This window comes from Paenibacillus sp. P4_A9 (assembly GCF_056402415.1).
In genome coordinates, this window is sequence record NZ_JBFUHL010000002.1 from 115343 (window position 1) to 173013 (window position 57671).

Genomic DNA, 57671 nt, shown 5'->3' on the forward strand with positions numbered 1-57671 from the left:
TGCCGATGCTGCTGCCGGCGCTTCTAGCTATGCCAGAAGTTTTGCGGGCGAAACGCGGTGTAGCGGTGCGCAAGGTGTCGACGGAAAGTCGTACGGCGTAACCGCAATCCAGACATGAATGTTTAAAAGAAGTGCCTTCCACTAATGTGGGGGCACTTTTTGCGTATGGCGCGCTTTCAGAGCCTCCTCACCTCCAAAAACCTAAAAAAAACACAAGTCAGTGAAAAGGCATTCCATAGCTGTATGCGCTGTATCAGGGTACGATAGACCTATAACATCGACGAAGATGAGTGAGGGGGGCCACAGGATGGCGGTCAACGCACAAGCGGTAAAGCAAATGAGTGAGCGTAAGCAGATAAGCAAAGGAAAGACCTTGCTGCGAACGTTTTGGAAGTATAGGGCACTATATCTGATATCACTGCCAGGCATTGTTTATTTTATTATTTTCAAGTATGTACCGTTGTTAGGCTCCGTTATTGCGTTTCAGGACTACAACATATTCGACGGCTTTACAGGCAGCGAGTGGGTAGGCCTTGAACATTTTACCCGGATGTTTGCACACTATGACTTTCTCAATATTTTGAAAAACACTGTGCTCATCGGTGTCTATGATTTGCTGCTTGGTTTTCCAGCGCCAATCATTCTCGCCTTACTATTGAACGAACTCCGCCTTGTGGTGTACAAACGTGTTCTTCAAACTGTCGTGTACATGCCTCACTTCCTTTCGTGGGTTATCGTGAGCGGGATCGCGATTGGCATTCTGTCCCCGTCTACAGGGGCTGTCAACCACTTCATTACCTGGTTAGGCTTTGAGCCTATTTATTTCTTAGGTGAAGAATCGTGGATTCGTACTGTATTAATTTCTTCAGGTATTTGGCGGGATTCCGGGTATGGAACCATCATTTATTTAGCGGCGTTAGCTGGGATTAATCCGGATTTATATGAAGCGTCTGAGGTGGATGGCGCGAATCGTTGGAGACAAACCATCTCCATTACACTTCCGTCGCTCTTACCGACAATTATGATTTTGTTCCTTTTACACATTGGTAAATTCCTAGACTTTGGCTTCGAGCGTGTTTATGTCTTCTTGAATCCGCTCAACAAAGAAAATGGTGAAATTCTCGATACGTATATTTATTCGCAAGGTTTACTAGCTCAGCAGTTTAGTTATACAACGGCTATCGGACTTTTCAAAGCCGTAGTAGGTGTAATCTTTATCGTAACGGGTAATGTGTTAAGCAAAAAAACAACGGGTGAAAGCTTGTACTAAGACGGAGGTGAACGCTATATGAATCGCAAGCCGACAGCCGGCTGGCAAGTTTTTAACGGCTTTAATATATTATTTCTTTCTATCTTATCGCTAGCGATGCTCCTGCCGTTCTTAAATGTGCTGGCTCAATCGTTTAGTTCTTCGGAAGCTATCGTAAATGGGAAGGTATTGTTCTGGCCCGTTCAGTTTACATCGATCAATTATCAGTATGTGTTTAGTGATGCAGCAATCTGGCGTTCTTTTGGCGTAACTGTGTATATTACAGTAGTGGGTACATTGATCAATCTGATTGCTACCGCCTCACTGGCTTATCCGGTTTCGCGTCCTGAGTATGCCGGTCGTAACGCTGTTGTTATTATGGTATTGATTACAATGGTCTTCACAGCGCCGCTCATTCCCAACTTTATTTTGATGAAAAATTTACATTTAACGAATTCGCTCTGGGCGTTGATGATTCCAGGTGCGATCAGTGCCTTTAACTTCTTCATTATGCGGTCGTTTTTCATGCAAATTCCGAGCGAGTTGATTGATTCTGGACGAATCGATGGCTGCTCCGAGCTCCGAATGATTTGGAACATTGTATTGCCGCTATCCAAACCGGTTATGGCTTCCTTGGGGATTTTCTATGCGGTAAGTCACTGGAACACATATCAAAGCGCATTATACTACGTAAATAAGCCTGCCCTATGGCCGCTTCAGGTTAAGCTTCGCCAATTGATCGTATCCGAGGATATTAGTATCGATCCGAATGCCGCTCAATTCAGCGGGCTTGCTCATATGGACCCTGAGGGTATCAAAATGGCGACGATTATCATTGCAACACTGCCAATTATTATCATTTACCCGTTCTTACAGCGTCACTTCGTTAAAGGGATGATGGTCGGATCGGTTAAATCCTAGACATAATATGCTTGAAATGATCAATATTTACAAAATTCTAAAAAAAAGACAATTCAAACTAAAGACACTCCATATCAGCGGATTGTAAACGCTTTTACAATGGGAATAAGAAAGTGTTCATATTCTTAGCGAGATGAAAAGAGGGGTAGAAATGAAAAAATGGATTCCCGTCACAATGGCTACCGTTTTAATGGCTTCCATGCTAGCTGCTTGCGGCACGAAAACGGATGATCAACCAACATCAAGCGCAGCTGGCGCAGCAAGTGCTAAACCTGCAGAAAAAACGAAGTTCTCCATCTCTATGCGAACACTCGCATTCGGACACGTTGAGAAATCGCCTGATATTAATCAAGACAAATGGGTGAAAAAGCTTGAAGAGCTAACGAACTCAGATATGAATATCGTGCTTGTTCCACACAAAGAATATGAACAGAAAATGATCCAAATGTTTGCAACGAACGACATTCCTGATGTTGTTCAGGCCAATGGCGGTGTAAACGGCAAAGAAATGGCAGGTTCCGTGAAAGCTGGCGTATTCATGCCTCTTGATGATTTGCTTAAGAAACACGGTCAGAATTTGCTGAAAAAAGTACCGAAAGAAGCTTGGGACAAAGTAACGTATCAAGGTAAAATTTTCGCTATCCCTGAATACTTGTCCAACCCTTCTCGCCGTGCCATCTTCGTTCGTAAGGACTTGCTGGATAAGGCAGGCCTAGGCGTTCCGAAAACGGTTGATGAGTACATGGCTGTTCTTCGTAAGTTCAAAGAAATGGGCGTTGAGAACCCGTATATGGGTCGTGAGAACTTCAAGTACGCCGATTCCTTCTTCGGTGCTTATGACGTCTACCCTTACTTGTCCCAGTTCGAGAAGTCAGGCGATCAAGTATTGCCGAAGTTCTATGATACAGAAAATATGATAAAAGCTCTTCAAACATACAAAAACATGTTTGACGAAGGCTTGATCAATAAAGAATTCGCAACGATCAATGCAACGGTATTCAAGAACACGATTCTTGCTGGTAAAGCTGGTATGTGGTCCATGAACGCAAATGAAATGCTGCAATGGGAAACACAGCTGAAAGCAAACGTTCCAGCAGGTGACATCGAAATCATTCCAGCACCAACAGGACCAGATGGCAAAGGTGGTCACTACCTGTATGGAGCAGCTCCACGTGCTTATTTCATTAACAAAAACGTGAAAAATGCCGAGCAAATCATCAAATTCTTTGACTGGATGATGTCCCCTGAAGCAGAGAAATTCTTCACATTCGGAATTGCAGGCGACACGTACACAGAAACGAATGGCAAAATCGAATATAAAGCGCCAACGGATACGGCGGCTGTAGATGAAGAACGCTATCGTCAATCCTTCTTGTGGATGGTTCAAGATACAACTTATAATAAAGGGACACTTGGCCTAACTGAAGAAGGTAAGAAGTTGATGAATATCTTCGATACAACTTTGAAAAATGAAGGCCGCGACGGCATTGAATTCGAGCCTCGTCTAGACTCATTAGCAAAAAATCCTGACATTTCACCGGCATCCGACCAAGCACCTCCAGTTCTTCTTTCCCACATGGTGAAAATGGTTTACGGAAAAGAGCCGATTACTGATTGGCCGAAAGTGTTGGAAGAGTGGAAATCCAAAGGCGGTAACGAAGTAATCAAGGAAGCAAATGAGAAATTCAATAGTAAAGACTCCGGTACGACAGTGATCATGCCGCGTAAATAAGCTCAGTTTCTGAGCATGCCGACTCCTCACGTACCTAACGGTACGTGGGGAGCGTGCATTTCAACAGGTTTTGAAAGGAGAGCTCCTCATGTACCGCATACTCATTGTCGATGACGAACCGATGATACGCAGAGGATTACAGAAGCTTGTGGAACAATCGGAGCTGCCCATTGAAAGCTTGCGAACGGCTGAGAATGGTGTTGTCGCAATGCAGCGGATTCAAGAGGAACGACCTGATTTTCTGTTTACAGATATACGCATGCCGAAGATGGATGGTCTGGAGCTATGTGCGCAAATTGCGGAGATGGATGTCGATATTCAAGTGGTTGTGATTTCCGGTTATGGAGATTTCGAGTACGCGCAGAAGTGCGTATCTTACGGGGTCAAAGAATATTTACTGAAGCCGGTCAATATTAAGGGATTTCAGCAGGTGTTAGAGAAGCTCATTTTGAACAAAAGCAAGGTAAGTTCAGAGTCATTTGTCGCCGTCACAAAGCTAGAGAACTGGGCTACCCGCATGGAACAAGCGGTTTGGATGCTGCAGCAAGAGGAGCTTGAGCGTATTCTCGAGGAGATCCAATCCGAGCTAAGTACCTATAAAATAAAGCTCAACCGCATCAGTGATATTGTGCAGGAGATCTATACGCTTGTGCATGGGCGGCTCACCGTTCGCGATGTGTATGTGATTCAAGAGGAATTGAAGATTTCTGCTTCGCTAAGCGAGGAGGACGTGTGGCTGTGGTTCACGACATCTGTGAAAGGACTGCTGCAAGAGCTTAAGGGCAAGCGCAAAGGCAAGCAAAAGGATCCTGTTGAAGAAGCGAAGCAGTACATGGAGAAGCATCTCGCTGAGGAGGTTTCCTTAGAAGAGGTAGCTGAATTCATTGGGTTGAATCCCTCTTACTTTAGCCAATTGTTTAAGCAAAATACACAAGAAACCTTCGTTCAGTATCGGACACGTCGACGTATGGAGAAGGCGAAGAAGCTGCTACAGCAACCGCATTGGCGTATTACGGATATCTCCGGCGAGGTTGGGTATGCGGATCATCCGCATTTTACGAAAACATTCAAAAAGTATGAAGGCTGTCTACCCTCGGAATACCGTCAGCGAATGGGGATTCGCTAATGAAGAGAAAGTCGCTTTCGCGTCAAATTTACTCGTACTTTCTAATCGTTATCGTGTTATCTCTTGTATCTGTCGGAGCGGTATCTTATTGGCAATCTTCTCGGGCGCTTGATGATCAAGTCAAGCAATATATGGAACAAATGGTCGAGAGTGCGAACTATCAGACGGATAGCTATTTACAGGCGTATGAGCTGCTCAGTAATGCCTTTTCGTCAAATTCCGACGTGCGGGCGTTCATGGAAATTAAGCCAGACGATTCTTATGAGTATTATGTGTATTCGGACAAGATCAAGAAATTTGCACTCGCCTCAGTCGAGTCGATTGTTACGTTATATAAGCAGCTTAACATGATATATGTGACGGGTCAGCACGGTCGTTCAGTCATCTATGAGAATCAGAATTTATTTAATTTTGACCCGGTTCTGGTACAAGAAAAGTATACGAATTTGATGAAGTTGACGCCCGTTAATGGCAAAATCGCGCTGCTCAACATGAGTATCCGCTCGGTGGATCAGGGATCTGTTGTCACGATGGCTCGCAAGGTAAGGGGCCCTTCGTATGGAGATGAGAATCGCGGCATTGTTGCAATTGAAATCAAGTTAGATGAGCTTGCGAAAACCTGGGATCGCGTGAGCTTGGGAAAAGAAGGGTTCTTCTTCATTGTGGACGATGCAGGTAATTACATTTATCCGCGGGCGATGAGTCAACGAAATCCGCAAGATGAGCTGGCTTCTCATGTGCTTGCAAGCGGCAATCAAACCTTCTTGTACAAATATAACGGAGAGGAACGTATGTTTGTATCTCGTAAATCGGCCTATTCCGATTGGAACCTAGTCGCCTCCATGCCTGTAAAGGAGCTTCGTCGTCCCGTAAATACCATTCGGACAACGACGATCATCGTAGGTATGGTTACATTAGCTGCTGCGCTTTGGCTTGCTTTTCGCTTCGGTCGCTCCATTATCATGCCGATCCGGGATCTCAAAGACAGCATGCGCGAGACTGAGAAAGGGAACTGGCAGTATATCGAAGATACTGGCCGTACGGACGAGATTGGTGGACTCATACACAGCTACAACCTCATGGTGACGCGCCTGTCAGATATGATCGAGCGCGTGTATGAGGCGGAATTGGATCAGCAGAAGAACGCGCTGGAGCTTGGCGAAACCAAGCTAGAACGTCAGCGGGCTGAATTCCAGGCCTTGCAGCTGCAAATTAACCCGCATTTCTTATATAACACGTTAGAAACGATCAACTGTTACGCGATTGTTCAAGATTCCAGTGAAATTACGGATATGGTTGAAGCGATGGCGTTCATGCTTCGCTACTCCGTTCAGACCAATCTGGAAGAAATCACGGTAGCTAACGAGTTGAATCACGTTCGTAACTATATGATTATTTTGCAGCATCGCACAGAGCGGGAATTCGAGATTGAGGTAGCGATCCCGCCGAGCTTGCTGTTGGAGAAAATGGTTCGCTTGACGTTGCAGCCTTTAATTGAAAATATTTTTCAGCACGCTTTTCCAGAAGGTGTGGAGGATCGGCATACCATTCGGATTGATGCCCGCAAAGAGGCTGGTTTGTTCCAGGTCTTCATTGAGGACAACGGCGTGGGCATGTTGCCGGAACGACTTGCTGAGCTGCGCAGGAAGCTGAAGCAGAATCGCTTGGCGGAGCCGGAAGAAGCAAGCACCGGAGCTAAGCGGGGGGGGGGCATCGGTTTGATGAACGTCCACCGACGGATTCAAATGGTGTTCGGCGAAGCCTACGGGCTGTCCGTCGACAGCGAGTGGGGAAGCGGCACCAGCGTCACGATGACGATGCCGGAGACGGTGCGGCCTCGGCTGCGCGGGTGAGGGTAATGCGGCGTTGATCGATGTTACCAGCGAACCCAGCAAGCTCAGCAAAACCAGCACTGCCTCACGATAACCACCGCTAATCCAATCCCCATCCACCGCCTAACGGACACAGGAGACGTTATTCGGCGGAAAAGGAAGGATTTCGAATTCTAACGGACATCACGGTCGTTATTTTGCGCCACTGAGGCGCATATTTGCTTACAAGACGGTAAATAGCGGCACTGGAGTCCGTTAGCACAGGAATCAAGCTGATTTTCTCAAAATAAGGGCTTTCATGTCCGTTAGAGATTCAGCAGGTAGAACAAGTAGAGCAGATAGTCGCGTTGCTAGCAACGCATTTTAATATAAAATAAGCTTACATCCATGGGAGGATAACACAATGAACATCAACTTAACGGGAAAAATTGCACTTGTAACAGGATCTAATGCAGGGATTGGACGCGCGATTGCGCTGGCGTTGGCTAGTAATGGCGCTAAAGTTGGCGTTAACTGTTTGAACAATGTGACACAAGGACAGGAAGTTGTTGCCGAAATTCAAGCATTGGGTGGGGAAGCGGTTCTGGTACAAGCGGATGTAACGAATGTAGAGCAAATCGACAGACTTGTGAGTGAAGTTGAGCAAGCTCTAGGCGGAACAATCGATATTCTTGTTAACAATGCAGGTCACCTCGTACAGCGCGTACCGAATGCTGACATGTTTGAAGAGATGTACGATCGCATCATGGATGTGAACTTGAAGAGCACCGTATTCATGTCCAAACGAGTGCTTGCTGGCATGAAAGAGAAAGGCTACGGCCGTATTATTAACATGACATCCGTTGCAGCTCATAACGGCGGCGGTCCGGGATCCAGCATTTATGCAGCAAGTAAAGCAGCTGTGCTAACTTTCTCTAAAGGTCTAGCGAAGGAAGTGGCTGCTAGCGGCATCACAGTGAACAACGTGTCCCCTGGTTTTATCGGCAATACCATGTTCCACGCGACATTCACGACGGACACAGCTCGCCAAGCTACGATCAATGGCATTCCGTTGCAGCGTGAAGGAACACCAGATGATGTGGCAGGTGCAGTTCTTTACCTAGCATCCAATTTAGCTGCTTACGTAACGGGTGAAACGATCGAAATCAATGGCGGGATGATGATGCGATGAGTACCGCGATTCCATTAGGCGCGAAAGTAGAGACCACGACATGGGCGGGTCAAACCGCGCAAAGGCTGAAAGAAGAAATCGACAGGCTGCAGCAAGCAGGCAGCCTGATCGTTCCTAAAGAACCTGGGGGTTGGTGGCACCAGTATGTTTGTCCACACCATCATACCGAACTGGCGTTCGATGAAAGCGTTGTAGATGCTTCAGAATTTCTGTGTCCGCATGGTTGTGTCATCACAGGCGAAGCCTATCGCGGTGCGTGGCTCGTGTTCAAGCATCAGTCTCTAGCGCGAGTTGCTTTGCAATCCGCGGCAGTTTATGCGGCATTGGGCAACGTATCCTATGCGCAGATCAGCAAGAGACTGCTTGTAGAGTATGCTCAGCAGTTCCCGCTTTATCCCGTGCATCCGGAGGCTCAAAACTGGATGCTGAAGGGACGCGCCTTCCACCAAGCGCTGACTGAGGCGATTTGGTCTACCACGCTGATACGCGCTTATCTGCTTCTTCGCGATGAGGGCATTACCTTCGATGCGAAGGAACAGTTGGCGATCGACGTGTTCTTAGATTTGTTGGCGGGGAGTATGGAAGAGTACCGCCATATTTTGATTCATGAGCGGAATAATGCGGAGAACAACTATACCGCTTGGCTGAACGCGTCTTTATCTTGTGTGTATGCGGCTCGAGGCGAGCAAACTGCACTAGAAGCGCTGATTGAAGGCCAAGGCGGCTTCATTCATCATCTTTCCATCGGCGTCAAAGCCGATCAATTCGAATTCGAAGGAAGCACGTATTACCACGTATTCGTGCTTCGTGCCTATCTTATCGCTGCCGAAATGGCACAGCGCTTTGGCATTGATCTCTACGCCACGACTGGCGCAGAGGGACAATCCATGCGCGGCATGCTGGAAGCATTGGCCGATTTGGCCGACGACCAGGGCGCGCTGCCGGCCCTGCATGACGGGCCGCTTGCGCGGGGCCCTTACGCCCGCGAAATCGCCGAGATCGCTGAGCAGGGGCTCACGATCTACGGCATCGCCGGGCTCGCGCCAGTGCTGCGCGAAGCGTATCGGCAGCTAGGCGCTGCAGGGAACGAGCAGCTCGAGGCGCTGCTCTACGGCGGTGGCGCTGACCGCGCCGCAACACCAGAGCCGCGCAGCTCGCGGCTCTGGCTAGAAGCGGGCTTCGTCATCGGCCGCATGCCGGGGAACCCGTTGTCGTTTCTCGCCGATTTCGGTGAGCACGGCGGTTCCCACGGCCACTACGACAAGCTGCATCTCACGTTGATGCACCAAGATCAAACCTTGACGCCTGATCTCGGGATGGTGCCTTACGGCTCGTCCATGCGCAGATCATGGTTCGCAGAAACAGCCAGCCATAATACGGTGTCGCTGGCAGGGCAATCCCAAGCGCCGCATGAAGGGTGCCTCAAGCACTACGAAGCAACGGAAACATCGGTCTACGCTTGGATACAATCGACCGAAGGTTACGAAGGCTGTACGATGAATCGTCATCTAATGCTCACGGGTGAGTGGATGTTGGACTGGTTCCAGGTAGAACTCGCGTCCGAAGAACCGCAAGCGATTGAATGGTGGATGCATCCAGTTGTGTCGATAGTAGCATCACAACAACCGCTTAACCAAGAGGCTGCCTATAAGCTGCTTATCGCTGACAAAGCGGGAGAAACAACGACGCTCAAGGAGCAACAGCTGCCCATCGTTAGCCAATATGTACCGAACGAAGGTCTTGACGCTAATGGAGCGGGGCAACTTCAGGTTTCCTATGAGCTAACAGGCACCCCTACAACGTCAACAGACGCGGTGATCTTCCATTCCGCACTCGTTCAGCCAGGCGATGAGGTTGTCGCCGTGCAGACACCAGGAGATGCCGTAGATCCTAGTCGTCCACTTACAGCGATGCTTCATCGCCGAAATGACCGTAAGGCGGATTTCATCCACGTGTATCGTGCGGGAAGCTCAGTTCAGCTTTCACAGATTACCGGTAACGAAATCAGCATTACGATTCCTGACGATCCGAGTAGTTCTATCCGCATTCAATTACTGACAGATAAGGGATTACAAATTTTGTGATTTGTCATTCGAGCTTTTGCTCGAAGAACATACTTAACGCGCTGAAATCGGGGGAATCATCCATGACATTATCTCCACTTTACGAACCGCAGAGCGGTGTGTTAACCGTACAATACGAGCCGAATGAGAAGACGGTGTTGCTGGAAAACCCGCCACGTTTCACGTGGATTCCGGCACAGCTGGAGCAGGATCGATATGTGCTCCAGATTGCACAATCGGAGGCCTTCTCGCCAACAGAAACGCAAACAGTTCAACCAATTTCATATAACTTATATACACCTGATGCGGCGCTTGAAGCAGGCACGTACTACTGGCGTTATGCGTTGCTCCAAGAAAATGGCGAGCAAACAGCATGGAGTTGTGTTCGACGCTTCGATGTACCGGCAGATTTGCCGGAAACGCCACTGCCAAGCAGAGCCAAGCGCTATGCAGAGGTTTCAGCTCAGCATCCAAGATTATGGCTCCAAGCATCCGAGGTAGATGCCTTCCGCAGTAAATTAGCAACAGATCGAACCTATTGCGCATGGAATGATTTCTACGAGAAGTCCGTCAAACCATGGATCGAACGAGATCTGATTGCGGAGCCTCTTCATTACCCAGGAAATAAGCGGGTAGCTAAACTGTGGCGTCAGATGTATATGGATACGCAAGAAGCACTCTATGCTGTGCGTCATCTTGCCGTAGCTGGTCAGCTTTTAAACGATACGTCCTTATTAAATCGTGCAAAAGTTTGGTTGCTCCACATCTGCACATGGGACATTAGAGGGACAACAAGTCGCGACTATAATGATGAAGCTTCCTTCCGAGTGGCAGGGGCCATCGCCTGGGGCTATGACTGGCTTTATGATCAACTTTCCGAAGCTGAAAGAAAGCAAATTCGCCACGTTCTTCTCGAACGTACACGCCAAATCGCGCAACATGTCATTGAGCATTCCAAGATCCATCATGTTCCCTTCGACAGTCACGCCGTGCGCTCCTTATCCAGCGTGCTTGTGCCTTGCTGCATCGTGCTTTTGCAGGAAGAACCGGAGGTTCAAGAGTGGTTAGACTATACGCTCGAATACTACGCGTGTCTCTACTCGCCATGGGGCGGGCCGGACGGAGGCTGGGCCGAAGGTCCGATGTATTGGACGACGGGGATGGCTTTTGTCACGGAAGCGATGAATTTACTGAAGAAATATACGGGGATTAACTTCTATAAACGACCATTTTTCGCTAAAACGGGCGATTTTCCGCTGTATGCGTTCAGTCCAGACACCTTGCGGGCAAGCTTTGGCGATCAATCGACATTGGGTGATCCGGTCAGCCTGAAAACCGGCTTCAACATCCGCCAATTTGCAGGCGTGACAGGAAACGGCTTGTATCAGTGGTATTTCGAACGCGTCAAAGAGACAGATACGGATTCGGAAATGAAATTTTACAATTACGGCTGGTGGGATTTCCGGTTTGATGAGATGGTGTACCGTCACGACTATCCGCAAGTTGAAGCTATCGCGCCAACAGACGCGAATATTCAGTCCGTCAAATGGTTCCGTGACATCGACTGGGTCGCTTTCCACTCGAATATGGCTGATCCAGAACGTCACATTATGCTGCTTACGAAGAGCAGTAAATATGGCTCTGTCAGCCATAGTCATGGCGACCAGAACGGCTTCTTGCTGCATGCCTACGGCGAGCCGCTGGCTATCGAGAGCGGTTACTACGTGGCGTTCAGCTCCACCATGCATATGGATTGGCGCAGACAGACACGCTCGACGAACAACATCCTGATTGATGGCCTGGGCCAATATGCGGAGAAGAATAAAGTGTTGAACATGGCGGCCAATGGTTTTGTTGAAATTGCCGAACAGCGCAAGGGCTACGGATATTCCCGCAGCAACGCAACCGCGGCATACCAAGAATACGTGCCATACCTGGAACGGTACGTACGTGAGTTGTATTTCTTCGGCACCTACGTTGTGGTCGTCGATCATATCGATCTGGCGCAGGCTGGGACTGTTGATTGGCTTTTCCAGACATTGTATGAAATGAAGCTGCAAGGTCAGATGTTTAAAGTTCAAGGCCGTAAGGCCGATATGGACGGCCGATTTGTTTACTGTTCCTCAGGTGAGCTAGAGCTTTCACAGCATCAAAGCTTCACAGATATCGATCAATCTGAGATCGAGGGATTACCGCCGCACTATCATTTGAAGGCAACAACGAAGCCTGCTCGCAGCCACCGCATCGCGACACTTCTTGTCCCGATTAAGCACGGCGAACCGAAATACGTGTCGTATTTCATGGACGATCAAGGCTTTGACGTTCACATCTACTTCACCCAAGACGGTATCACGAACCGCGTAGAAGTGCCAAAGGCCTACTAAAAAATCCTGTTTAACCAAGCGATTCCGAGTCAGCGTGAGCTGCCAAGGGGTCGCTTTTTCTTTTCTGTTTTCCCTTTTCATTCTCCCTGTAATTCGCATCGAACTTCGTTTAGTTCATAAATAAACCGCCTTGCGGGAAAGTTATCTGGGGAGATAAACCTATAAAAATCAAACATGATACCTAAAGTTCACGCATTGTAAGGGGTACTATTTTCACGTCATAATAAGGACATAAAGACAATCACTCAAAACGAGGGGGATTTACATTGGTGAAAAAGTACAAATCACTACAAGTCATTGCGGCGAGCTTGCTTGCAATTAGTTTAACAGCGTGCGGTTCAAGCGGAAGCAGTTCAAGCACGACTTCACCGGCTGCAGGGGCAACAACAGCACCAGCTGCTGAGAAAAAAGAAAACATCACAATTACATTCCAAAACATATATCCGGATCCAACAGATCCGAAAAACGGTATGTTGAAGAAAATCGTAAACGACTACCAAACGAAAAACCCGAACATCAAAATCGAGCTTGATTCCTTGAACACGGATCAACAAAAATTGAAATTGAAAACGCAAGCGGCTTCCAAAGAAGTTCCAGACATCACTGTCGTGAACCCAGCTGCGCAAATGCAACCATTCGTTGATGCAGGCCTATTCGCTCCTTTGAATGACATGGTTGAGCAAAACGGACTTAAAGGTACATTCCAAGAAGGAATCCTTAACTGGTATACGTTCAAAAATAACCTGTACGCTTTGCCAGATGGTAACAACATCGCAGTTGTTTACTACAACAAAGACTTGTTCAAACAAGCTGGCGTTGAAGTACCGAAAACATTCGAAGACATGGTTGCAGCTGTAAAAACACTAAAAGGCAAAGGCATTCAGCCAATGGCGATCGGTGAAAAAGATTCCTGGACTGGTTCCTTCTTGTTCATGAACGTATTGCTTCGCACTAACGGCGGTCCTGGATTCTTGCAAGCCGTTGTTGATGGTAAGAAAACATTCTCTGATCCAGCATTCACAGATGCAGTTAGCTCTTTCGAAGACTTGATCCAAGCTGGCGCATTCCAAGAAGGCGCAACATCGTTTGATTACAACGCAGGTGAAAACTTGTTCAAAACAGGTAAAGCAGCTATGTACTTCATGGGTAGCTGGGCAACTGGCGGTATCGAAACATCTTCCGTTAACGGTAAAGTTGGCGTATTCCAATTCCCAACAGTTAAAGGTAAAGGTAACCCAGATGAGTTCATGTTAGCGCCAGGTTCCGCATTCGCAGTATCTGCTAACAGCAAGCACTTGAAAGAAACGAAAGATTTCTTGAACTACTTCATGTTGAACTTCCCTAAAGAAGCTTTCGCAGTTAAAGGCGCTGTAGGTATCGCACAAAAAGTTGACGGCGACTTCAAAGCTGCTGGATACTCCGATATGGCAATGGACGTTCTTGCATTGTTCAAGAAAGTTAAAGGCGGCGACCTTGCGTTCGATAACACGATGAACCCAGGCACTGCACAAGGTCACTTAACAAGCATTCAAAACCTTTTCGTACAAAAAGTAGATCCTGCTACTGTAGCGAAAGAGCACCAAACTGCTTACGATACAAACAAAAAATAACATGTAGTCACAATCTAGTAGCCCAATAGGGATTTGCCTTGAGTGCCGTGAGTGGTGCTCAGGGTAAGTTCCCATTGGTATATCATCCCCATCCCCATGAAGGAGGCGAGCCAAGTGAATGTGTTAAGAGTCTCCAAGTGGACGATTGCCATGTTTGTACTGCCCTGTTTGATTATCTATGTTGGTCTTGTGTTTGTACCTATCCTTGTGTCCATGTATAGTGGATTGTTGGAGTGGAACGGGATTGGCACTTCGAAATTCATTGGACTTGAAAATTTCCGCACGATGCTTTTCCATGACCCTGTGTTCTGGCTGTCAGTGAAACGCACATTAATGTTTGCTGTATTTTCCATGTGTGAAATCCCAATTGCATTGGGTGTAGCCATTTTACTTAATCGTTTTGTTAAAAAACCGAATTTCCTCGTTTCTGCGTACTTTTTACCGGTTATTTTATCAGTTGTCATCGTTGGTCAATTGTGGAAAACCATTTATAATCCTGCGTCAATGGGCGGTATGCTCAATCAAGTTTTAGATTTACTACACTTACATAGCTGGACGAGATCATGGTTAACTGATCCTAAAATTGCTATGTATTCACTCTACTTCGTGGCCCTGTGGCAGTACTTGGGTTATCACACATTGATCCAGTTTACTGGTATTCAGAACATCCCGGCTGATATTTATGAGGCAGCGCGTCTCGATGGAGCAGAAGGCCTTAAAGCCGACTGGTATATTACTTTCCCTATGAATATTCCGATTTTCAAAATATCGATCGTCCTTGCTTTCATCGGTTCCCTACAAGCGTTTGACATGATTATGGTTATGACGGGCGGCGGACCTGCTCATGCAACAGATGTGATTTCAACCCTGATGTACAACAACTCATTCCTTTCCTTGAAATATGGATATGGAAGTGCGATTGCAGCCTTCTTGGTTGTGGTATGTCTAGTGGCAACAATTATTATTAACACACTATTTAACCGCTTAGAGAGAAAATTTTCGTGAGGAAGGGAAGTGTCACCATGCTTAACGCCAGGGAAGCAGCTTCGGCTAAACCTGCCATCATACGGAGACGCAAAAGCTTCTCTATCCTAAAAGTTCTCGTCATAGCCTTGTTGTCACTACTTGTCGTCACACAAGTTTATCCATTGCTTTGGCTACTTATTTATTCATTAAAAACCAATGAGGAAATTCTCTCAGGTCGTTTTTTCTCCTTACCGCACGTGCTCCAATGGAAGAACTTCACCGATGCCATTAAAGCCGGGCATTACTTTCAATATTTAAAGAACAGCCTATTTGTTACCTTAATTACAATGGTTTGTGTGCTTTTCTTAAGTTCATTGACGGCCTTTGCGATTACACGGTTCAAATGGAAATACGGTCAATTGGTCATGGTAATCTTCCTTATTGGAATGATGGTACCCATGCAGGCAACGTTATTGCCGCTTATGATTATTTTCAAAAACATGCATATCCTGAACACGCATCTTTCCATCATTTTGCCTTACATTGCGTTTCAGACGCCAGTTGCCGTCTTTATCCTTAGCGGCTTCATGAAGTCTATTCCGGCTGAGATTGAAGAGTCGGCGGTCGTGGATGGGGCGGGAGTCTTTAAGATTTTCAGCGGCATCATGCTTCCCATTTCAATTCCTCCGATGATGACGGTGTGTATTCTAACCTTCATTAATATCTGGAACGAGTATATCCTCGCGGCGACATTTATCTCGTCCGAGCGGCTTAAGACGCTTCCTTTTGGGGTTAACAGCTTCGTAAGTCAGTACTCCGTTAACTATGGAGCGATCGGTGCATTCCTTGTCCTAGGTGCGCTGCCGGTTATTCTCGTGTACTTCTTATTAGCGGATAAAATTACAAAAGGTATGGTAGCGGGAGCGGTGAAGGGTTAACTTCACCCCTCTCTTTTTCTGTTTGTGGGCAGGTATGGTAAAATAGCCAATACCGCATAACGAAAGGGGATGATATTTCGCATGACACGAGGTTTTAATTCCATTCATAATCGGCTATTCATGCTATTTATCTCGTCTATGCTCGTGCTCGTGCTGCTCGTCAGTGTGCTCTATTATCAGAAAACAACGCAAATTATACATAATAAGATCTCCGATTTAGCGCAAAAAAATATTTCGCAAACTGTAGGCTTATTTGATTTGCTCTTACAAGGCTATGATAGTATTACGAAATCATTGAATAGTAACTTTGAGATGCTTCGCTTGATTGAGGATCGCGATACCAATACCGATATGACAGCCAACATCTTAAATGAACGGACGATTACGAACATTCTAGGCGCGATTTATTATTCACGAGATGACATTATCGGCATTCATGTGATTACCAATGCGGGTAAAAACTATAACTACGAGCGCGGCTTCAATAGCGTCATCGATCTGAACTATTCGGCCACGGATTGGTATCAGAAGCTGCAGGATTCCTCAGGGGAGATGGTCTGGCTAGGGTTGGTACAGGGTTCGGTCATTAACCAATTTCAGCGAGATCCGTTATTTGTATTTGGTCGGAAATTATACGATCTCACGGATCATCGAGTGATTGGCGTTATGCTCATCGAAACGAATCCAAGACCAATCTTGGATGCACTTTCGAACGTAACGATCAGTCCGAATAGCCGCGTCTACATTGTGGATCGAGAGAATCGATTGATTGCTACGCCAGCGGAAGATAAGGCGTCGACGCCTACGTTCAGCGGCCTGCCGCGCCCTCAAGGCAACGAGATCATTATCGATGATCGGACGGAGCAATTGATTGTCGCAGCGAATGCCAAGATGTCGGATTGGACCGTTTTCGGCTTAACACCCAAAGAGGATATCAATGCGGAAGTCGTGAAAACGAGAGAGTACCTATATGTTGTAATCGTTGTACTCATTATCCTTTCCACGGCATTGGCGAGTCTGATTTCGCAGAATATTGCCTCCCCGCTGAAGCTGCTGATCCGTGAGATGAAGCAAGTGGAGATGGGGAATTTCAAAGGCTCGGTGACGGTCAAATCCTTTGAGGAAATTAACTCGCTAGTGTCTTCCTTTAATCGCATGGTGAATCGGATGGATGAGCTGATTGAACGTATTACGTTGGCTTCCATGAGTGAGAAGAATGCCGAGCTGCAGGCGCTGCAGTCTCAGGTAAATCCTCATTTCCTCTATAACACCTTGGATATGATTTATTGGATGCTGGATGAACGAGAGAATGATCACTTAGGCAAAGTCATCCTGGCGTTGTCTCATATGTTCCGGTACAGCAGTGATTGGCAGGAAGCGTCCAAAACGACGCTGCAGCAAGAGCTGGATCAGATGCGCCATTATATGACGATCATTGAGAACCGCTTAGAGGGCAGGGTAAGTACGGAGATTCATATTGATCCTGAGTGGCTGGATGTTGTTCTGCCCAAAATGACGCTGCAGCCCATCATCGAGAATGCCGTTAAGTACGGGCTGGAGCCACTGCGAGAGCCTGGGGTGCTTCGGGTATTCGCCCAGGTGCATGAGCAAGAGTTGCATATCATTATCTCCGATAATGGTGTGGGGATTGAGGAAGGTCTTCTTCGCCAGATGCAGGAAAGACTTGTAGAAGATGCGCGCATGATTGGTGATCCGTACACCTATAAAGCAGGTGACAAGGCAACCGAGAAGGCAACTGACTTGCAGCCCATCCAGGGCAGCAAGATGACGCGGAGAGGCATCGGTCTTACCAATGTACATCGACGTATTGTATTACTGTTCGGTGAGGCCTACGGACTCCGGATAGAAAGTAAACAAGAGGTAGGAACTACGGTTATCATTGCGATGCCGCTTCCTCGTAAGGGGGTATAACAATCATGGATATTCTTATCGTTGATGACGAAACCATTATTCTGCAAGGCATTCAACGCACGCTTCAGAATCGCTTTCCCGAGCATACGATCCATTTAGCCTCGCATGCGGAGCAAGCCATAAGTATACTTCGCAGTCAAACGATTCATATCGTGCTAACGGACATACTGATGCCTGGGATGACGGGTCTAGAGCTTATGAATATGTCGCGCAGCCGCCATCCCCATGTGAAATGGGTTGTGATCTCCGCTTATTCGGAGTTTTCCTACGCGCAAGAGGCTGTGCGTCTTGGAGCAAAGGACTATTTGCTCAAGCCGATCGGCAAAGAAGTGCTGAGCGAAATGATTCGCAAGCTGAGCGAGGAGATTGCCCATGATACAGAACTGATCGAGGAAGCAGAGCTGCTTAAGACGAATCGCAAATTTTTGCAGGAAGCTGTTTTCCAGCGTTGGGTGCAGGGTCTAGATACGGGGCGTATCGATATGGGACCTTTCGTGGAGCAGCACCCTTATTTCTATTTAATCATGGTCAAAATGGAGACCGATAAAGCCGTCTTCCTCGAAAATTTCATTATCGAGAACGTCCTGCAAGAGCTGATTGACCGCTACGGCAAGGGCTTCGTGACGGTTCACGACAGCAAGAGCCTGCTGGGACTCGTCACGCCGCCCGAAGGAACAAGTATTGCGCAGCTCATCGAGGAGCTTCGCAGTCATCTCATTAAATATTTGAAGGTTCCTTTCCAAATCATGAGTACGGAACGGATCGAACAGTTCCAATCGGTGCCCGCGGAGGTTCAGCGGATGCGGCAGGCGTCAACCACACAGGTCTATGAGCATCATGCCAGCGGCAGTGATCGTTCCGTTGAAGTTGCTCTCCAATATATGCGCACCCACTATCATGACGACCTTTCCCTTGAGAAAGTGGCGTCGATTGTGTATTTGAACCCTGTGTACTTTAGTCAGCTGTTTAAGCAGAAGACGGGTCAGGGCTTTAAGGAGTTTGTGATTAACCTCCGATTGGAACAGGCGAAGCAGCTGCTTATGAATCCGAAGATGAAGCTTGCGGACGTCGCGGAGCGCATTGGCTATCAAGATATTAGGCATTTCTCCCAAGTGTTTAAAAAGAAATATGGGGTTACGCCGTCGGAGTTTCGTCTGGAGCACACAGGCGATAAAGCGGATACATTGCTGTCAAGAGATTGATTCTCATTGAATTCTCATGGAATTCTCAGAATAATACCTACAATTAGGCGTGACGCGACTTTCCTCCGTTGCTGTTAAATATTAGGGCATTTGGTCTGTGCTATGGTAGTAGCAGGTCAAGCAAGCTCATATTTAATCTCAAAGGAGGAAATCAATCATGAATTTTGTGAAAAAGAACCGCCTTAGCCAATCTGTCGTAGGTCTAAGTCTTTCCTTGTTAGTCGCGGGAACTGCGTTGTTAAGCCCGCAGGCGGCCTCTGCTGCCACGGGGACTACCAGTTCAACTGTAACAAGCACTTCAGCTACATCACTGAGCACGTCCCGCGTAGACAGCATTCTACGTACAGCGAAATCGTATATCGGGAAGGTTACCTACCGCTACGGTACGAGAAACACAAGCCGTCTCATCCTAGATTGCTCTGCCTATACACAACTCGTATTCAGCAAGAATGGGATTTCGATCCCATGGAGCTCCCAAGCGCAAGCTAAATTGGGAACCCGGGTCTCCAAGAAGACAAGCCTAAGCAAGGGTGACCTAGTGATGTTCAGTACATCGACACCTGGTCGTGTTAATCATGTAGGCATTTATATCGGCAATGGGCAGTTCATTAGCAATACAACCAGCTCTGGTGTTGTCGTACGTGAAATGAACTCAGGCTATTGGAAAGACCGTTTTATTATGGGACGTCACTTGTAGTAGAAGATCTGATATTGACCGCAACTCCTCCAAATGGTATATAGTAGAAAACGAAAACCATGGTAAGGGAGTTTAAAATAAAATGACATTAAAGCTAGCTTTTGAAGCTGTGAAAAAGTTTCATGAAACATTTGAGCATCCGGTGGGCGCGTCGCCACAGCGCCTATCCGCTCAGCGTAAGGCCGCGCGCCTGGCGTGGATGCAAGAAGAGCTGAATGAATTTGAAGAAGCAGCTACTTTAGAAGATGAAGTCGATGCTATGATCGATGAATTGTATTTTGTCCTAGGAACACTTGTTGAAATGGGTGTAGAGCCAGGACCGATTTTTGATATCGTTCAGCACGCGAACATGTCCAAGGTTTGGCCAGATGGTAAGGTTCATAAGAATGAAATGGGTAAAACCATCAAGCCGCCAGCCTGGGAAGACCCATTCGACAAAATTAGAACTGAAATTCATAGACAAAAAAAGTTGGAAAGTTGAGGTGAGGCGATCATGGCCTTCCATATTCGGCTCAAAGAGCTGCGGCAACAGCAAAATCTCACACTTCGTAAATTAGGTGAGAAAGCAGGGATCTCTTATTCCATCCTAAATTCCATCGAAAATGGTCGAATCGTCCCGTCGAAAGATGTCGCATTAGCACTAGCTGTGGCGCTTAAAGTTGACGATAGAGAATCCTTTATAGCTTTAGCAATAAATCCCTCTCAGGTATAATTGCAATACCTAATATTGTGTGGTACAGTATTAATAGTCTTAAAGGGAAAACCTGAGTTGCGTATTGCAAAGGGTTATCATTTAAGTAAATGAAACCTTTTCCAATGTGTAATTTTTTTGTTCGAAACAAGAAAAAAGACATGTTAATAAAACTTTGGAGGTATTACCCATGGCAGTAGGAACAGTTAAATGGTTTAACGCAGAAAAAGGATTTGGATTTATCGAAGTTGAAGGTGGAAACGATGTATTCGTACATTTCTCCGCAATCACTGGCGAAGGTTTCAAATCTTTGGACGAAGGCCAACGCGTTGAGTTCAACGTAGTTCAAGGCAACCGCGGACCACAAGCTGAGAACGTTGTAAAACTGTAAGCTTCAGCTTGCAAATATAGCATTCTCTAGAAAGACCCTTAACTTTTAGTTAAGGGTTTTTCTTTTTGCGTTTAGGAGGGGCTGCTAGTTTGAGCTGATGGCTTACGTGTATTCATAGCATCTACAAGGAGAGTAGATGAATGGGAGCAGGCACTTCACTTGGCGGCGCTAGCCGCAGGAGAAGCAGGAGCTGCCCTAGCCGAGTCTGAGTATCTCGTCCGGCCACGCGCTCCGTCGCTGCCCGGACGAGATGCTCGACGCGCGCTACGCGGTCTTGTGGGCGTATATCCGCTACTGCGTGGAACACGCGTTAGAAGCCGGCTGATCCATCGTTGAAGCGGCGCTGGATCAGCAAGGAGCCGCCTATTCGGTGCAGAAGCTCACGCGAAAAAAGCGCAAGCAGCCCAAACGGGATACTCACGCTCTCATTTATCTCGCAGAACCAGCGCTACAACGATTAACGCAGGTTAGCCCTCTTCAGTAACCGCTGAATCGAGCGGTTTGCTTCCGGCAGGACGATGTCCTTATCAACCGTCAGCAGGATGCGGTTCTCCATGACGATCCGACCATTGATGATCGTCGTCTCCACATCGGCGCGCGTCGCTGAGTAGACGATGCGCGAGATCGGATCCACGTCGTAGGACGGATACGTGTGGAAGTTGTTGAGATCGAGGATCGCTAAGTCGGCTTTCTTGCCGACTTCGAGCGAACCGATATCATCGGCCATGCCGACCGCGCGAGCGCCGCCGATGGTCGCCATACGAAACACCGTCTGTGCGTTCATCGCCGTCGGTCCGTGGATGGGCTTCTGGATGAGCGCAGCGAGCCGCATCTCGTTGAACATATCGAGATTGTTGTTGCACGGCGCGCCATCCGCTCCTAAGCTGACAGAGATGTCCAGCTTCAACAGGTCTGGCGTTTCGGCGATCCCTGAAGCCAGCTTCAGGTTGGAGCCTGGGCAGTGGCTGACATGCACGCCACGCTCGTGGATGATGCGTTTTTCCTCATCATCGAGCCAGATGCAGTGCGCCAAGATCAGCCGCTCATTGGCTAGACCAAGATGATCGAGGTAGACGACATTGCGCATGCCCGTTTCGGCTTGCACGATTTCGATTTCCCCGCGATTTTCAGACGCGTGCGTGTGTACTTTCACTTTGTACTGTTCCGACAAATTGCGAACCTCACGCAGCAGTTCCTCCGTACACGAGATGACGAAACGCGGAGAAAACGCGTACTGGATACGTCCGTCGTCATGACCGTTCCATTTTTCCAGTAAATCAACGCTTTGTTGAAGCGATTCCGTTGTGTTTTCCTGTAAGGCGAACGGAACCTCGTCCCCTTTGTCCATCATCACCTTGCCAGATAACGCACGAATGCCGCTCTGTGCAATAGCCTGAAAAGCGAAATCCGTGTGATGCACCGTCTCCATATCCACGATCGTTGTGGTGCCGCTTTGAATTAACTCCCCGATACCGAGCATCGCGGAGTAATAGATTGATTCTTCGTCATGGGCGGCTTCCAGCGGCCAGATCCGCTTTTTCAACCAATCCATCAACTCGAGATCGTCCCCTTTCCCGCGGAACAACGTCTGACACAGATGAATGTGCGTTTGAATAAAGCCGGGAATGACGGTGCGGTTCTTAGCGTTGATGATTTTATCTGCCTGTGCGGGATTCAAATCCGGTCCAATGGCGGTAATGCGGTCATTTTCGATCAACATATCCCCGTTTATTATGTCTCCATTGCGGTTCATGGTCACGATCTGCGCATCTTTAATTAAAATAGTTGTCATCGTTCAAAAACCTCCCACTCCCCTAATGTATGAAAATGTAGGCATAAAAAAAACTAGCCATGAAAAATATGCCTGTCAGCGCACATTTTTCGTAGCTAGAAATTTACGGTTTCTAAGTAGAGACCCTTAATCCAATTATTAAGGTTATACGAAAGAAGTCATATGCAATTATGTCGTGCCTGCTTTCTCATAGCGTAATCCGCAGAGACCGATTTGTCAACGGTGTGTAAGTTAATGTGACATCCCCTCCCTCTTTTTTGAAAAAACAGCTTCCAATTGTTGAAATTGCGCGATAAAAAGAGATAATTGCTTATTCAGGATGATTAGACGTTGCACTTCCTATGGAATAGGGCGTTGTGATCCCTCATACATCAAATGCATGGTCATCCCTGCACTCGCATGCTGCAGATTGTGGCAATGGTCCATCCAAAGGCCGGGATTATCCGCGACAAAAGCAACCTCGTAAATCTCTCCTGCGGCAACATTCAACGTATCTACCCACCAAGGACTCCCGGTCGAAGGTTGTCCGTTTCGGCTCAGCACCAACATATGGTGTCCGTGCACATGCATCGGATGGCTAGCACTGCTATGATTGGCGATCGTCGTTTTCACAACGTCTCCCTCTTTTACCATGAGCATTGGCGTGTCGGGAAATAGCCTTCCGTTAATCGTAAACGAATACGTGAACGCTCCATTGAAGAATCCTAATCTTTTATCTAAAATCAGCTGGAATTCACGGTCGTATTGACCGGTGAATACGGCAACAGCATTGGCATCTGGACTGCCGTACTTCAATGGGTCCCAAACGGATCCACGCTCATTCGCAGCATCGCCGAAATTACCGTCCTTGCCATCTGGACTCATCAACAAGGAGGCATGGTTACCCCTCTCTTTCTCGGGCTGTGGACCTAGTAGCACATACCCCTGCGGCATGGTGAATGTGACGTCATAGCGTCCGCCTGCTGCGAGGAGTAAATCTTTCTCCACTAGATCTGTGGGCCCATGCAGATTCGTTCCATCAATGGCGGCCACTTGAAAGGCCGTACCTAATAGCTTAAACGTCATCGGTGCATTGTCTGTATTAATAAGACGTAAGCGAACGAGCGTACCCGGCGTAATCCGCTGGATTTGACGCGTATCCGAAGCTCCAAAAGAGATCGTATTCGATGTACCATCTACGGTTGAGTAGGTATGTGCGACAATCGGGATGTCTAGTTCATTTGACTTATTTTCAGTCGGGGACGTAGCTGGCTCGACAATGAGAGAACCGAAAAGGCCTTTCCCCGACTCCATATACGATTGTTGATGCGAGTGGTACCAATATGTGCCCGCATCGCTGGCTTTGAAACGGTACACGTAGGTTTCACCTGGCATGACCGCATTTTGCGTTACGCCTGCGACGCCATCCTCCGCATTGGGGACGTCTAAACCATGCCAATGGAGTGTCACGCCTTCCTCAATATCAGCATTGACCAACGTGACTTCGATCAATTGGCCTTGCTTCACGCGCAGCTCTGGGCCTGGAAGCTGTTCGTTAAACGTCCATGCTTCCACCTGTTTACCCGAGCTAAGCACCACGGTTTGCTTGCTGGCCGTGAGCGTAAACCGCTGATCCGGCGTCCCTTCGCGGGGACCCGTAAGCGACGCCACGCTCACCCCACTCACGCCGTGGTGGGCGTGCACGGCATCCGCCGGCGCTGCGCCGCCGCCATAGTCCATGACCCCCGCCGCCATGTTCATTTCGGCGGGCAACCGGCTCATCTGGCTAGCTGCGCTTAGCCAGATCACTAACACAGCAGCTGCCGCTAAGACACCGGCGGCAGCGCGCAGAACCCGCACCCCGAGCCGTGGCTTCGTCCACGCGGGGCTGCGCATGGCGAGGTATCGGCGGTGCAGCCGATACCCCTGCAACAACGTGCCGACTGCGGCTAGCAGCGTCGGCACGATGATAAGCTTCACCGACAGCGGAACCGCGGTGAAGAAGGTGTAAAAGAACACGGTCATCGCGCCCAGCATGACCGCATGCACCGGCAGCGCCACCGCGATATGCGCGGCGCTACCCCGTACTTCCGCAGGCAGGGCTTCGCCCTGCGGCCCTTCCACCAGCCGAGCCATTCGCCACAGCCTCGGCACGCTCAAACCCAGCGTCGCCAGCGCTGGAGCGCCGAACAACACCAGCTCCAGCCCCAGCTTCACCTGCATCGATGGCCATCCAGTCGGCCATGAGGTCAGGATGATTGTTGCTTTGACAAAGGCTAGCACCTCACCTAACAGAATGAGGTAGAGTAGCCCCTGAGACCTGCGTCGCAGCTGCTTTTTCCCCAAGATATAGGCCAAACGACTGCTCCAATACGCAGTGATGGACCATAAAAGAAGGAGCCCGAAGGAACTAAATCCCGCGGCTCCAAATATGTCTTCAGTCATGTTTATAGTCCTCCGTGCAATGGTTATTCGGGATGATTCTGGGTGCCGCTTCCCACCGAAAATGGTGTAGTTACCCCTTCATACATGAGATGCATCGACATGCCGGCAGCAGCATGCGAAAGATTATGACAATGATCCATCCATAGCCCAGGATTATTAGCGACGAATGCGACCTCATACGTATCCCCAGGCAGAACATCCAGTGTATCCGACCACCAAGGACTGCCTGTTGAAGGCTTGCCGTTGCGCGAAAGCACAAGAACATGATGACCGTGCAAATGCATAGGGTGTTCCACAATGCCGCGGTTAATGATCGTCGTTTTGACCAAATCCCCTTCCTTCACCATGAACATCGGTGCATCCGGAAACACTTTGCCGTTTAATGTATAGAGTAAATCGAATTTTCGATTATAGAAGCCTAATTTATTATCCAAAACAAGGGTAAAATCACGATCGAATTTGCTATGCGCATCGAAAGGTGTAGCTGCAGGGCGTCCATAGGTAAGCGGATCGAAAGCTACGGTTGGCGGAACGTCAGGGATATTGCCCTGCCCATTAGGTGACAGCAGAATACCCCCATTTTTCAGGTATCCCACATTTAAATAAACAGGATGGTCCGGCATGACAAAAGTAAGATCATAACGACCCCCAGTAGTCACGACAACATGTGTATTCGTGAGGAGATCTGGTTTATTCAGGTCAATTCCGTCAATAGCCGCAACTTCAAAAGGTGTACCTACTAATGTGTATGTTTGATCAACCCAATCATCGGTGTTAATTAAACGCATGCGGACAGGCGTCCCTGGGGCAACCGTTTGGCGGTCCAATTCATCATTGGCACCAATTGCGAACGAATTTTTCCAAAGATGAGTCATTACGGTAATATCCTTCAGTGCTTGAGCAACCTCTTTCGGCTCCACGATCAAAGCTCCAAAAAGTCCCTTGCTAACGGCTTCACGTGAATCCTGGTGCGAATGATACCAGAAGCTGCCGACTTGCCCAGCGCGGAAACGGTACGTATAGCTTTCGCCAGGCATAACCGCATTTTGTGTAGCGCCAGCAACGCCATCCTCCGCATTTGGTACATCTAGACCGTGCCAATGGGCGGTTACGCCTTCTTCAATATCTTGGTTCGTTAAAGTGACCTCGATGAGTTCGCCTTCCTTCATGCGAAGCTCAGGTCCGGGAATTTGTCCGTTATACGTCCAAGCGTCGACGGTTTTGCCGGAGCTGAGTGTGACTGTATTTTTCTTCGCAACGAGTGTAAAACGACGATCTGGCGTCCCCTCTTTCGGGCCCGTTAGGTCGGCGACGGAGACCATCCCTGCCATTGCGGTCATATCATGACCGGCATGCTCTCCTGCAGCACCGCCGCCGTAATCATGCGTTCCGCTTGCCATATCAATCTCGGCTGGCAGTACGCTTTTGTCCATGGCGAATGTGATCAAATAGAAGCCAATACCCGCGATTACGACGAGAACGCCTGTCATGGTGCCAATTCTCGTCCATAGACGCGGTGCCTGATAATGCTCCGACTTCTTTACGCGCTTGGAGCGAAGCTGATGCCTCCACCAAAGCCCTGCAGCAATAATAACAAGCGCGACAAACGGAATAGTGGTTTCTACCCATTGGAATGGTACAGGTGCTACAATTGTGAAATAAAGTGATGTCATGGCGCTAAGCGCAGTTAATTGATAAGGAAAAATGAGACCAGGACTAGCGGCTCTTTGGAACATAGCAGGCTCAATCGTGGTGCTGCTTGCAGCCAAGCTATGTTTCGTTAAGGAGCGAAGCTTCAACAACTTAGGAACGGCTACGAACCATATGCTCAAAAGAGGAACAATAAGTAGAGGTGCTTGCAGATATACACGGTCCCTCCAAAAAATCGGATCCATGTTCATCTGAAACCACGCAATGGCGGCGACGATGGCAGCTCCAGGAATAGCCGGGAACCACGCCCAGAATAGCAGCTTGCGCGTTTTTCGGTTAAGATTCTCTAGGCTCCTGCTATACAGTAATCGGGACGCCTTGACGCCGCCGATCCATGTGAAAATGACGAATAATAAGCTTGCGATTACAATGGTTAAAATACTTGCGTTAAACATGACTTGGACCCTCCTAGACTCGATGTTTCAAGTATAGACCCCCTGCCTCTTGCATCAAACGGTCTTGAGACCAAGGGGCATCCTAGACTAAAGTTGGGGAGCCCATTTTTCAGTTTTACACTAGTAAAGTCTGGAAATAGGTTGCGTTTTCATAAGCGGTGTGTTATGATAAATCCAATCGACAAATAGAACCTGAATTCACATATTTTAAAGGGTTTTCATTTCTGTTAGTGAACCTTTTACAATGTGTGAATTTTTTCTCTTTGAAGAATAAAAAACATGTTAATAATTTTTGGAGGTATTTCACAATGGCTACTGGTACAGTAAAATGGTTTAACGCAGAAAAAGGTTTCGGTTTTATCGAAGTTGAAGGCGGCAACGATGTATTCGTTCACTTCTCCGCAATCCAAGGCGACGGTTTCAAAACTTTGGACGAAGGTCAAGCAGTTGAATTCAGCGTAGTTCAAGGCAACCGCGGTCCTCAAGCTGAAAACGTAGTAAAACTGTAATATAATTAAAGAGACTGCCTTTACGTAAGTAATGGCAGTCTTTTTCAATTTAAAGCTAGTTGACTCTTAGTACTCTAAGGAGGTTTATCCATGTATTCCAGAAAAAAGTCGCTTGAAGAGATGCCTCTAGAAAATGTGACGGTATGGTCTTGTGAAAAAGAAGGCTGTAAAGGCTGGATGCGAGATAATTTTGCATTCGATCACGTGCCGACATGTCATTTATGTCAGTCCACAATGGTTCGAAGTGTCAAGTTACTTCCATTAGTTAATAACACGAATGTTGATCAGAAAACGCTCAAAAAGGGCGTACAAATATAGAATAGTAAAACCCGGAGGCATAGCTGTCTTCGGGTTTTTTGTGTTACCATGAGAAGAACGAAGTCAGAGACGAAGGCGTCTAGTAAGTGGACAATCCGTCGTTATTCAAGGGAGGTAGGAACGTCTGTGAGACCAAGAAAAAGGCGTCAATGGCCACTGTTGGCTGGCGCTTGCATCCTTGCTGCTTGTGCGGTGATTCTTTTCGGCAAATATCCGTTTGAGTCAACCCTTACTTTGAATACGAATACACCTGACACGGTAGCAGCAACACCAGTGCCAACGCCAACACCACGTGTAGCTGTGGATTTTCAGATGCTCGATCTCGATCGAGGTTGGGTGAAATACGCGGACGGTATGGTTCAAACCGTTGATGGCGGTGCGCATTGGCAAGAAGCTTCGGGTACGGAAGTACTCCCGGTAGATGGTGCGGTTGATTCGATGGACAGTGAAACGATTGCTAAGCTGCTAAGTTTGGAAGCAGGGACTACAGCAAGTGTAAGTCCAGCGAGTTCAAGTAGCGATGGATCAGGTGGAGCGACCGGGGCCTCGGGAACTACTGGTTCAGCAGTTCAAGGCGGCTTAACTTCCGTTACACTGAACGGCAACTCGGTTGCTGTGAAGCAAACACAATTCGTGACACCGAAAATTGGTTGGGTGCTTTTATCCCGAACGACGGATAGCAAGAACCCTCTACTCCTCACCGCGGATGGGGGACAAACCTGGATTGATGGCATAACAGAGGACGCGAAGGCGATTATTCTTGGGGAGAAAGCGCATTTGGCACAGCTAATAGCGGAATCTTCTTTATATAAAGATGAAGCAGGCGCTAAAGCGGTCATGGGCTCTAGCTGGAAGCTCATACCGGAGCAGGCTTCGCCGGGTGATATTGTGCTTGTGCGCCATAAGGAGCCAGGCAGCGTAGCTTGGCAGGGTAAGACGTACACGCTTCAGCCATATGAAGCGGGATACTTCACGTACTTGCCAATCTCGATGAGTGTAAAAGTGGGTACGTATGCGATCGGTGATCAGACGCTGACCATCAAGGCGAAGAAGTTCGAGACGCAGTATTTGAAGGTCACTGAGCAAATGGAAAGCATGAAACAGGATACGGCGCGCATCAATACCGATCAGAAGAAGATTGATCTGGCGCGCAGCAAGTCGGAGCCGACATTTTTGTTCCGCGGGCCGTTCGTGAAGCCGATCGAGGGGATTTTGACCACGCCGTATGGGTACACCCGTTACGTGAACGGGAAATACGATAGCTCGCATATGGCCCTTGATCTGGCCGCCAAAGAAGGCACACCGATCAAGGCCACGAACGATGGGGTTATCGCGCTAGCAGAAACCCTGTATTTGACCGGCAATGCCATCTATATTGACCATGGGATGGAGCTGTTCTCGCAGTACGCGCATCTCTCCGAGCTGCGTGTGAAGGTTGGCGACCGCGTCAAGCAGGGCGACATTATCGGGCTAGTCGGCACGACGGGCTTCTCCACCGGGCCGCATCTGCATTTTACGTTCTGGGCGCATAATATCCAGGCCAATCCGGACTTGTTTTTTAATACAACCCCGTTTCAGTGGGGGAAATGATAGTAGTGTGAGACATCAGCCTGGGCTGGTGTCTTTTTGCATGCTTGCGAATACCTGTCTGTAGCCCGTGAAAAGTAGTTTTTCGAACATCCACATGATATAATAAGGAACAAATGTTCTAAAATGGAGACGTGAAATGCTACCTTTGGTGAATATATCAGTTCGGTCGTTAGTGGAGTATGTGTTTAGCCGTGGTAGTATTGATTCGGAGTTTCGGTCAAGTACGTCACTGAAGGAAGGCACGAAGGCGCATCAAAGGCTGCAAAAGCAATACGGAGAGTCGGACGAGCATGAGGTGTATGTCTCTGCAGAGATAGCGTATGAGGGACTTTTATTTATTATTGATGGGCGTTGTGATGGGCTTTTAGTCGGGGGCGGGGACGATGGCGATACGCTAACCGTAGATGAAATAAAATCGACTTCCGCAGATATTACACTCATTGCGGAGAATTCCTACCCTGTGCATTGGGCGCAGGCGATGTGTTACGCGTACATGGTGGCCCATGATCGCGGGCTCCGGCACATGCGGGTTCAGCTTACGTATACGCAGGTGGATACAGAGGAGACTCGGCATTTTGTGAGGGAAGCTACTTATGAGGAGCTTGAGCGGTTTATTTATGAGGTTATTCGGGGCTACTATCCGTATGCACAACTGAAGCATGAGCATGAGGGGCGCAGAAATCAGAGCATCAAGGAGCTGCAATTCCCTTTTCCGCAGTATCGTGAAGGGCAGCGTAAGTTGGTTGGTGCGGTGTACAAAACCATTCAGGACGGGCACAAGCTGTTCGCTAAGGCACCGACAGGGATTGGTAAGACGATGTCGACACTGTTTCCATCGGTGAAGGCGATGGGCGAGGGCGTACTGCAACGGTTTTTTTATTTAACGGCGAAGACGATAACACGTACGGCGGCAGAGGAAGCTTTTTACCTATTGCAGGATAAAGGCTTGCAGCTACAAGTGGTTACGCTAACGGCGAAGGAAAAAGTGTGTTTGAAGGACGAGGTCAGGTGTACGCCGGACCATTGTGAGTTTGCGGATGGTTACTATGATCGGGTGAATGGGGCGGTGCTGGATCTGCTGGGGCAGGAAACCGTGATGACGCGTGCTGTGATTGAGACGTATGCGCGGAAGCATCGGGTGTGTCCGTTCGAGTTTTCATTGGATGTGGCCTATGCAGCGGATGCGGTGATTTGTGATTATAACTATATATTTGACCCGCGTGTGAATTTGAAAAGACTGTTCGAGGAGCAGAAGCGCCACACAACGCTGCTTATTGATGAGGCGCATAATCTGTTGGATCGAGCGCGGGAGATGTACGCTAGTGAACTGCACAAATCGACCTTCCTTGCGCTGCAACGGGAGTTCAAAGGGGTTCGTAAGGAGGTCCATGACGCGGCGAAGGCGATTAATGCCTATTTTATTGCGCTCCGCAAGCAGGTGGGGGAACGCGAAATGATGGTGGAGTCGGCGCTGCCGGAATCGTTGTTGGTGCAAGTTGAAGCTTTTATAGCGGCAGCTGAAATCGAGTTAGCGAGATCGGCCGGTGGTACCGCAACGGGTGCGGCACTCTTGGATGCTTATTTTGGCGCGCAAAATTTTGTGCGTATTTCCAAGCTGTATGACGAGCGGTATGTGACGCTGGCTGCGAATGATCGGAACGAGATCAGCGTGAAGCTCGTTTGTTTGGATCCATCCCACCTGCTGCGGCAAATGGGGAAAGGGTATCGGGCGCACGTATTTTTCTCGGCGACGCTGTCGCCATTGTCCTATTTCATGGACACGCTAGGTGCGGGGGAGGACGATTACTCCGTGACGGTGCCGTCACCTTTTGCGAAAGAGCAGCTGGAGGTTTTCGTGCAGCCGCTTTCGACACGCTACCAGGATCGGGAGCACAGTCGTACGCGGATAGCGCGATCTATCTATGAACTGGTAGTGGGGCGAGCGGGCAATTATTTGGTGTTTTTCCCTTCGTATGCGTACATGAGCAGTGTATATGAGGCTTTTACGGATCTTGTAGGTGAGCGGGAGGAAGGGACAAATGGGCAGCGTGACAGTGAACTGAATGTACTCGTTCAGCAGGCCAAAATGACCGAGGAGGAGCGGGAGCACTTTCTAGCGGCTTTTCAGGCGGGAGCGGGGCAGACGCTGGTGGGGTTTGCGGTGATGGGCGGCATCTTCTCCGAGGGCATCGATCTTGTCGGCGACCGCCTAACGGGCGTCGTCGTTGTGGGTGTTGGCCTGCCGCAGCTGGGACCGGAACGCAACCTGGTCAAGGATTACATGGAGCGTACAGGCAAAAACGGCTACGACTACGCCTATGTCTACCCCGGCATGAACAAAGTGCAACAGGCTGGCGGGCGGTTAATCCGCTCCGAAACGGATCGCGGCGTGCTGCTGCTGATCGATGATCGGTATCTGCAGCCGCGCTATCAGCGTCTGTTGCCGGAGGAGTGGCGCGACTATACGGTGCTGCCCGTGCAGCGGTAGTGGATGGGTGGCGATTAGTCTCTTCTAGCGCGGACGAAAAAAAGCGTTGCACCCATATGCAACGCCACTTCACAGTCGCTAACCTTATAGCGACATCTGATAAATCTTTACCACATCCGCGCGAGTCAGCTTCTGGAAGTTGCCGAAGTCGCCGTAAATCATGGCTTTATCGGCCATGAGCTCGATGGTGGAGTCGTCGATGCTGTAATCTGCCAATCGGCTCGGCGCGCCGATGCTGACGAAGAACGCACGTAGTGCCGCGATGCCTTCCTCGGCAACTTGCTTGTCGGACTTGCCTGCGGCATCAATGTCGAAGACTCGCTGCGCGAACTGCTTATTGCGCACCACGTTAGCGTCGAGGGTATGAGTCATCCAGTTCGGGAAGAGAATGGCCAAACCGCCGCCGTGAGGAATATCATGGACAGCGGAAACGGCGTGCTCCAGATTGTGCGTCGCCCAATCCCCGCGAATGCCCATGCTCAGCGTGCCGTTAAGCGCCATAGTGCCGCTATATAGAATGGTCGCACGGTGCTCCAGATTGTTCAGATCCTGCAGCAAAAGAGGCGCCGTATCGATAACGGTACGTAAAATCGTTTCGCAGAATCCATCCTGCAAAGGGGAGTTCGTGACATGATGGAAGTATTGCTCGATCACATGAGACATGATATCGACCATGCCGTAAACGGTTTGGTTTTCAGGCAAGGATGTCGTATGAGCCGGGTCGAGGATAGAGAATTTCGGATAGGTATAAGGACTTCCCCAACCGAGTTTATCATTCGTTTCCCAGTTCGTGATGACCGAACCAGAGTTCATTTCGGAACCAGTCGCAGCAATCGTGAGAACGGTAGCTAACGGAAGCGCACCTGTGGCCACTGCTTTACGCGTTGCAATATCCCAGAAGTCACCCTCGAACTTCGCGCCAACCGCGATCGCTTTGGCACAGTCAATCACGCTGCCGCCACCAACCGCAAGGATAAGATCGATGTTGTGATTACGGCACAATGCAACACCGCGATGAACGGTCGTTAATCTTGGATTAGGCTCGACACCGCTAAGCTCAACGATAGTTGCTCCAAGGCCTTGTAACAGGTGGACCACCTTGTCGTAGATACCATTGGCTTTGATGCTGCCTCCCCCATAGACGAGTAAGATATTTTTCCCATACTTCGGTACTTCGGTCGTTAGCTTTTCTAATTGACCCTGACCGAAATGTAGGGTAGTTGGATTATGGAATGTGAAATTATTCATGACGTACCTCCTCGTAAATGACTAGGAAAGGTTCCCCTCTTACTATTGTATAGTAACCAAGGGACAAAAACAAAACCAGCGAGAGGTACAGATTCCCTAGGAAGTGCAGTATAGGCAGATAAGCAGGAGATTACATCCATTTTATTGAATGAGTAGTAAGAAGAATGTCATCTTGTAGGGATGTGATTACAGCATGGTGAAGACAAGAAAGTCTGACCATATCTTAGAAATTGCATACAGCTGTGTGCGATGGTTCCTTGTCGTGGCTTCAACTTTTTTGTATCTGAATTATTACTATAGCGCCTCGAAGGATTTAACTATTTTCCTGAGTCTGCTTGCAGTTGCTATTATATATATGGGAACAACGGAAATTGCCCTGCATTTTACCCCTATTGCGTCTAGCTTCTATCGCTTTATGACGAGGTTGGGCGTAATTATGGACTATTTCTCTTTCCTGGTAATTATCTCACTCACAGACGGGACTCACAGTCTGCTCTTCCCAATAGCTTATTTGGTTATTCTGCACGCTTCGTTATATTGGAGCTTCAGTGGAGCAATGGTGGCGACGGGTATGATTATCATTGGTTATTTCTTCGTGGTTGAGCTAGTGGATGGTGGATTTCTGATAGATGATCTACCTCGGCACTTATTTAATTTGGCATTCTTACTTATGATTGGTGTCATTGGGGGCATCATTGTAGCAAGGGAACGAAAGCATTTCGTCGAGAAGGGGATTCTCGAGAACTTAGCGAAGCAGGATTACTTAACGGGACTTTATAATCATCGAAGCTTTCAAGAGCAGATGAGAGAAGCTATTGCAAGTAAACAACCGATTACGCTGATGATGGGGGATATTGACTGTTTTAAGCAGATCAATGATCGCTATGGTCACCAAGCGGGAGATATGGTTTTGAGGGAGATCGGCAGGTTATTGGATACGTCCATTCCAAGCACCCAAAGCCGAGCTTTCCGCTATGGCGGTGAAGAGTTTGCGATCATTTTATATACCAATAATCAGCAAAAAGCGATGGAGCTCTTCCAGTTATTTATGGATAATTTGCGAGCCAAGGTGTTTGAGCATGGCAAGGACGCGTTTCAAGTTACGATGAGCTTTGGGGCAGCACGCCGTGATCAGGGACAAAGGAGGTCGGAGCTAGTGGCAGCGGCAGATGAGTTACTATATGAAGCGAAAACACATGGCAAAAATCAATTACTATGGAGTCGTGTAGAAGGGATGGCGCAATAACGATGGCAACCTTATCACCATATATCTATAGCGCCGACGCGCGAAAGCAGGCTGATTTTTATGTGGGCGTGTTTGGCGGAGAAATCATCAGCATCCAATCGTATGGCGATCTGCCGGGGATGGAAGAGTCCAAGAAACACTTAGTTATGCATTTGGAGCTGCAGGCGCTAGGGCTGCGATTTTTCATGGCAGATGCAGGGACGGAGGCGAATGATCGCGGTACTGGCATGGACCTGGCGCTTACCTTCAAGGATGAGGGGGAAGCTGCTACGATTTTTGACGGACTAGCAGCCGATGGCGATATCATCATGCCGTTTGAACGTATGTTCTGGGGCACAATGCTCGGTCGTGTGCGAGATCGGTACGGTGTGATGTGGCAGGTGGCCACAGAATCTTAGATTGAACAATGAGAAAGCTCCTTTGTGAGAAGCCATTGGCTTTTCGTGAGGGAGCTTATTTTAGTTGCTATTCCGCCTACGGACCGATTCGACCTTGTTTATATTCTGTTTAAAATAGGGGAGTATGATCGTAACAAGTGTTAGAGATGAGCAATCATAAATAACGGAATCACATCCGATCGGGTAAAGGAGTAGAGATAGATGGCAATGACAAAGAGTGAACAACCGAAACAAAAAAACGACTGGCGGGGATTCATCCGCTTACTAAAGGACGCTAATCCACCGAAGGTTCTGTTGAGTATTGCGCTAGGGTTAAGCGTGATTGCCACGCTGGTGGCCTTGGTGATCCCACTTTTCACGAAAAATGTGGTTGATAATTTCTCCATTTCCTCGTTAAATTGGCTGCAAATTAGCGGGATGGCCATTGCGTTCATCGCATCTGCCGTTGCTTCTGGGGTAGCCACGTACCTACTTAACTATTCAGGTCAACGCGTGGTGGCGGGTATCCGAGATCGCTTATGGAAGAAGCTGCTCGTGCTGCCGGTTCGCTACTATGATAATCATCAAACAGGGGATACGATCTCCCGGATGACGAACGACACCGCAATTATTAAAGGACTTATCGCTGAGCATACAGCGGGCTTTATTACAGGCACCATTTCCATTATCGGGTCCATCGTGGTGCTCTTATATATGGATTGGAAAATGACACTCATCATGTTCAGCATATTCCCGATTGCATTTCTTATCCTTTTTCCTTTGGGTCGGCAAATGTACAAAATCTCTAAAGGCATGCAAGCCGAGACAGCCAACTTCACTTCCGTGTTAAACCGGGTGCTATCTGAAATTCGCTTGGTGAAGGCCGCAAATGCAGAGCCTGTGGAGTATAAGGAAGGTAGCGCAGGAATTCAGACGCTGTTCAAATTTGGACTTAAAGAAGGTAAAATTCAAGCGCTCATGTCCCCTCTGATTATGTTTGTCATGCTGATGATGTTCGTCGTCCTATTCGGTTATGGCGGTACACGTGTGGCGTCAGGTGCCATATCAGCGGGGCAGCTGGTGGCCTTTATGCTTTATTTATTCCAAATTGTCATGCCGATTACGCAGATTACACAATTTTTCACGCAAACGCAGAAAGCGATGGGAGCAACGGATACGATTCTCAAGGTGCTGGATCATGAGGAGGAGGATCCCCACGCAGGTTTGACGGTCAAGGATGCTTCTCAATCCCTGTATTTCGACAATGTATCGTTTGGCTATAAAGAAGACGAGAAGGTTCTGAAAGACGTAAGCTTTACAATGGAATCGGGTAAGGTTACCGCGATTGTGGGGCCGAGCGGAAGCGGGAAGACGACGATGTTCTCGTTGCTTGAGCGTTTTTACTCGCAACAGGAGGGTAACATTTCGTTAGGCAAAGAAAGTATCGGTCAGTATTCGCTCGTCTCTTGGCGTAGCCAAATCGGCTATGTGTCGCAGGAAAGTCCGCTCATTGCAGGGACGATTCGAGATAACATCTGCTATGGCTTACAACATGAAGTGACAGAAGAGGCGCTGAAACGGGCATCCGAGATGGCGTATGCCGATGGTTTCATTGAAGAGCTTCCGCAGAAGTATGAAACGGAAGTCGGAGAGCGCGGGATCAAGCTGTCAGGCGGGCAGCGTCAGCGGATTGCGATCGCCAGGGCACTGCTGAGGGATCCGAAGATTCTGATGCTGGATGAAGCTACCTCGAGTCTGGACAGCAAGTCCGAGGTCGTGGTACAGCAGGCACTGCAAAACTTGATGCAAGGACGCACAACACTTGTCATCGCCCATCGCTTATCCACGGTCGTGGACGCGGATCAGATCGTGTTCCTCGACAAAGGTGTCGTCACAGGCCGCGGCACCCATCAGCAGCTCATCGAGTCACACGAGATGTATCGCGAGTTTGCTACCCAGCAGCTGCAGATTCAAGAACAGCTGATTGCGGAGCATTCTCCGATAGAGCCCGATACTGTATCAACGGCGCAAGTGCACTCGTAATCGCAAAAAAGCCTCTACCCTCGAGAAATGACGGGGTGTGGAGGCATTTTTGCATTCACAGGCTCAGGTTCTCCCTCATAAGTGCGGCAATCTGCCGCTCAGGATCCCCTTTGTGCTCAAGTGCTCGAACAATGCGTTCTTGGCGCTCTATCGGCTGATTCTGGCTTAGCTTGGCTTTACCCTCGATGCTCGTAAAGGGCAGCTTAAAAGTTTGTATTCCTTTGCGCAACCCAGCAATAAAGTGCGGGTCAATGCTGTCTAGATCATACGAGCTATCCAGTTCCTCGTACTTGCGAGTTAGCTGCTGTAAGACGTGCAAGACTTCCTGATCATCGTGGATGAGTTCGACCTTGCCATACACATGAACAGCCGTATAATTCCACGTAGGTACAGCGGCAGGCGTACCATACCATGATGGTGAGATATAGCAGTGAGGGCCTTGAAATATCACCAAAACCTCCTGTTGCTCCATATCGGTCCACTGCGTGTTAGAGCGGGCGAAATGGCCATATAAGCAATGGTCCTCGGGATCCAGCAATAAGGGAATATGCGTCGCGAAGGGGCGCTCCTGATGCTGAGAAATGACCGTAGCGAAGCTATGCGCTTCTATAAAGTTGTACATCTTTGAAAGGTCCTGCATTTTAAAATGAGAAGGAATGTACATGGCGGGTGTCACCTGCTTTGTTTTAGATATAGAATAGCAAGTTGTGTGGTACATACAAAGAACCAATTTTGTTGAATTTGATTAGACCACCTTCTGCGATCGTTCAGATTGCTATTGAGGCACAGGAGGACGCAACTTCCACGTCGAATACCTAACTAACTACGCAAACACAAGGAGGCAACCATGTTGGAGAAGGTACGTTGGGGAATTATCGGCTGTGGTAACGTGACGGAGGTCAAAAGCGGCCCCGCCTTGCAGAAGTCAGAGGGCTCAGAGCTTGTCGCGGTTATGCGCCGCGATGGAGCACTCGCAGAGGATTATGCGAAGAGACATGGTGTGGCAACATGGTATGATGACGCTGCAGCGCTAGTGAACGATCCGGATGTGAATGCGGTCTATGTCGCTACGCCGCCAGGATTTCATCATGCATATACCTTACTCGCTGCAAAAGCAGGAAAGCCCGTTTATGTGGAGAAGCCGATGGCTAGAAATCACGCAGAATGTCAGGAGATGATCGCGGCCTGTGAAGAAGCGGGCGTGCCTTTGTTCGTGGCGTATTATCGCAGGGGGCTCCCGAAATTCTTGGAAATCAAGCGCCTGCTAGATTCCGGTGTGATCGGTGAGGTCCGCTTTGTGCAATCGACCTACCTGCAACCGTTGAGAGAGTATCAAGAAGGGCTGGAGCCATGGCGCATTCAGCCTGAGCTGTCAGGCGGCGGATTGTTCGTGGATTTGGCGAGTCATACATTAGATATTCTCGATTATTTGATTGGGCCGATTGGCGAGGTCAAGGGCTTCGCAAGAAACCAATCCGGTAAGCAGAAGGTTGAAGATATCGTGACCACGAGCTACGCGTTCGAATCCGGCGTGATGGGTACGGGAGTTTGGAGCTTCAATGCCTTCACTCACCTAGATTTAAATGAGATTGTTGGCAGCCTCGGTAAACTATCATTCTCCACTTTCAGTGGCGATCTACGTATTGAAATGGCAGATGGAACCGTGGAAGAACGAACGATTCCTAATCCCCCTCACGTTCAGCAACCACTAATCCAGACCGTGGTGGACGATCTCAGAGGCATCGGGCAGAGTCCGAGCACTGGCGTAAGCGCTGCTCGAACGAATCGCGTGATGGATGAGCTGCTGCGCGATTTCTATCGCGCTTAACAAACGGAAACCCCAGCCTGATGTGTAAATAAACACATCGGACTGGGGTTCTTGATTTAGTTCTTAAGCCTTCGGGCTCGGCGTTGCCACAATCGGCGCAGGTGCCGAAGCCGAAGGATTGTCTGGCGCTAAGGAGCGCTTGCGAATGAATAAGCTGAGCGGCAGAGCTACAAGTACGATAAATGTCGCGAGCAGGTACACATTATTGACACTCATTGTAAAGGCGTGTGTACCAATTTGCACTTTGTCTGTCATCCCGCCTGCAGCTAAATCCTTACTGTGAGTAACGGTTTGGGATGATAAAACAGATGTAAATAGGGCAATCGCGAAGGACCCGAATACGTTACGAACCCAGTTATTAATGGAAGTTGCATGACCGGATAGGGTTCTCGGAATTTGCTCCATCCCTGCATTACTTGCAGGCATCGTAGCGAAGGCAATCCCAACATTCCGAACGATCATCCAGAACACAATATAGCCGTGAGAGACGTCCGTACTCAACCAACTCAGTGTGAGTGTACCAACCGCAATTAACGTAATTCCGATAAAAATAAGAATACGAGGCCCGACACTGCTATAAAGCTTGCCGACGATTGGCATACAGAGCGCCATCACCAGAGACGCCGGCAATAATATCAATCCCGTATCGAGCGGGGTTACATGCTGAATATTTTGCAAAAAAATCGGTGTCAAGAAGGTGCCTGAGTACAAGCTTATGGTAACAATACTGGAAATAATGAGAGATAGGGTGTAACGCGAATTTTTCAATACGCGGATGTTCAATAAAGGCGAGTCAACCTTAAGCTCTCTCCAAATGAATAGCAGAAGGACTAGGAAACCTGTGGCGAACAGCCCGATGACACGGCCTGATGTCCACCCCCAAGAGTGGCCTTGCGAGAAACCGACTAGCAAGGAAAGACTGCTAACGACGACGGTCAGTAGGCCGATGAGATCGAATTTTTTTGGAACCGCAAGACGATAATAAGGGATTAACTTGAACACGAGAAAGATAGCGACAAGGCCGACAGGTACATTCATGAGGAACAACCAGTGCCAGCTCCAATTTTGCAATAACCAACCGCTTAATGTGGGCCCAATGGCAGGCGCCATCATCGCAGATAACGACCAGAGGGAAATGGCGATGGGTTGCTTATCGCGCGGAATAACTTGATAGACAATGGTCATGGTAGCGGGCATAATTAGACCACTGAAAGCCCCTTGAATAATACGGAATGCAATCAGCGATGAAGCATCCCATGCTAGCGCACATAAGAGTGAAAATACGGTAAAACCGATCAGCGCGATCGCGTATAGACGCTTGTAGCTGAATTTCTCCCCGAAATACCCTGTAATCGGAGCGATTGTGCCGCTTGCGAGCATAAAGCCAGTAATTGTCCATTGGATTTTGCTCAAATCTGTATGGAAATGATCACTAAGAATCGGTATGGCGATATTAATCGTACTCATGCTTAGTATTGAAACGAACGACCCGAAGAAGATCGCGATCATGATTGGCCAGAAGCGCACTTGCTGTAACTCATCCTTACTCAAAATAATGCCTCCACTCTATCATTGATCTTAACGATAGTATTCTTTATAATTTTGAATGAAAATCATCATACTACCGATAAGTTTATATGTCAATAATGACATAAAGAAGGAGCGGCGATGAATACCCTTTCATATGGATTACTGAGCCTTTTAACCAAAAATTCCCGTTCGGGGTATGAGCTCATGCAGCATATACAACCTTTTTGGTCAGCCAAACACAGCCAGATTTACCCACTCTTAGCGCAATTAGAGCAAAAGGGGCACGTTGCTTTCGTACATGTTCCTCAATCAGATAAGCCGGATAAGAAAGTCTACTCCATTACGGAGCAAGGGAAGGATGCCTTACGGGGATGGATCGCTGAGCCAACGGATGAACCTGTGACGAGGGATGAGCTTGCATTGAAGATGTATTGCATCGGACTAGTGGATAAAGAGCAGGCGAGGAAGATGCTCGCGGTACGAGAAGTGTATTATAAAAAGAAAAAAGAGCGATTCAACTTCCTAATGGATAAGCTCCAACAAGGAAGTGATAAACCGCTCGATCAATTAGAGATTGATGATGATGCATTTGGCATGTACGTCCTCGTGCATAAAGCCACAATGAAGGTAGATACAGATTTGTATTGGTGTGAGTGGATGAAGGGGAAGCTTAGTTGAAGTAAAACTAACTACCTATTTCCTGAATCACCGTTTGGATTTTCTGCAGACGAATGTATTCGGACTTCTCTAATTGCGGTCGGAAATAGGCGTACAGATAGGCCGCATCCTCGAACGTCAGGGCTGGGTAGCAGACGACCTCTTGCACCACGAGCGGGTTATCCATAATGACCTGCCATTCGCCGGCTCTTTCCGCGTGAGGTATGTTTGTGAAAATGTGTTTTTTGGCAGCTATTGTACATGTGAGCTCTGGCCAAATGTTCTCCCAGGATGGACTGAAATCTACGGGTTCTGGAAACAGTCGCTTCGCCTTGGCGACCGACTGTTCTACGGCTTCCATGTCTGTGTCCCCCGCTGCTTTAATCGCTTCCGTGAGACTGTCGAGTAACCGCCTGAAACCTGCGAATCCTTCCGATAGCACCTCGCTTTGAAACAGGGCTTCCGCTTCCGCGGTAGTCAGCTTGTTGAAATCCGCCAATGTGTTATTTGTCATACAGGCCACAACCCCCCAAACTGTTCCTTTTCCCAAATTTATCACAAAACTTTTTCCAAATAAAGCCCTTTCATTCTAAAATTTCTTCATGGGTTCACATTCAGTTTATATTGCTCGTTTATGCTAATTTCAATTAAAGTTTAATCCATGAAATAGCCAAGGAAACTAGCAAAGGTAAGACAGCACGGTACTTCAACAAGTGAGGATGAATGAACCATGGCACCTATTATGATCGTAGATGATGATCCGTATATTCGTGAGCTTGTCCGTGTTTTCATGCTGAACGAGGGCTTCGATGTTGTCGAGGCCGCGGATGGCGTTGAAGCGCTCAAGACGCTGCAAACCGTCCAAGTCGATATGGTCATCCTCGATGTGATGATGCCGAATATGGACGGATGGGAGCTGTGCAAGGAGCTCAGAGAGCATTATGATCTGCCGATTCTCATGCTTACGGCTAAAGGAGAAACGGCACAGAAGGTCAAAGGCTTCGAGCTCGGTGCCGACGACTACCTCACCAAGCCCTTCGAGCCGCTTGAGCTGGCGATGCGCGTGAGAGCACTGCTTAAGCGCTACAAAATCGCCTCCTCGCAAACGATTCAGGCCGGCGATCTCAGTATGAATCGCAAAACCTATGAAGTCACCGTAGGTGCAGAGAGCATCACGTTGCCGCTCAAGGAGTTCGAGCTGCTCTATAAGCTCGCGAGCTACCCAGGCAAAACCTTCTCGCGCGATCAGTTGATCGAGCAGATTTGGGGGTTTGACTACGAAGGCAACGAACGCACCGTTGATGTGCATATTAATCGGCTAAGGGAGCGATTTCCGGAGGATCGGCACGCTTTTCGCATCGCTACCATTCGAGGGCTCGGCTATCGGTTGGAGGTGCTGAAGTGAAGGGTCAACAACCTATGAGCCATGATCAATGGGAACAGAAATGGCGGAACAAGTTGGAGAGAAAAGAAAAGAGAATAAGGGAAAAACGGGAAATGAGAAGTAGAGAGATAGAGAGAAGGAACCGCTTAAGAAGGGGGCCCCATAAGAAGCAGTCCTTCCTACAGCGAATAGGCGGCTTCTTTTTTGGCTTAGGCATATTTGTTCTTATTATCGCGTATTGGCTAGCCACCTTCTATGGCATGGAGCATCTCTACACGTATCTGGGGAAACGCCCAGAGGAAGTCATTGTGCAGCTGATCAACTGCATCGGAGGCATGTTCCTTTGGGGGCTCACCATGGCCATCCTTGGCCAATTTTTGCGTAAACATCAGTTGATTTTCTTTCAAAGCTTGAATCAAGCGATACGCAGCATGTCGAGAGGGGATTTCAATGTGTCGGTGGATAATAATCCGCGGAATGGCCCTTTCGTTGAGTTAGCGGACTCCATCAATCAAATGGCGACCGATCTCGGGCAATTGGAGAAAATGAGGCAGGAGTTTATTTCGAACGTCTCCCATGAGATTCAGTCGCCGCTAACATCCATTAGCGGTTTCTCCCGCGCGCTGCAGAACGATCAGCTGTCGTCCGAGGAGCGTAAGCATTATTTGACCATCATTGAGACTGAAAGTGTTCGTTTATCCAAGCTCAGCGAAAATCTGCTGAAGCTGACTTCGCTGGAGTCTCAGCATCACCCTTTTGAACCGAAGAGCTACCGACTGGATAAGCAGTTGCGCAATCACATTCTGGCTTGTGAGCCACAGTGGGTGGATAAAGATATTGACATGGACATCGAGCTGGATGCCGTAACGATTGCAGCGGATGAGGATTTGCTCAGTCAGGTATGGATCAATTTGATCCATAACGCAGTGAAATTCGTGCCTGTAGGAGGGACGATTCGTGTTCGTGTGGTTTGCAGCGGGGAAGAGGTTGTTACGCGGATCTCCAATAATGGCGCGAGCATCCCGGAAGAGGATCAGACGCATATTTTTGAACGCTTTTACAAAGCCGATAAATCAAGAAATCGCACAGCGGGCGGCAATGGGCTTGGCTTGTCGATCGCCAAGAAGATCGTGGAGATGCATCACGGAACGATCACCGTGGAAAGCGGGATGGATGAGATGACATCCTTCATCGTCCGACTGCCGATTGTGCAGAAAATAGAGACACCAAACAAATAACACTACTTAAACGCAAATAGAGGCCTCCGCTTATCTATGATAACCGGAGGTCTCTATGAGTCATTTTGCCTATTCAATTGTTCTTTCACACACTCCATTCCCCGAAAAATCGCAAACCTGGTTCTGAAATCGATACGTACTCCTCAAAGTTAAAGTGTCCTTTCCTCATGTTAGTCTCCAACTTAATCACCATACGACAAGTCGCTCACTTCTGTTCCTTTCCTCGAATGATGACCTGCTTGATCTGATTTCCCGCATGCTGTTGAACGATTGGGCCGTTCCTGCACGTGGCTCCTGTCGTTTAGAGCGCAAGTGATTAGCATGCTTCGCTAACGTGGTCCAATGGACTATCCCCTCTCATTGATGGATTTTCAGGCTCTTCGTTGTTACTACACCGTCTGGTGTGGGTTGTCCTCCCTGTCTGCCTTGAATTCATAATAGCCTATTATTTTAATATTGTAAATATTCAGATTATTCAAATATCGGCGAAAATATGTCGTTTTTTTTGTGTTTTCTTGTAAATGCTTGCGATTGCGCTGTTTTGGGAAATAGCGTCTTGGCTACACGGCTTTCTTACGCTCAAATTCTTTGAAGCGAGTTCCTTGAAATATTAAATTTCCCGTGTCACCCTCTACCATGTAGCCAAACTGCTGCCGTCCTATCCATAGTTCCATTCTACTCTGGTCCTCGAATTCGAAAGTAACGTAGTAGGAGGTATTTGAACTCAAATTATTGGAGCTTCCGGAGAATTGTATTCGTTTGGCGACAACCTTACAAGATCGATCTTGAATGGGCGCGTTGTTATTGGTGGTCCAGGCCGAAAGAGATTTCATAATGATGAAGAAAAAGATGCCAATAACGAGAACAAAAATGCTGATGAAAAGGATAAGAACCAGAGTACCTAAAGCCCCGTCATTAAAGTCAGTCAGCACACGTAAGCACTCCTTCGCATGATTGATAGAAAAGGTTTATATAACACCCTCAGGATTAGAGAAATCGTTTGACAAAACGGTAACCGGTTTCATGAAAGCCGATTGGGGGTTGGGGGGATCGGGATTTATCGGCGGATTCTACGTCTGTAAGACACATCATCCCGGAGCAATTATGATCGCTGGTTAGCTGTTCAGCATAGCTCTTCAATTGTTCCAAAGGTGCGTGGTTACTGTCGGGATCCTTCTTGATGGAAATAACTGAAATTTCACTAAAGGCTAAATTCTGCACTTCATTATCTCTGCGGATTCGAAAGCTTAACGTGCCAAGAATACGATTCTTAGCTTCATAGACATAAAGCAATTCGTCAGGATTATCCCGCATGTTATGCAGCCTGTTTTCAATATGTAAAGGGGAAATAACCTTGCCGGTAAGATGAGAAACGAGTGAGCTAATCGCCGATGTATCCTGGGGTGTTGCTTCACGAATGATTGAGGTCATGGGTATCCTTCTTTCTAAGAACAAGTTATATGTTAATTGTACCATATTTTGGAACATTAGTTCTATAATTATGAAAAAAATGTAAGAATTTTACCTTCGATAGAGGTTTTCTCATAAAATAGGCGATAATCGTTGTGAAGTGCAAAAAAGCGCAGCAAGAGGTCATCTTGCTGCGCTTTTTTTAGGTTAGAGATTCAACTCATGCCCCAGCATGAATGGTGTTTAATGTCGTGCGATCGCTGGCTTGCACCAGCTTGATCAGCAACTCCTTTGCGGCGGCATAATCATCCACGTGAAGAATCGACGTGGATGTGTGGATGTAGCGCGCGCATACCCCAATCACAGCGGATGGAATTCCGCTGCCTTGCACATGCACCAGCCCAGCATCCGTTCCGCCTTGCGAGATGAAGTACTGATACGGGATCTTATGCGTCTCCGCCGTATCCAGAATGAACTCGACCATCCCGCGGTGTGTGATCATCGTGGGGTCAAAGATCCGCAGCAGCGCCCCGCGCCCTAGCTGCCCGAAGGCCTGGCGATCGCCGGTCATATCCCCGGCTGCGCTAGCATCGAGCGCGTAGAACAGGTCCGGCTGAATCATATGCGCAGCCGTTCTTCCGCCGCGCACGCCAACCTCTTCCTGTACGGTGGCACCCGTATACAGGACGTTCGGGAGCTTCGGCCCGCCGTGAAGCTCCTTCAAGAGCTCAATCGCGAGGCCGACGCCGTAGCGATTGTCCCAAGCCTTGGCCATAATCCGCTTCGGATTGGCCATAGGTGTGAACGGGCAGATCGGCACGATCTGCTGCCCGAGCTTGATGCCGATGGCGATGGCATCGGCCTTATCTTCCGCGCCGATGTCAATGTACATCGACTTGATGTCTGCGGGCTTGCTGCGCGCAGCCTCGTCGAGCAAGTGCACAGGAACGGAGCCGATCACACCGATGATCGGTCCGTTCGCCGTCATAATCTGCACGCGCTGCGCGGGCAGCACTTGGCTGAACCAGCCGCCGAGCGGCTGGAACTTGACCGTGCCGTGCTCGGTGATGCCGCTTACGAGGAAGCCGACCTCGTCGAAGTGGCCGGCGACCATGATGCGCGGTCCTGTTTCATCACCGCGCACAACCCCGAATAGGCTGCCGAGCCCGTCTTGCACGAACTCATCTGTATATTTGGCTAATTCGCCGCGTACAAATGCACGGATCTCACGCTCAAAGCCAGGAGCGGCCTGCATTTCGGTTAATGTTTTAAAAAGCGCTAATGTTTCACTATTCATAAGGGAACCTCACTTTTTTTGGCTGTGTAGTAAATATGAAGTTTATTTTACCACAGTGATGACAGGGAAACACTTTAACGAATCTGCCTATTTACAAAACTAATGATATTAGTTAATATGCTAATATAGATAGCAAACAGGAGGCGTTGAAAATGAAAATAACGCGAATCGGACATTTATATCAGCTGGCGTTTATGCCGAGATTTTTCCCGGTGAATTGTTATTTGGTGGAGGAAGAATCCGAATTAACCTTGATTGATGCGGCTTTGCCATTCAGTGTTAAGGGCATTCTTCAAGCTGCGAAGCAGATTGGAAAGCCCATCACTCGCATCGTTCTGACACATGCGCATGGGGATCATATTGGTGCACTGGATGGGTTGAAAAAGGCGTTACCGCAAGCGCAAGTTTACATCTCGAGGAGAGATGCGAAGCTGTTGGCAGGGAATGTGGAACTAGAAGCTGATGAGCCTCAAACACCAATCAAAGGGGGCATCCCGAAAGGGATTCAGACGAAACCGGATGTGCTCCTTGCAGATGGGGATCGGATTGGCTCGCTGCAAGCTTTTGCCGTTCCTGGTCATACACCAGGGTCGATGGCCTTCCTTGATGTACGGAGTCGGGCGTTGATCGCTGGGGATGCTTTTCAAGTACGAGGTGGCGTAGCGGTATCAGGTGTGGTGAAGTTCTGGTTCCCGTTTCCAGCCATGGCAACGTGGAGTAAAGAGGCCTCACTGGAGAGCACGCGCAGATTGAGACAGCTAGAGCCAAGTTTGCTTGCGGTGGGGCATGGACGGATGATTGAGCAGCCCGTTACCATTATGAGTGCAGCAATCGAAAAAGCAACAATGAAATTCAACGGGGCATCAGCGACGATTTAGAAAAGAGGACATAGGATGGCTATTCGACAAGGTTTAGATGCAGAAATTGTACTGCAAGCAGCGATAGAAATCGCGGATCAACAAGGGGTAGAGCAGCTTTCACTTGCTGCGCTGGCCGCCAAATTAAACATTAAAACACCTTCCCTATATAATCACATCAAAGGCTTGCCAGATCTAAGGATGCAGCTTTCCAAGCGAGGACTCGTCCTTGTGAAGGAAGCGATGGTCGAGGCCGTCCTTGGCAAAGCTGAGGATGACGCACTGTTGGCTGCGGGTTTGGCATATGTGGGTTTCGCTCGGAAGCAGCCAGGCTTATATGAAGCGATCTCGGCGCTGCCTGACTATGAGGATCCTGAACTGAAGGAGGCCGGCGCTCATGTCGTTGGCTTCCTGCTTCGCATTCTTGAGTCTTACAGGCTCGGCGAAGAAGACGCGCTGCACGTGGTGCGCGGATTTCGAAGCATGGTGCATGGCTTTGCCTCGCTCGAGAGGCAGAATGGCTTTCGCATGGAACTGGATCGGGATGAGAGCTTGCGCCGGTTGTTGCTGACGTATTTGCGGGGGCTGCGGAGTGGACGCAGGGATTAAGGGTAAGTGAAAAGCATGAGTAGCCCAGCTGGGGTACCCATGCTTTTTGAGTTGATGTGGGTTGGCGTAGTCCACTGTTGTACAACGTTGAGCGGATTTTGTGGGTAGGGAGGTTACGGTTTCTCGCATTCTTCCACCGGTAGGCCAGAATCCACAAGCCCCGTATCAATAGCGCGCCACAAATAGAGGGAGCCGAAGCTGCGATAGGGTGCCCAGTTGGCGGCTGCTACGCCTAAGTAATTCTTGTCCGTGCGCTCAGGAAGGGCATGCAACCAGCGGGCAGCGCGCTGTAGACCTGCATCGCCGAGTGATAGAATGTTGGGTCGTCCTAAGGTGAAAATGAGAAACATTTCAGCGGTCCATACGCCGATGCCTTTGACACTAGTTAACTGCTTCAGAAGTTCTGTGGTATCTACATCATGAAGCTGATCGAGCATCACCTCTCCGTTCAGCACCTTGGTGCTGAGGTCGCGGATGTAGCGGATTTTGGGATAGGAGACACCGCATTGCCGGATGGCCTCTTCATCGGTGGCCAAGACGTGCTCTGGCGTGACAGTTGTGATGATATTTTTCACTCTTGTCTTGATGGTTGATGCGGCTTTGGCTGAGAGTTGTTGGGAAATAATCGACATGATAAGAGACTCATAGGGGCGATTGCTAGGTGTGAGGGTGAGTTCCCCAATCAGCTCGATGAGGCGAGCTAACTTAGGGTCAGATTGAGATAGAGCAATGATGGCGGGATGCTGGTTATCGAGTTTGATGGTGGTAGGCGTAATTGACGGCATAATCGTTCCTCCTCCTCGCAAAAAGCTGGTGAACTTATCCAAATCAGCTCTCTTTTAGTATAATAGATGGAAGAATGAAAGCCAAAGGGGCCGGAGCTTGAATGACAGATGAGAAACGCATAGTGTCGAGAAGGAACGTGGGGATTTTCGCGCACGTTGATGCGGGGAAAACGACAACGACAGAGCACTTGCTGTATCTTAGCGGGCGCATTCGCGCGCTTGGCAGTGTGGACAGCGGAACGGCGCAGACGGATTCCCTTGAGGTGGAGCGTGAGCGGGGGATTTCGGTTCGGAGTGCAACGACGAGCTTAGTTTGGCAAAATACGTGGATCAATCTGGTGGATACGCCGGGTCACGTCGATTTTCTGTCCGAAGTGGAGCGCTCCCTGCGGGTGATGGATGGCGCGATTCTTATCATTTCTGCGGTGGAGGGCGTGCAGTCGCAGACGGAAATGATCTGGCATGCGCTGCAATCGCTTCGCATACCGACTTTGCTCTATATGAATAAGTTGGACCGCGTGGGGGCTGACCCCGAACGCGTCCTACAGGAGATTCATAAGCAGCTCACGGGGATGGCGGTGCCGCTCTATGCGCCGCTCGGCATTGAAGATACGTTCCGCGGGGTGCGGAACGTGTTGGGGGCGGTGGAGGTGGACACCGTCGCGCCAGTTGGATTCGACCTCGCAGCCGCGGTCGAAAAGCTCTCGGAGCTCGATGAGCCGATGCTCACGAGCTACATCGAAGGTGCGCCCATCGCGGCGCACGAGGTGAAAACCACCCTGCAGCGGTACGCTCGGCAGGGTGAGGCTTTCCCTTTGCTGGTCGGAGCCTCCAGCAAAGGCATTGGTATCGAGGAGCTGCTAGCAGCGATCCTCGATTACTTGCCTGAGCCGCGCGGTAATGCGGAGCAGCCGCTTTCGGCTGTGGTGTTCAAGGTCGAGCGCGACAGGACCATGGGGCGTATGGCGTACGTCCGCCTCTACGAGGGGACGATCCGTAACCGGGACACCGTCGTCAACGCCACGCAGGGCGTGGAGGAGAAGGTGACCCAGATTCGCCGGATCGACGGCCGCAAAGCCGAAGATCTGGGTGTTGTCGCGGCAGGCGACATCGCTGCCGTCTGCGGTTTGACGCAGGTACGGATCGGCGATGTGCTGGGCCGGCCGGACAGCGTGCCGCCTGCGCCGCGCATGGCGGTGCCGCTGTTGACAGTACAAGTGCACGCGGCGAACGACGCGCAGTACCCAGCACTTGTCGCCGCCTTGCAGGAGCTCACGGACGAAGATCCGCTGCTCGACCTGCAGTGGCTGCAGGATGAACGCGAGCTGCACGTTAAGGTCATGGGCGCGATCCAGCTCGAGATTCTGACGAGTCTCTTGAGCTCGCGCTTCGGTCTTGCGGTAAGGTTCGACCAACCTTCCGTCATTTATAAAGAAACGCCTTCGCAAGCTGGCGAAGGCTTCATTGCTTATACGATGCCCAAGCCGTGCTGGGCGATCTTACGGTTTCGCATCGAGCCTGGTGCGCCGGGCAGCGGGCTCGTGTATGCGTCTCGGGTACGCGGCGAGCAGCTGCTCGTGCAGTACCAGAACGAGGTGGCTCGCCGCGTGCCGGAGGCGCTGCAGCAAGGGTTGCTCGGTTGGGAAGTCACCGATGTAAGGGTGACGCTCCTCGAAGGAGAGCATCATGTGTGGCACACCCATCCGCTCGATTTTGCTGTCGCGACGCCGATGGGTATCATGCAAGGGTTGGCGCAGACAGGGACGACGCTGCTCGAGCCGATGCTGCAAGTGCGCATCACCGTGCCGGAAGAGTTCGGCGGTAAGGTGCTGAGCGACCTCGTACAGATGAGGGCGACCTTCGATCCGCCTAGCATAGCGGGTGGACGGTTCGTTTTGGAAGGCCGACTTCCTGTAGCAACGTCACTGGAATATCCCGTGAAACTAAGCGCGATGTCAGGTGGGCGCGGCGTGATTACGTCCTCTTTTGCAGGGTATCAGCCAAGTCCGCCTGATATTCATGCTGAGCGTAAACGGCGCGGAGTGAATCCGCTGGATCAGTCGAAGTATATTTTAGCTGTGCGGAAGGCGTTATCGAACTAAGCTTCATCGGCGACCAGCCCCATTGACAGGGCTTCCCTCCTTTGAGTAAAATACAGTTAAGTTAATAACATGTGACGGAGAACAGGAGACTCACTCGGATTGCCCTTTGAATAGAGAAGGCAAATCTTGGTGAGTCTTTTTGTCGTAAAAGTCATGTTTAGATAGGTTCAGAAAGCAGAGGTGGAGCGCATGTCACTGCAGGATCAGTCTATTTTACCAGCGATTCGCAAAATGAAGGATTTAGAGAAGCTGATGAAGTCGTCGTACACATACATCGTGCTGCTCGACAGTCATATTGGACAGCTGAAGAGCATTGTCGATCTCGGCAGAGCGCACGGGAAGAAGCTTTTGCTTCACGCGGATTTGATCGAGGGGCTGAAAAACGACGAGTTCGCTGCCGAATTTCTGTGCCAAAGCATTCGCCCTGCGGGGATCATTTCCACGCGTGGCAATGTGATTACGAAGACAAGGCAGAACGGCTTGATAGCGATTCAACGGCTTTTTCTGCTGGATAGCTCGGCGCTGGACAAAAGCTACACCCTGCTCGAACGCACACAGCCGGATTATATCGAGGTTATGCCTGGCGTCATTCCGCACATTATCAAAGAGGTGAAGGAGCGTTCGGGTATTCCGATTTTTGCAGGAGGCCTGATTCGTTCTGTTGATGATGTGGAGCAGGCACTTGCGGCAGGTGCGACGGCGGTAACGACCTCGAACCATGAACTGTGGCAGCATTACGATGGCGTGAAAAGGAGGCTTAATTAATCATGACTACTACGGGTTCCAAGCCCTCCTATATCCTTTCTCTCGATCAGGGGACAACGAGTTCTAGAGCGATTTTATTTGATCATAAAGGGAGTATCATCCATACGGCTCAGCAGGAGTTTACGCAGTATTTTCCGAAGCCAGGCTGGGTTGAGCATGATGCGAACGAAATTTGGCTGTCGATTCAAAGTGTGATCGCGACGCTTTTGTCCGAGTCCGGGGTGCAGCCTGCAGACATTGCGGGAATCGGGATCACGAACCAGCGGGAAACGGCGGTTGTGTGGGATCGGCATACGGGAATGCCGGTGTATCATGCGATCGTGTGGCAGTCGCGACAGACGGCGGACATTTGTGAAGAGCTCAAGGCACAGGGACTTAGCGACCTGTTTCGGGAGCGGACGGGGCTGTTAATTGATGCGTATTTTTCGGCGACCAAAATCAAATGGATCCTCGACCACGTCGATGGTGCTAGAGCGAAAGCGGAGCAGGGGGACTTACTTTTTGGCACGATGGATACGTGGATTATCTGGAAGCTGACGGGCGGTAAGGCGCATGTCACGGATTACTCGAACGCTTCGCGAACGCTCATTTACAACATTCATGAGCTGAAGTGGGATGAGGAGCTGATGGGGCATTTGGACATTCCTGCAGCGATGCTGCCGGAGGTTCGTTCGTCGTCTGAGGTGTATGGGCATACGCAGGAAAGTCTATTCTTCGGGGCTTCGATTCCGATTGCAGGTGCGGCAGGAGATCAGCAGGCGGCACTTTTCGGTCAAGCGTGTTTTGAAAAAGGCATGGCCAAAAACACCTACGGCACCGGTTGCTTCATGCTGATGAACACAGGGAATCATGCGATTCCGTCGCGCAGCGGCCTTTTGACAACCATTGCATGGGGCTTGAACGGGAAGGTTGAGTATGCGCTGGAGGGCAGCATTTTCGTGGCGGGCTCGGCGATCCAGTGGTTGCGAGATGGGCTGCGCATGATCAAATCCGCGAAGGATTCAGAGGAATACGCCAAACGTGTCGTATCGACCGATGGGGTGTACGTGGTTCCCGCCTTTGTAGGGCTTGGGACGCCTTATTGGGACAGCGATGTGCGGGGCGCGGTTTTTGGGCTGACACGGGGGACGTCGAAGGAGCATTTCATCCGGGCAACGCTGGAATCACTTGCGTATCAGACAAAGGACGTGCTGCAAGCGATGGAGGACGATTCGGGGATCGAGGTAACCAAGCTGCGGGTCGATGGCGGTGTCGTGAAAAACGACTTCCTCATGCAGTTCCAAAGCGACATGCTGGGAGTCACAGTTGAGCGTCCGGTTATCAATGAAACGACGGCGCTTGGAGCGGCTTACTTAGCAGGTCTCGCAGTGGGCTTCTGGCAGGATCAAGCGGAAATTGCGGCACAGTGGCAGGTGGATCGGGCTTTTGAACAGGAAATGGAAGCAGACCTACAAGAGAAGTTATACAGCGGATGGAAAAAGGCAGTAAATGCCGCAATTGTTTTTAAATAAAGGCATACAGTGTTATACTACACCTAACAAGTTCATATTCGGTTGGAGACTAGGAGAAACCACAGCGGACCTTAACGTGCAAACGTGATAGGGTTGTTGTGGTTTTTTCATTTTCGCAAAAAGGGAGAGACTCGGATGACAACAGGGCAAATGGAAGCTGGACAACATAAACGGATAGATCAACACAAACAGGCTGAACAACGTACGGCGTTTAGTGGGTTAAAGAGGAAAGAGACGCTTGAGGCGATGGCGCAGCAACCTTTCGATGTGATCGTGATCGGCGGCGGGATTACGGGCGCGGGAATTGCACTTGACGCGCAGAGTCGAGGGCTTCGCACCGCTTTAATTGAGATGCAGGATTTTGCTTCGGGGACGTCGAGCCGTTCGACGAAATTGGTGCATGGCGGTCTGCGCTATTTGAAGCAGCTGGACGTGAAAGTTGTAGCAGAAGTGGGCAAAGAGCGGGCGATTGTGTACGAAAATGGACCGCATGTGACGACGCCGGAGTGGATGCTGTTGCCTTTTTATAAAGGAGGAACATTCGGTAAGCTGTCTACGTCGCTAGGTTTGCGGGTGTACGATTTCTTGGCGGGGGTCAAGCGATCGGAACGGCGTAAAATGTTCAGCCCTGATGTAACTTTGCAGCATGAGCCTTTGTTGAAGAAGAAAGATCTCAGAGGCGGCGGCTATTATGTCGAGTATCGTACGGATGATGCTCGGCTAACCATTGAGGTTATGAAAAAAGCGGTGGAGCTCGGCGCGATGGCGGTGAATTATGCCAAGGTTGAGGAGTTGGTTATGAAGGACGGGAAGGTGGTAGGGGTAAAGGTTGTGGATCAGTTGGTTAGAGCAGATCGCGAAAACCTAAAAGATCAAACAGCATCCTACGCGATGTATGCGAGCAAAATCGTGAATGCGGCAGGGCCGTGGGTGGACACCCTTCGCGAAATGGACCGCTCGAAGCAGGGTAAAACCTTGCATTTGACCAAGGGTGTGCACTTGGTGTTTGATCAGCGCCGATTCCCGCTGGGGCAGGCGATCTATTTCGATACGCCGGACGGGCGGATGGTGTTTGCGATCCCGCGCGATGGCAAAACCTATGTCGGCACAACCGACACGAACTACAAAGGGGATATTGCGAATCCCCGCATTACCATGGCGGATCGCGCCTACGTACTGCACGCCGCGAACGAGATGTTTCCGTCCCTCGGGTTGACAGAGGCCGACGTCGAATCGAGCTGGACCGGGCTGCGCCCGCTGATCCATCAGGAGGGCAAAGATCCTTCTGAGATTTCGCGGCGCGACGAAATCTTCATTTCTGGCTCCGGCCTTATTTCGATGGCCGGGGGCAAGCTGACCGGCTACCGCAAAATGGCGGAGTCGGTCGTGAACCAGATCGCCGACATGCTGGTGGCGGAGGGCAAGGTCTCGGCGGCGCTCCCGCCGAGCCGCACGAAGACGCTGCCGATATCCGGCGGCGATGTGGGCGGCTCCGCGCAGCTGGCGACGTTCTTGCGCAGCAAGGTCAGCCAAGGCCTGCGGCTGGGGCTGACTGAGCCAGAGGCGATGCTGCTCGCGCAGCGATACGGGTCCAACGTGGACGCCGTATTCGCGCTGCTGGAGCAGCACCGGGGTGAGGCAAAGCGGCGGGGCATGCCCGCCGCGGTGCTCGCTGCGCTCGTGTACGCTACGCAGCATGAGATGGTCGTGAAGCCGGCGGATTTCTTCATCCGCCGCACGGGCGCCCTCTTCTTCGATATCGCGTGGGCAAGGAAGTGGAAGGCGCCTGCGGCGGCCTTCCTGGCGGAGCGCTTCGGATGGAGCGAAGCGCAGACAGCGGCTTATGCAGCTGAGTTGGATCAGCTGCTCCATGAGGCGGTTCATCCGCTGGAGGCTTGAACCTTGTTTAGGCGCCTTAATTATTTAAATGGATTTTCTACAGCTAATTTCGGTGGGATCTCTATTTACGGAGGATTAAATGGAAATTCCACAGCTAAATTGGCCCTCATAGTTCAGTTTGACGAAATCGGCCGAAATTAACGGGAGAAAATCCAGTTACTTGCTCTAGGAGGAGAAAATAGCCGAATTTAGATGCAATAAATCCAGTTATTTTCTCTCCTTGGTCAGAAGGACTTGCGCGAGACTTTCCTCCTGTTGCAGCGATTAAATAACAAATAAAGACCGCACCCTCTCAAGATCTCAAGAGGATGCGGTCTTTATTCGTTCAATCAACCTACCACTCCGCTACAGTACCATCCTCTTGGCGCCAAACTGGATTCTTCCAATTATGCCCGATGGCCGCCATTTCACGGACCTTCTCCTCATCGATTTCGATCCCTAGACCCGGAGCCGTTAAATTCTTCACGAAGCCGGCTTCGTATTGAAACACAGTCGGATCTTTCAAATAATCCAACAGATCGCTGCCTTGATTATAGTGTATGCCCAAGCTTTGCTCCTGAATGAACGCATTTGGCGAGCAGATATCCAGCTGCAGACAGGAAGCTAATGCAATGGGGCCAAGCGGACAATGCGGTGCAATAGCAATGTCATACGCTTCGGCCATTGCGGCGATTTTGCGGGTTTCTAAGATGCCTCCGGCATGCGAAAGATCAGGCTGAATGATATCTACGATGCCCTGCGCCAGTAGTTCTTTAAAGCCCCAACGCGTATACATGCGCTCACCCGTTGCAATGGGACAAGACGTATAGCGAGCGATTTCCTTCAGTGCCTCATTGTTTTCAGGCAGAACAGGCTCTTCAATGAACATCGGGCGATAGGGCTCGAGTTCCTTCACGATGATTTTCGCCATCGATTTATGTACACGACCGTGGAAGTCGATCCCGATGCCGATGTCTTTGCCAACGGCCTCACGGACGGCCGCAATGCGCGCAATGGCTTCATCTACTTTACTGATCGAATCTATGTAATGCATTTCTTCCGTAGCATTCATTTTTACCGCAGTGAAGCCTGCTTTAACCTGCAGCTTAGCAGATTCACCTACGTCACTTGGGCGGTCTCCGCCAATCCAAGAATAGACACGCGTGCGGTCGCGGCATGCACCACCTAATAAATCATACACAGGGGCGTTATAGAACTTGCCCTTAATGTCCCAGAGTGCTTGTTCGATACCAGAAATCGCACTCGAGAGAATAGGCCCTCCACGATAAAATCCACCGCGGTACAGCACCTGAAACATATCTTCGATCCGCATCGGATCCTTTCCGATGATATGGTCGCTCATTTCCATCACGGCTGCTGCTACCGTATCCGCTTTTCCCTCAACGACAGGTTCTCCCCATCCAGTGATACCCTCATCCGTTTCGATTTTCAAAAACAACCATCTTGGCGGCACTTTAAACAATTCTAATTTCGTAATTTTCACGGAAATACGTCCTCTCCCTGTTACCCTAGAATGTTTGACAGTTCACATGTTGAAGTTCGTGAAGCACTGCCATACTTCCTGCTGGACCTACCGAGGATGTACGGATGTAACCCACTATTGACAGTGTGCTCACCCCAACATACAATGTATTAAAATACAAAATAATGTATAAATATACTAAACCAATAACCGAATGGGGGCCCACCACGAAATGACATTCACGACGCTGCTAGCCTTTGCCTTAGTCGCACTAGGCATGGTGTGCACGCCCGGACCTAACATGATCTACTTAATCTCACGCTCGGTCACGCAGGGGAGGATGGCTGGGATCATCTCGCTGTTAGGGATTGTGCTTGCCTTCATGGTCTACATCGTGACCACGATGTTAGGGCTTTCGGCGCTCTTCTTGGCAGCACCCCTGGTGTTCGACGCTGTGAAGCTGGCCGGAGCTGCCTACTTACTTTGGCTGGCTTGGCAGGCTGTAAAGCCCGGTGCCAGATCCGTGCTGGCCGCTCGGACACTACCCGTTGATCCGCCTAAGAAGATATTTCTGATGGGATTCATGACTAACCTGCTGAATCCAAAAGCTGCGGTCCTATATGTATCGCTCTTACCTCAATTCGAGGACCCGGCAAGAGGCTCCTTATTGCTGCAAAGCGCAACGCTGGGACTCACGCAAATCACGGTGAGCTTTACGGTGAATCTCTTGATCGTGCTAACGGCAAGCCATATTGCCGGATGGTTCGGCACGCGTCCGAAATGGCTGCAGCTCCAGCGGTGGCTGATGGGGAGCGTGTTGGCCGGGTTGGCTGTGCGTCTCGCTTTCGAGCGGAGACAATAGAAATCACACGGAGGTCCTCAGCCAGTAGCTGAGGGTCTTTTTGCTTACAGGAGAAGGGTGAGGGCATAAATTAGCTATTTTTGCTCAAAATAACCATGTTCGAGAATTGCAAACAGAGGAGAAGATTTTTATGAAACGAAGGTTCCTTTTAGTAACGCTGCTCGTAACGATGGTTTTCTCCTTCACTTTCATGCCAATCGGCGCACAGGCAGCCGGGAAAGAGCCAGGTTCCGGGGTCTGTTGGTCGGCATCGAAGGTGAAGCTTAATCAAGACATGAGGAGACTTTGGGTTGATCATGTGGGCTGGACTAGGAGCTACATTGTTAGTGCGGTTGCAGGGCTAGAGGATCAGAAGGATGTATTGGCAAGGTTGTTGAAGAATCAGCAGGATATCGGTGATGCCATCAAGCCATTGTATGGAGATGCGGCG

At 49.3% G+C, this 57671-nt stretch carries 51 protein-coding genes and 1 riboswitch (2 of these 52 running past the window's edge); of the genes, 37 read left to right on the forward strand and 14 right to left on the reverse strand.

Annotated features, from left to right (window positions below):
• The 6 genes from AC1DVJ_RS02830 to AC1DVJ_RS02855 all read left to right on the forward strand — a co-directional run.
• Positions 1–101: the final stretch of an MMPL family transporter gene (locus tag AC1DVJ_RS02830; RefSeq protein ID WP_477588192.1), read on the forward strand. The gene continues 3010 nt to the left of window position 1, outside the view; the window shows 101 of its 3111 coding nt (coding positions 3011–3111); its start codon lies off the left edge, out of view; its stop codon occupies positions 99–101.
• Positions 102–337: 236 nt separating this feature from the next.
• The gene (locus tag AC1DVJ_RS02835) at positions 338–1270 is read left to right on the forward strand and encodes an ABC transporter permease (RefSeq protein WP_477588487.1); all 933 of its coding nucleotides are present in this window, start codon (positions 338–340) and stop codon (positions 1268–1270) included.
• 18 nt (positions 1271–1288) lie between these two features.
• The gene (locus AC1DVJ_RS02840; protein ID WP_477588194.1) at positions 1289–2170 is read left to right on the forward strand and encodes a carbohydrate ABC transporter permease; all 882 of its coding nucleotides are present in this window, start codon (positions 1289–1291) and stop codon (positions 2168–2170) included.
• 151 nt (positions 2171–2321) lie between these two features.
• The gene (locus tag AC1DVJ_RS02845) at positions 2322–3902 is read left to right on the forward strand and encodes an extracellular solute-binding protein (protein WP_477588195.1); all 1581 of its coding nucleotides are present in this window, start codon (positions 2322–2324) and stop codon (positions 3900–3902) included.
• 88 nt (positions 3903–3990) lie between these two features.
• On the forward strand, positions 3991–5028 hold the full coding sequence (locus AC1DVJ_RS02850; RefSeq protein ID WP_477588196.1) for a response regulator transcription factor: 1038 nt from the start codon (positions 3991–3993) through the stop codon (positions 5026–5028).
• Positions 5028–6881 carry a cache domain-containing sensor histidine kinase gene (locus AC1DVJ_RS02855; protein ID WP_477588198.1) on the forward strand — a complete coding sequence of 618 codons (1854 nt, stop codon included), beginning with the start codon at positions 5028–5030 and terminating at the stop codon, positions 6879–6881. The genes AC1DVJ_RS02850 and AC1DVJ_RS02855 overlap by 1 nt, the downstream gene beginning before the upstream one ends.
• Positions 6882–7002: 121 nt before the next feature.
• Here the strand turns inward: AC1DVJ_RS02855 and AC1DVJ_RS02860 are convergent, their stop codons facing one another.
• The gene (locus AC1DVJ_RS02860) at positions 7003–7131 is read right to left on the reverse strand and encodes a hypothetical protein (RefSeq protein WP_477588199.1); all 129 of its coding nucleotides are present in this window, start codon (positions 7129–7131) and stop codon (positions 7003–7005) included.
• 132 nt (positions 7132–7263) lie between these two features.
• On the opposite strand from AC1DVJ_RS02860, the gene AC1DVJ_RS02865 reads away from it, so the two are divergent.
• The 12 genes from AC1DVJ_RS02865 (at position 7264) to AC1DVJ_RS02920 (ending at position 20905) form a co-directional block, all read left to right on the forward strand.
• Positions 7264–8031 carry an SDR family NAD(P)-dependent oxidoreductase gene (locus tag AC1DVJ_RS02865; protein ID WP_477588201.1) on the forward strand — a complete coding sequence of 256 codons (768 nt, stop codon included), beginning with the start codon at positions 7264–7266 and terminating at the stop codon, positions 8029–8031.
• On the forward strand, positions 8028–10115 hold the full coding sequence (locus tag AC1DVJ_RS02870) for a heparinase II/III domain-containing protein (protein WP_477588203.1): 2088 nt from the start codon (positions 8028–8030) through the stop codon (positions 10113–10115). The genes AC1DVJ_RS02865 and AC1DVJ_RS02870 overlap by 4 nt, the downstream gene beginning before the upstream one ends.
• Positions 10116–10177: 62 nt before the next feature.
• Positions 10178–12478 (forward strand): DUF4962 domain-containing protein, encoded by a 2301-nt coding sequence (locus AC1DVJ_RS02875; protein WP_477588204.1) that lies wholly within the window; start codon positions 10178–10180, stop codon positions 12476–12478.
• A 266-nt stretch (positions 12479–12744) separates the two neighbouring features.
• The gene (locus AC1DVJ_RS02880; protein WP_477588205.1) at positions 12745–14088 is read left to right on the forward strand and encodes an extracellular solute-binding protein; all 1344 of its coding nucleotides are present in this window, start codon (positions 12745–12747) and stop codon (positions 14086–14088) included.
• Positions 14089–14202: 114 nt separating this feature from the next.
• Positions 14203–15093 carry a carbohydrate ABC transporter permease gene (locus tag AC1DVJ_RS02885; RefSeq protein WP_477588206.1) on the forward strand — a complete coding sequence of 297 codons (891 nt, stop codon included), beginning with the start codon at positions 14203–14205 and terminating at the stop codon, positions 15091–15093.
• Positions 15094–15110: 17 nt separating this feature from the next.
• Complete coding sequence (locus AC1DVJ_RS02890; RefSeq protein ID WP_477588207.1) at positions 15111–15992, forward strand: carbohydrate ABC transporter permease; 882 nt, start codon at positions 15111–15113, stop codon at positions 15990–15992.
• 81 nt (positions 15993–16073) lie between these two features.
• The gene (locus AC1DVJ_RS02895) at positions 16074–17924 is read left to right on the forward strand and encodes a sensor histidine kinase (protein WP_477588209.1); all 1851 of its coding nucleotides are present in this window, start codon (positions 16074–16076) and stop codon (positions 17922–17924) included.
• 5 nt (positions 17925–17929) lie between these two features.
• Positions 17930–19126 (forward strand): response regulator, encoded by a 1197-nt coding sequence (locus AC1DVJ_RS02900; RefSeq protein ID WP_477588211.1) that lies wholly within the window; start codon positions 17930–17932, stop codon positions 19124–19126.
• Positions 19127–19283: 157 nt separating this feature from the next.
• Positions 19284–19823: a C40 family peptidase gene (locus tag AC1DVJ_RS02905; protein WP_477588212.1), complete on the forward strand. Its 540-nt coding sequence runs from the start codon at positions 19284–19286 to the stop codon at positions 19821–19823.
• An 82-nt stretch (positions 19824–19905) separates the two neighbouring features.
• A complete protein-coding gene (locus AC1DVJ_RS02910; protein WP_477588213.1) occupies positions 19906–20304 on the forward strand; it encodes a pyrophosphohydrolase domain-containing protein in 399 nt (132 codons plus the stop codon).
• 12 nt (positions 20305–20316) lie between these two features.
• Entirely contained in the window at positions 20317–20535 is a 219-nt protein-coding gene (locus AC1DVJ_RS02915; protein WP_477588214.1) for a helix-turn-helix domain-containing protein, read from the forward strand.
• Positions 20536–20704: 169 nt separating this feature from the next.
• The gene (locus AC1DVJ_RS02920; RefSeq protein WP_028555213.1) at positions 20705–20905 is read left to right on the forward strand and encodes a cold-shock protein; all 201 of its coding nucleotides are present in this window, start codon (positions 20705–20707) and stop codon (positions 20903–20905) included.
• Between the two features lie 121 nt (positions 20906–21026).
• Here AC1DVJ_RS02920 and AC1DVJ_RS02925 read toward each other — a convergent pair whose 3' ends face one another.
• From AC1DVJ_RS02925 to AC1DVJ_RS02940, 4 genes are all read right to left on the reverse strand, one after another.
• Positions 21027–21212: a hypothetical protein gene (locus AC1DVJ_RS02925; protein WP_477588215.1), complete on the reverse strand. Its 186-nt coding sequence runs from the start codon at positions 21210–21212 to the stop codon at positions 21027–21029.
• Positions 21213–21362: 150 nt separating this feature from the next.
• A complete protein-coding gene (locus tag AC1DVJ_RS02930) occupies positions 21363–22697 on the reverse strand; it encodes a 5'-deoxyadenosine deaminase (protein WP_477588217.1) in 1335 nt (444 codons plus the stop codon).
• 72 nt (positions 22698–22769) lie between these two features.
• Positions 22770–22869: riboswitch (purine riboswitch) on the reverse strand.
• Positions 22870–23036: 167 nt separating this feature from the next.
• Positions 23037–25121, reverse strand: a complete 2085-nt coding sequence (locus AC1DVJ_RS02935) for a multicopper oxidase family protein (RefSeq protein WP_477588218.1) — start codon at positions 25119–25121, stop codon at positions 23037–23039.
• 23 nt (positions 25122–25144) lie between these two features.
• Positions 25145–27226: a multicopper oxidase family protein gene (locus AC1DVJ_RS02940; protein WP_477588220.1), complete on the reverse strand. Its 2082-nt coding sequence runs from the start codon at positions 27224–27226 to the stop codon at positions 25145–25147.
• A gap of 308 nt (positions 27227–27534) precedes the next feature.
• On the opposite strand from AC1DVJ_RS02940, the gene AC1DVJ_RS02945 reads away from it, so the two are divergent.
• The 4 genes from AC1DVJ_RS02945 to AC1DVJ_RS02960 all read left to right on the forward strand — a co-directional run bounded on the left by AC1DVJ_RS02945 (position 27535) and on the right by AC1DVJ_RS02960 (position 32131).
• Positions 27535–27735 carry a cold-shock protein gene (locus AC1DVJ_RS02945; RefSeq protein WP_028555206.1) on the forward strand — a complete coding sequence of 67 codons (201 nt, stop codon included), beginning with the start codon at positions 27535–27537 and terminating at the stop codon, positions 27733–27735.
• A gap of 90 nt (positions 27736–27825) precedes the next feature.
• A complete protein-coding gene (locus AC1DVJ_RS02950; protein ID WP_477588221.1) occupies positions 27826–28053 on the forward strand; it encodes a cold-shock protein in 228 nt (75 codons plus the stop codon).
• Positions 28054–28179: 126 nt separating this feature from the next.
• Entirely contained in the window at positions 28180–29643 is a 1464-nt protein-coding gene (locus AC1DVJ_RS02955; RefSeq protein WP_477588223.1) for a M23 family metallopeptidase, read from the forward strand.
• 136 nt (positions 29644–29779) lie between these two features.
• A complete protein-coding gene (locus tag AC1DVJ_RS02960) occupies positions 29780–32131 on the forward strand; it encodes an ATP-dependent DNA helicase (RefSeq protein WP_477588224.1) in 2352 nt (783 codons plus the stop codon).
• A gap of 84 nt (positions 32132–32215) precedes the next feature.
• Here AC1DVJ_RS02960 and AC1DVJ_RS02965 read toward each other — a convergent pair whose 3' ends face one another.
• Positions 32216–33379 (reverse strand): iron-containing alcohol dehydrogenase, encoded by a 1164-nt coding sequence (locus AC1DVJ_RS02965; RefSeq protein ID WP_477588226.1) that lies wholly within the window; start codon positions 33377–33379, stop codon positions 32216–32218.
• A 193-nt stretch (positions 33380–33572) separates the two neighbouring features.
• Here AC1DVJ_RS02965 and AC1DVJ_RS02970 point away from each other — a divergent pair, with 193 nt between their 5' ends.
• The 3 genes from AC1DVJ_RS02970 (at position 33573) to AC1DVJ_RS02980 (ending at position 37045) form a co-directional block, all read left to right on the forward strand.
• A complete protein-coding gene (locus AC1DVJ_RS02970; protein WP_477588227.1) occupies positions 33573–34625 on the forward strand; it encodes a GGDEF domain-containing protein in 1053 nt (350 codons plus the stop codon).
• A gap of 2 nt (positions 34626–34627) precedes the next feature.
• The gene (locus AC1DVJ_RS02975) at positions 34628–35023 is read left to right on the forward strand and encodes a VOC family protein (protein ID WP_477588228.1); all 396 of its coding nucleotides are present in this window, start codon (positions 34628–34630) and stop codon (positions 35021–35023) included.
• Positions 35024–35230: 207 nt separating this feature from the next.
• Positions 35231–37045: an ABC transporter ATP-binding protein gene (locus AC1DVJ_RS02980; RefSeq protein ID WP_477588489.1), complete on the forward strand. Its 1815-nt coding sequence runs from the start codon at positions 35231–35233 to the stop codon at positions 37043–37045.
• Between the two features lie 55 nt (positions 37046–37100).
• Here the strand turns inward: AC1DVJ_RS02980 and AC1DVJ_RS02985 are convergent, their stop codons facing one another.
• Positions 37101–37709 (reverse strand): FMN-binding negative transcriptional regulator, encoded by a 609-nt coding sequence (locus tag AC1DVJ_RS02985; protein WP_477588230.1) that lies wholly within the window; start codon positions 37707–37709, stop codon positions 37101–37103.
• A gap of 183 nt (positions 37710–37892) precedes the next feature.
• Here AC1DVJ_RS02985 and AC1DVJ_RS02990 point away from each other — a divergent pair, with 183 nt between their 5' ends.
• Entirely contained in the window at positions 37893–38873 is a 981-nt protein-coding gene (locus AC1DVJ_RS02990) for a Gfo/Idh/MocA family protein (RefSeq protein WP_477588232.1), read from the forward strand.
• Between the two features lie 63 nt (positions 38874–38936).
• Here the strand turns inward: AC1DVJ_RS02990 and AC1DVJ_RS02995 are convergent, their stop codons facing one another.
• Positions 38937–40424 (reverse strand): MDR family MFS transporter, encoded by a 1488-nt coding sequence (locus AC1DVJ_RS02995; RefSeq protein WP_477588233.1) that lies wholly within the window; start codon positions 40422–40424, stop codon positions 38937–38939.
• Positions 40425–40541: 117 nt separating this feature from the next.
• On the opposite strand from AC1DVJ_RS02995, the gene AC1DVJ_RS03000 reads away from it, so the two are divergent.
• Positions 40542–41081, forward strand: a complete 540-nt coding sequence (locus AC1DVJ_RS03000) for a PadR family transcriptional regulator (protein WP_477588235.1) — start codon at positions 40542–40544, stop codon at positions 41079–41081.
• A gap of 7 nt (positions 41082–41088) precedes the next feature.
• Here AC1DVJ_RS03000 and AC1DVJ_RS03005 read toward each other — a convergent pair whose 3' ends face one another.
• Positions 41089–41574, reverse strand: a complete 486-nt coding sequence (locus tag AC1DVJ_RS03005; protein ID WP_477588237.1) for a hypothetical protein — start codon at positions 41572–41574, stop codon at positions 41089–41091.
• Positions 41575–41790: 216 nt separating this feature from the next.
• Between AC1DVJ_RS03005 and AC1DVJ_RS03010 the strand changes: the two genes are divergently transcribed.
• Both AC1DVJ_RS03010 and AC1DVJ_RS03015 read left to right on the forward strand, forming a co-directional pair.
• Positions 41791–42465: a response regulator transcription factor gene (locus AC1DVJ_RS03010; protein WP_477588239.1), complete on the forward strand. Its 675-nt coding sequence runs from the start codon at positions 41791–41793 to the stop codon at positions 42463–42465.
• A 14-nt stretch (positions 42466–42479) separates the two neighbouring features.
• Complete coding sequence (locus AC1DVJ_RS03015; RefSeq protein WP_477588241.1) at positions 42480–43682, forward strand: HAMP domain-containing sensor histidine kinase; 1203 nt, start codon at positions 42480–42482, stop codon at positions 43680–43682.
• Between the two features lie 560 nt (positions 43683–44242).
• Here AC1DVJ_RS03015 and AC1DVJ_RS03020 read toward each other — a convergent pair.
• The 3 genes from AC1DVJ_RS03020 to AC1DVJ_RS03030 all read right to left on the reverse strand — a co-directional run bounded on the left by AC1DVJ_RS03020 (position 44243) and on the right by AC1DVJ_RS03030 (position 46389).
• Positions 44243–44614 (reverse strand): DUF2500 domain-containing protein, encoded by a 372-nt coding sequence (locus tag AC1DVJ_RS03020; protein WP_477588242.1) that lies wholly within the window; start codon positions 44612–44614, stop codon positions 44243–44245.
• A gap of 55 nt (positions 44615–44669) precedes the next feature.
• Entirely contained in the window at positions 44670–45113 is a 444-nt protein-coding gene (locus AC1DVJ_RS03025) for a GNAT family N-acetyltransferase (protein WP_477588244.1), read from the reverse strand.
• 199 nt (positions 45114–45312) lie between these two features.
• Positions 45313–46389: a M42 family metallopeptidase gene (locus tag AC1DVJ_RS03030; protein WP_477588246.1), complete on the reverse strand. Its 1077-nt coding sequence runs from the start codon at positions 46387–46389 to the stop codon at positions 45313–45315.
• Positions 46390–46541: 152 nt separating this feature from the next.
• On the opposite strand from AC1DVJ_RS03030, the gene AC1DVJ_RS03035 reads away from it, so the two are divergent.
• Complete coding sequence (locus AC1DVJ_RS03035) at positions 46542–47267, forward strand: MBL fold metallo-hydrolase (RefSeq protein ID WP_477588248.1); 726 nt, start codon at positions 46542–46544, stop codon at positions 47265–47267.
• Positions 47268–47282: 15 nt separating this feature from the next.
• Complete coding sequence (locus AC1DVJ_RS03040) at positions 47283–47855, forward strand: TetR-like C-terminal domain-containing protein (RefSeq protein WP_477588249.1); 573 nt, start codon at positions 47283–47285, stop codon at positions 47853–47855.
• A gap of 113 nt (positions 47856–47968) precedes the next feature.
• Here AC1DVJ_RS03040 and AC1DVJ_RS03045 read toward each other — a convergent pair whose 3' ends face one another.
• A complete protein-coding gene (locus AC1DVJ_RS03045) occupies positions 47969–48640 on the reverse strand; it encodes a DNA-3-methyladenine glycosylase family protein (RefSeq protein ID WP_477588250.1) in 672 nt (223 codons plus the stop codon).
• A 101-nt stretch (positions 48641–48741) separates the two neighbouring features.
• Here AC1DVJ_RS03045 and AC1DVJ_RS03050 point away from each other — a divergent pair, with 101 nt between their 5' ends.
• The 4 genes from AC1DVJ_RS03050 (at position 48742) to AC1DVJ_RS03065 (ending at position 54917) form a co-directional block, all read left to right on the forward strand.
• Positions 48742–50742 (forward strand): GTP-binding protein, encoded by a 2001-nt coding sequence (locus tag AC1DVJ_RS03050; RefSeq protein ID WP_477588252.1) that lies wholly within the window; start codon positions 48742–48744, stop codon positions 50740–50742.
• Positions 50743–50931: 189 nt separating this feature from the next.
• Positions 50932–51507 carry a glycerol-3-phosphate responsive antiterminator gene (locus tag AC1DVJ_RS03055; RefSeq protein ID WP_477588254.1) on the forward strand — a complete coding sequence of 192 codons (576 nt, stop codon included), beginning with the start codon at positions 50932–50934 and terminating at the stop codon, positions 51505–51507.
• 2 nt (positions 51508–51509) lie between these two features.
• Positions 51510–53018, forward strand: a complete 1509-nt coding sequence (gene glpK, locus AC1DVJ_RS03060; protein ID WP_477588256.1) for a glycerol kinase GlpK — start codon at positions 51510–51512, stop codon at positions 53016–53018.
• Positions 53019–53168: 150 nt separating this feature from the next.
• Positions 53169–54917 carry a glycerol-3-phosphate dehydrogenase/oxidase gene (locus tag AC1DVJ_RS03065; RefSeq protein ID WP_477588491.1) on the forward strand — a complete coding sequence of 583 codons (1749 nt, stop codon included), beginning with the start codon at positions 53169–53171 and terminating at the stop codon, positions 54915–54917.
• Positions 54918–55251: 334 nt separating this feature from the next.
• Here AC1DVJ_RS03065 and dgoD read toward each other — a convergent pair whose 3' ends face one another.
• Positions 55252–56400: a galactonate dehydratase gene (gene dgoD, locus AC1DVJ_RS03070; RefSeq protein ID WP_477588257.1), complete on the reverse strand. Its 1149-nt coding sequence runs from the start codon at positions 56398–56400 to the stop codon at positions 55252–55254.
• A 193-nt stretch (positions 56401–56593) separates the two neighbouring features.
• Here dgoD and AC1DVJ_RS03075 point away from each other — a divergent pair, with 193 nt between their 5' ends.
• Together AC1DVJ_RS03075 and AC1DVJ_RS03080 are read left to right on the forward strand one after the other, a co-directional pair.
• Entirely contained in the window at positions 56594–57241 is a 648-nt protein-coding gene (locus AC1DVJ_RS03075) for a LysE family translocator (RefSeq protein ID WP_477588259.1), read from the forward strand.
• 130 nt (positions 57242–57371) lie between these two features.
• Positions 57372–57671, forward strand: partial view of a glycosyltransferase gene (locus AC1DVJ_RS03080; RefSeq protein WP_477588261.1) — the 5' portion only. 354 nt of this gene lie beyond the right edge of the window; 300 of the gene's 654 nt are visible here — the first part of the coding sequence; it begins with the start codon at positions 57372–57374; its stop codon lies beyond the right edge, outside the window.

Excerpts from the sequence above, each read along its gene's own strand:
- AC1DVJ_RS02930 (WP_477588217.1), bottom strand. The coding sequence starts at position 22,697 with ATGACAACTATTTTAATTAAAGATGCGCAGATCGTGACCATGAACCGC.
- AC1DVJ_RS02960 (WP_477588224.1), top strand. The coding sequence starts at position 29,780 with ATGCTACCTTTGGTGAATATATCAGTTCGGTCGTTAGTGGAGTATGTG.
- AC1DVJ_RS02935 (WP_477588218.1), bottom strand. The coding sequence starts at position 25,121 with ATGACTGAAGACATATTTGGAGCCGCGGGATTTAGTTCCTTCGGGCTC.
- AC1DVJ_RS03025 (WP_477588244.1), bottom strand. The coding sequence starts at position 45,113 with ATGACCTCAATCATTCGTGAAGCAACACCCCAGGATACATCGGCGATT.
- AC1DVJ_RS02985 (WP_477588230.1), bottom strand. The coding sequence starts at position 37,709 with ATGTACATTCCTTCTCATTTTAAAATGCAGGACCTTTCAAAGATGTAC.
- AC1DVJ_RS02945 (WP_028555206.1), top strand. The coding sequence starts at position 27,535 with ATGGCTACTGGTACAGTAAAATGGTTTAACGCAGAAAAAGGTTTCGGT.
- AC1DVJ_RS02870 (WP_477588203.1), top strand. The coding sequence starts at position 8,028 with ATGAGTACCGCGATTCCATTAGGCGCGAAAGTAGAGACCACGACATGG.
- AC1DVJ_RS03055 (WP_477588254.1), top strand. The coding sequence starts at position 50,932 with ATGTCACTGCAGGATCAGTCTATTTTACCAGCGATTCGCAAAATGAAG.
- AC1DVJ_RS03010 (WP_477588239.1), top strand. The coding sequence starts at position 41,791 with ATGGCACCTATTATGATCGTAGATGATGATCCGTATATTCGTGAGCTT.
- AC1DVJ_RS02910 (WP_477588213.1), top strand. The coding sequence starts at position 19,906 with ATGACATTAAAGCTAGCTTTTGAAGCTGTGAAAAAGTTTCATGAAACA.
- AC1DVJ_RS03000 (WP_477588235.1), top strand. The coding sequence starts at position 40,542 with ATGAATACCCTTTCATATGGATTACTGAGCCTTTTAACCAAAAATTCC.
- AC1DVJ_RS03050 (WP_477588252.1), top strand. The coding sequence starts at position 48,742 with ATGACAGATGAGAAACGCATAGTGTCGAGAAGGAACGTGGGGATTTTC.
- AC1DVJ_RS03015 (WP_477588241.1), top strand. The coding sequence starts at position 42,480 with ATGAGCCATGATCAATGGGAACAGAAATGGCGGAACAAGTTGGAGAGA.
- AC1DVJ_RS02980 (WP_477588489.1), top strand. The coding sequence starts at position 35,231 with ATGACAAAGAGTGAACAACCGAAACAAAAAAACGACTGGCGGGGATTC.
- AC1DVJ_RS03030 (WP_477588246.1), bottom strand. The coding sequence starts at position 46,389 with ATGAATAGTGAAACATTAGCGCTTTTTAAAACATTAACCGAAATGCAG.
- AC1DVJ_RS02940 (WP_477588220.1), bottom strand. The coding sequence starts at position 27,226 with ATGTTTAACGCAAGTATTTTAACCATTGTAATCGCAAGCTTATTATTC.
- AC1DVJ_RS02990 (WP_477588232.1), top strand. The coding sequence starts at position 37,893 with ATGTTGGAGAAGGTACGTTGGGGAATTATCGGCTGTGGTAACGTGACG.
- AC1DVJ_RS02875 (WP_477588204.1), top strand. The coding sequence starts at position 10,178 with ATGACATTATCTCCACTTTACGAACCGCAGAGCGGTGTGTTAACCGTA.
- AC1DVJ_RS02905 (WP_477588212.1), top strand. The coding sequence starts at position 19,284 with ATGAATTTTGTGAAAAAGAACCGCCTTAGCCAATCTGTCGTAGGTCTA.
- AC1DVJ_RS02845 (WP_477588195.1), top strand. The coding sequence starts at position 2,322 with ATGAAAAAATGGATTCCCGTCACAATGGCTACCGTTTTAATGGCTTCC.
- AC1DVJ_RS02950 (WP_477588221.1), top strand. The coding sequence starts at position 27,826 with ATGTATTCCAGAAAAAAGTCGCTTGAAGAGATGCCTCTAGAAAATGTG.
- AC1DVJ_RS02920 (WP_028555213.1), top strand. The coding sequence starts at position 20,705 with ATGGCAGTAGGAACAGTTAAATGGTTTAACGCAGAAAAAGGATTTGGA.
- AC1DVJ_RS03065 (WP_477588491.1), top strand. The coding sequence starts at position 53,169 with ATGGAAGCTGGACAACATAAACGGATAGATCAACACAAACAGGCTGAA.
- AC1DVJ_RS02890 (WP_477588207.1), top strand. The coding sequence starts at position 15,111 with ATGCTTAACGCCAGGGAAGCAGCTTCGGCTAAACCTGCCATCATACGG.
- AC1DVJ_RS03040 (WP_477588249.1), top strand. The coding sequence starts at position 47,283 with ATGGCTATTCGACAAGGTTTAGATGCAGAAATTGTACTGCAAGCAGCG.
- AC1DVJ_RS02965 (WP_477588226.1), bottom strand. The coding sequence starts at position 33,379 with ATGAATAATTTCACATTCCATAATCCAACTACCCTACATTTCGGTCAG.
- AC1DVJ_RS02855 (WP_477588198.1), top strand. The coding sequence starts at position 5,028 with ATGAAGAGAAAGTCGCTTTCGCGTCAAATTTACTCGTACTTTCTAATC.
- AC1DVJ_RS02975 (WP_477588228.1), top strand. The coding sequence starts at position 34,628 with ATGGCAACCTTATCACCATATATCTATAGCGCCGACGCGCGAAAGCAG.
- AC1DVJ_RS02895 (WP_477588209.1), top strand. The coding sequence starts at position 16,074 with ATGACACGAGGTTTTAATTCCATTCATAATCGGCTATTCATGCTATTT.
- AC1DVJ_RS03035 (WP_477588248.1), top strand. The coding sequence starts at position 46,542 with ATGAAAATAACGCGAATCGGACATTTATATCAGCTGGCGTTTATGCCG.
- AC1DVJ_RS03075 (WP_477588259.1), top strand. The coding sequence starts at position 56,594 with ATGGGGGCCCACCACGAAATGACATTCACGACGCTGCTAGCCTTTGCC.
- AC1DVJ_RS02835 (WP_477588487.1), top strand. The coding sequence starts at position 338 with ATGAGTGAGCGTAAGCAGATAAGCAAAGGAAAGACCTTGCTGCGAACG.
- AC1DVJ_RS02915 (WP_477588214.1), top strand. The coding sequence starts at position 20,317 with ATGGCCTTCCATATTCGGCTCAAAGAGCTGCGGCAACAGCAAAATCTC.
- AC1DVJ_RS02850 (WP_477588196.1), top strand. The coding sequence starts at position 3,991 with ATGTACCGCATACTCATTGTCGATGACGAACCGATGATACGCAGAGGA.
- AC1DVJ_RS02840 (WP_477588194.1), top strand. The coding sequence starts at position 1,289 with ATGAATCGCAAGCCGACAGCCGGCTGGCAAGTTTTTAACGGCTTTAAT.
- AC1DVJ_RS02970 (WP_477588227.1), top strand. The coding sequence starts at position 33,573 with ATGGTGAAGACAAGAAAGTCTGACCATATCTTAGAAATTGCATACAGC.
- AC1DVJ_RS02900 (WP_477588211.1), top strand. The coding sequence starts at position 17,930 with ATGGATATTCTTATCGTTGATGACGAAACCATTATTCTGCAAGGCATT.
- AC1DVJ_RS02865 (WP_477588201.1), top strand. The coding sequence starts at position 7,264 with ATGAACATCAACTTAACGGGAAAAATTGCACTTGTAACAGGATCTAAT.
- AC1DVJ_RS03045 (WP_477588250.1), bottom strand. The coding sequence starts at position 48,640 with ATGCCGTCAATTACGCCTACCACCATCAAACTCGATAACCAGCATCCC.
- AC1DVJ_RS03005 (WP_477588237.1), bottom strand. The coding sequence starts at position 41,574 with ATGACAAATAACACATTGGCGGATTTCAACAAGCTGACTACCGCGGAA.
- glpK (WP_477588256.1), top strand. The coding sequence starts at position 51,510 with ATGACTACTACGGGTTCCAAGCCCTCCTATATCCTTTCTCTCGATCAG.